Origin of the sequence: Glutamicibacter halophytocola (assembly GCF_001302565.1) — a bacterium.
GTDB classification, from domain to species: Bacteria; Actinomycetota; Actinomycetes; order Actinomycetales; family Micrococcaceae; genus Glutamicibacter; species Glutamicibacter halophytocola.
In genome coordinates this window covers 2176191-2233006 of sequence record NZ_CP012750.1, presented here as the reverse complement: position 1 = coordinate 2233006, position 56816 = coordinate 2176191, and the positions used below count along the sequence as shown (strand labels likewise).

Genomic DNA, 56816 nt, shown 5'->3' with positions numbered 1-56816 from the left:
GCAACTCTAGCCCTAAGTGTGATCCCCACCGCCTCGCAGGCAAAGACTTTATTCAGAGGCGCTGCGCAGCGACAAGCTCAAGGAGTTCATGCAAAAGCGCAGATCGGTAGGCGTGCCAAATCCCTCGCCTTCAAAAACGTGCCCCATGTGCGAATCGCAGTTTGCACAGCGCACTTCCACGCGCTTCATGCCCATCGATTCGTCGGTGATATAGCGCACCCGGTCTTCGGCCAACGGCGCATAGAAGGACGGCCAACCGCAGCCCGCATCAAATTTTGTCGTGCTGGCGAACAACTCGGCACCGCAAGCGCGGCACGAGTAAACGCCCTCGGTCGTCGTATCCCAGTACTCGCCCGTAAACGGGCGTTCCGTTCCGGCCTGGCGCAGCACATGGAATTCTTCGGGAGTCAGGATTTCCTGCCACTGCACCTCGGTACGCGCCGAAGTGTTCTCGCCGGATGGAGTTCTATCGTTCAAGGATTCATTGCTCATACACATGGAAACGTTCGGACCCGGCAGATGATTCCCGTGCGACAACATGGAAAGATGAAAACATGGCTCGGAATATCGTAGATACCTTGCAACCGCGAAAAACCATCCCCGCAACATTGCTGGGCGTGGGATTGGGCGTTGGCGCCGGCTCGTTGCTGGCGGCCAGCGTATCAGCGCTCGCCGGATACTTCGCCCGACGCGTGGTGACTCCCGAAGAGCGGCGCATCGGCAACAGCATGATTCGTGAAGTTGTCACCGATGGCGAAGGCAAGCTGTGGTTGCACTTTGTCAAGGACGCAGATACCAGCCAGCCTGGTCCGTGCATCTTCCTCACCGAGTTCGACGCCTGCGCACTGCGGCTCTCGGCTCCCGTCGACGTTCCGGGCAAGCCACGGCGGGTCGCTCGCAAAATCGAACACGTTTACCGGGGGAGCCTGGAAGGGGTCCGGCGCGGATACCTCTCCGGTGCGGTCTACGAGCACCCCGAGGATCTCGGATTCACGGCCGAAGACGTGGTCGTGCCCTTGGAAGGCGGGGACGGGCCGGCATGGCTGGTTCGAGGCACCACCAACAACAACGTGTGGGTGATTGGAGTTCATGGGCGCGGAGCCCGCCGCAACGAAACCATTCGCGCGCTCCCGGCGCTTGCATCCATGGGTGTCACGGCCCTGCTCATGAGCTACCGCAATGACGGGCTCGCGCCCAATGCGCCCGATGGCCGCTACGGTCTTGGCGATACGGAATGGCTCGATGTCCAAGCGGGGATACAGTTCGCCCTGGATCACGGTGCCGAGCAAATCATCTTGCTCGGCTGGTCGATGGGCGGCGCGATCAGCTTGCAGACCGCCGACCGCAGCGAATTGGCCGATCGCATCGATTCGCTGATGCTGGTTGGGCCGGTGATCAACTGGGTTGATGTCCTCTCCCATCAGGCCCGGGCCAATAAGATCCCGCAATCTGTCGGCCGAGTCGCCCAGTGGCTGCTATCCAACAAGGCCGGCCGATGGGTCACCGGGCAAGCCGCACCGGTGAACCTCCGGCGGCTGAATTGGGTTGACCGCGCCAGCGAACTGAAGCATCCAACGCTGATCATGCACAGCCGCGACGACGAATTTGTCCCGAACGGGCCGAGCCTCAAGCTTGCCGCCTTGCGCCCGGATCTGGTGACCCTGCGAACCTTCACCAAGGCCGGGCACACCCGCGAACCCAATGTGGATCCCCAGGGCTTCGCCCAAGCGGTCACCGGCTTCTTGAGCAAGCGCATCGCGGCCCGGGCAACTGCGGCACAAAGCTGAAAGGACCCTGCGCCGATGCGGCGCAGGGTCCTGGTTCGGCCTGCAAAAGCTAGCTGGTGATTGGCGCCCACAGCGCACTGGTCGCCGCGGCGGCATCCTCCGGGGCGATCTCCAGGCTGAAACCCCGTCGGCCGCCGGAAATGAACACCGTCTGGAATTGCTGTGCGCTGCAGTCAATCACGGTTGTGGCGTGCTGGCGCTGCCCGAAGGGCGAGATGCCGCCGAGCACATAGCCACTGCGGCGTTGCGCAGCAGCCTTGTCAGCCATCTGGGCCCGCTTCTTGCCCAGCGCAGCACCAACCGCTTTCAGATCGAGCATCGCCGCCACCGGAACGACGGCCACCGCGAGATCCTCGGCGGCATTGGCCCCCGTGGAAACCATGAGCGTCTTGAACACCCGATCGCCGCTGACCCCCAATTGCTCGGCAGCCTCGGCGCCGTAGCTTTCAGCCGAATCGCTGTGCGCGTAGCTATGTGCAACATAGCTGATGCCGGCCGCGTCCAGGGCCGCGGTGGCCGGCGTGGAAGCGGACTGCTTTTTCTTGCCCAATGCCCTTAATCCCCTTGGCTCATGCGAGTGGTAGCAGATACCGGCCAGCTAGGCGGCAAGTTGCTCGGAGACCTGGCGCTTGATCCGCCCGAGCATGGCCGTCATGCCGCGCATGCGAAGCGGCGAGAGGGCCCGAGTGAGCCCCAGCTGCTGCGGCATGTCATCAGGCACGCCCAAAACGGAGCGCGCATCGATGCCGTCCAGACCTGCCGCGAGCACCGAAGCGAAGCCGCGCGTGGTGGGCGCTTCTGGCGGTGCGGAGAAGAACAGGTTGACCGTGCGATCCGCATCCTCGGCCACTTCCACAACCAGGAACAACGGGGACTGGCACTCCACCACTTGCTCAAAAAGCTCGGGGTGGTCCGCCAGCCGCGCAGGCAGTTCTGGAAGCTCTCGCGAATATTCGAGCAGCAGCTCCAGGCGGTCCGCTTCAGGAACTTCGGTGAATTCCTCGACGATCCCCTTGAGCTCAACAGGCAACTGGCTCATGCGCGAACCCCTCGCTGTGCTGGTACTTCGCCCTTGGCGTCGCCGCGAACGATCGGCACGCCCACGGCGTTGCCCCATTCGGTCCATGAACCGTCGTAGTTGCGCACATTTTCAAAGCCCAGCAGGTGCTTGAGCACAAACCAGGTGTGGCTGGAGCGTTCGCCGATGCGGCAGTAGGCCACCACATCATCGCCGGGTTTCAGGCCAGCGCCATCCAGATAGATGGCTTCCAGCTCTTGGCGGGAGCGGAAGGTGCCATCCTCGGCCGCCGCCTTGGCCCATGGCACCGAGGCCGCGCTGGGAATGTGGCCTCCGCGCAGTGCGCCTTCTTCCGGGTAATTGGGCATATGCGTCCGTTCGCCGGTGTACTCTTCCGGCGAGCGGACGTCGATCAGCGGGTGGCCCAAATGCGCCAGGACCTGCGGAAGGAACGCGCGGATTTCAGCATCGGCACGCTCGATGACCGGGTACTCGGTGCTGGCAACCTCGGGTTTAACGGTGCTCAGTTCACGGCCTTCGGCAATCCACTTGTCGCGGCCGCCGTCCATCAGGCGCACATCCTCGTGGCCAAAGAGGGCGAAGACCCACAAGGCATAAGCTGCCCACCAGTTGGACTTGTCCCCGTAAATCACTACGGTGCTTTCGCGGGTGATGCCCTTGGCCGCCATCAACGCGGCAAAGCCAGCTCCATCCACGTAGTCGCGGGTGACCTCGTCGTTCAGCTCGGTATGCCAATCAATCTTCAGCGCGCCCGGCACATGGCCGGTGGAATACAGCAAGATGTCCTCATCCGATTCCAGCACGACCAAATTCTCCTCGCCCAGATGCTCGGCAACCCATTGGGTGGAGACGAGCCGTTCCGGGTGGGCATAGGAGGCGTACTTCTCGTTGGAGTCAACAGGCAATGGCATTGATGATCACGATCCTTGCAGTTCTTTGTACTGGGCCACGCTGAAATCAGCTGGCACCGGGCTTCACATCTAGCCTAGTCCCGAACCGCAGCGATGTCGGTGTGGGATACGACATTTTAGGCAATCAACGCCGCCATCCAAGGTAAACTGGCCGATGGGCTTGCCATGGCAGCCCGGATCATCTGAGCAATCAACTGAAGGACTCCCACAGCCAATGGCGACAATCACCCACCTGAGCGAGACCAAGCCGAATCTTTCAATCGAGGAATTGTTGGCCGGTTTCCACCCGTCCTACCGCTTTGGTGAAGTGTCCTTCAATACCTACCGGCCCGATCCGACGCAGCCCTCGCAGACCGAGGCCGTCAACAAGCTCAAGGCCTTTGCTGAAACCGTCGGCAAGAACGACTCGGGTTCTTTCCTTTCCAAGCTTTTTGGCAAGAAAAAAGAAACCAAGAACGGCATCTACCTTGATGGCGGATTCGGTGTCGGCAAGACCCACCTGCTGGCTTCGCTGTGGCACGCCGCGCCAGGCCGCAAGGCCTTTGGCACCTTCGTCGAATACACCAACCTCGTCGGTGCCCTCTCCTTCCGCCAGACCGTTGACGTGCTCAGCCAGTACTCGCTGGTCTGCATCGACGAATTCGAGCTGGATGACCCGGGGGACACCGTGCTGATGTCCCGCCTGATGCGCGAGCTCTCCGACGCCGGCGTCAAGCTTGCCGCCACCTCCAACACCCTGCCGGGTGCTTTGGGCGAAGGCCGCTTCGCTGCCGTGGACTTCCAGCGCGAGATCAAAACCCTGTCCGAGCAGTTCGACGTGCACCGTGTTGAAGGCGAAGACTTCCGCCACCGCGGCCTGCCAGATGCTCCTGAGCCCCTGGACGATCAGCAGATCGAAAGTTTCGCGCAGCAGCGCTACACGGACAAGACCCTTGCCGTGGACAATTTCGATCAGCTCGTTGCCCACCTGTCCCAGGTCCACCCCTCGCGCTACCGCCAGCTGCTGTCCGAAACCGATGTCCTGGTATTGCACAATGTGGACACCATTACGGACCAGGCCATCGCCCTGCGCTTCGTGGTCCTCGCTGACCGCCTGTATGACAAGGACGTGCCGATCGTGGCTTCGGGCAAGCCGTTCAGCGAGCTGTTCACCCCGGAGATGATGTCCGGCGGCTACCAGAAGAAGTACTACCGCGCGGTCTCGCGCTTGACAGCCTTGGCCCGTGAAGGCCAGATCGGCGAACCAGCGATCTAGGGCAGATCCGTACTAGCTATTTCTTCATCGCCGGGCACTGCGCTCGGCGATGAAGTGCGTTAACAGCCCTGCCACCAGCGCCCAGAACGCCCCGCCAATGCCGAAGAGCGTGAGATTTCCGGCGGCGACTAGCACTGTGACCAGCGCGCTCAAGCGCCACGCGGCATCGCCCATCGCGCCCACCAGCGAACTTCCCAGCGTGGCCAGCAGGGCCAAGCCCGCTGCCGCCTGAAAGAGCCCCTCGGGCGAGGTATTGGCCACCGAGACGATCAGGGCGCTGCACGCTCCGAACAGCAGGTAGAAAATTCCTGAACTGGCCGCGGCCCGCCAACGAAGTTTCGGATTCTCGCCCGCCTGTTCTCCGGCGGCAAGCGCTGCGGTAATGGCCGCAAGATTGATCGCATGCCCGCCGAATAGGGCACCGGCTGCGGAACCGATGCCGGTGAGGATCATTGAAGGGCGCCACGGCAGCTGATATCCGAATGAATTGAGCACGGCCACGCCCGGAATGTTTTGCGAGGCCATGGTCACGATAAAAAGCGGCACGCTGATGCTGGCCACCGCCTGCCATGAAAACTCTGGCGCCACGAATTCGAGTTGCGGCACCACCTGCAGCTGTGCCCACGCCTGATTCTGTCCAATATGCCAGAGCCCGAAGCCCACGGCGGCCAGCATGCTCACTGCCACCGCGAATTTTGGCAGTATCCGCAGCCCGATCAAGAAGACCAGCAGGATCCCGAGCGCTGGGACAGTAATGGTCCCCAGCGAGGTAAATGGCTTGATGCAGAGCGGGAGCAGCACCCCGGCCAGCATGCCCTGGGCAATCTGCACCGGGATCCGGGCCAGCAACTTGTGCAGCCCGGGCAGCAATCCCGTGAGCACGATCATCACGCCGCTGATCATGAAGGCGCCGATCGCTTCTGCAAACGTGAACGCACCCGGCGCCAATGAGGCGAGCATGGCCGCGCCCGGCGTGGACCACGCGATGCTGATCGGCATCCGATGGCGCCAAGACAGCGCCATGGTGCATATGCCCACGCACACCGAAAGAGCCAACAGCCCGGAGGCGGCCTGCGCCGGTGAAGCCCCGACCTGAAATAGGCCAGCGAGTACAACAGCGAAGGAAGCGACAAAGCCAACTAATGTGGTGATCAATCCCGCAATGACCGCGTGGCTTAAACTATCTTCGATCGAGGAGCGTTGAACCATAAGTCATTTCTACATGCTCGCTCCGGCTAGGGGATAATCACATCCGTTTGTGAAGTTAAACGGAAAAGGTACCGACCGCAGTCGGTACCTTTTCTGGATGCTCGGGCAAGCCGAGGGGAGTCAAGCGAAGGAATTAGCCTTCGTTGTTCTCGCCTTCGCCACCCTCAGCGCCTCCGCCGAGTCCATTGAGGTAATCGTTGGCACCACCCTGGATGCCGTCGACCTGCTCAGCGAACTTGCCACCGGTCTTGTCGTCGATGAAATCGCCGACCTGATCGATGCCCTGGGAGACCTGCTCTGGGTTCTCTTTTGCGAATTCCTCTGCCTTGCCACGCAGATCATCAAATCCTGCCATGCTGCACCTCCATTCGTCTGTGGGAACCCCTTTAGCTCCACAACTGTTCTCCACCCTAGGGCGAAAAGCCCGATCAGGGAAGAGGATCAGGAAGCTCGGGCGTGTCGAGCCGCAAAACTTAAAGCAAAAATGGGAACCACTTGGAGTGATTCCCATTTTTATTTGGAGCGGTCAACGAGGTTCGAACTCGCGACCTCAACCTTGGCAAGGTTGCGCTCTACCAGCTGAGCTATGACCGCAAAAATTATATGAAGTTATGGAGCGGTCAACGAGGTTCGAACTCGCGACCTCAACCTTGGCAAGGTTGCGCTCTACCAGCTGAGCTATGACCGCATGAATATCACGAAGATATTCAGTGCGCGATACTGGGATCGAACCAGTGACCTCTTCCGTGTCAGGGAAGCGCGCTACCGCTGCGCCAATCGCGCCGAAGATTCACGAATGAATCTCGACAGAATCCAAATAGAATCTGAATTCCCAGAGCGGTCAACGAGGTTCGAACTCGCGACCTCAACCTTGGCAAGGTTGCGCTCTACCAGCTGAGCTATGACCGCATAATATTCAATTATTGTAGATTCATGGTCTGGTGAACCATGAGTCTGTGCGCGATACTGGGATCGAACCAGTGACCTCTTCCGTGTCAGGGAAGCGCGCTACCGCTGCGCCAATCGCGCTAAAAAGATCTGCAATCTTCATTGCGAGGTGGGGACGGGATTCGAACCCGCGTATACGGCTTTGCAGGCCGCTGCCTCGCCTCTCGGCCACCCCACCATACTGGCCGAAGCCAGAGTGACTAGTTTTACCTAGTCGGTGAATCTTTTTGCGAGCGGACAACGAGGTTCGAACTCGCGACCTCAACCTTGGCAAGGTTGCGCTCTACCAGCTGAGCTATGTCCGCAAAATGTGTTGTTATTTGAACGTTTCCGTTCTTTCCAACGAGTAAAAACTCTATACGAGTTTTCGCATCCGAACAAATCGAAACGCTGAGATCTGGTTCACAACGGCCAAAAACCGCGAATCTACGCGGAAAATTCATATTTCCGTCTCCACTAGGAGCGAAGCGGGGTAGCTGCATGCCATGATCGTGTGCATGACGTCTCCAAAATTAGCGACACAGACCGATTCGGGCCGCATGTACAGCCGAAAGGTCGGAGGTGAAGCGCTTGTCCCATCCATCACCACAGTTATCGGCATGGACAATATGGATTTGTCAGGCTGGGCCGGATACATGGCCGCCAAGTCGCTCTCGGAAGACCACCGGCTGGCTCAGGCCCTGGGAGATGCGCGGCAACTGCGTTCGCTAGTGCGGGATTCGGCCAGTGCGGCTGAGGCCTACAGGGACCAGGCGGCCGCGCGCGGAGATCGCGTGCATAACTATGCCGAGGCTCGGGCATTGCAAGCGCTGGGGCAAGAACACGATCTCGCCGGGGCGCGGGCCGCGCTCGAAGCAAACAACGAGCTGGCCTACGCGCAGCACTTTGAAACCTGGTGGACCGATTACAACGTTGAACCTCTGGCCGCGGAAGTCACGGTTTGGAATGACAGCGTGGGATATGCCGGGACCATCGACCTAGTAGCAAAGATCGGGGGCCGGGCATGCATCGTGGATTACAAGACAAAAACCTCAAACCGCGATGGTGTCGTCAAGCGTCCGGATGACAAGGTCATCATGCAGCTGGCCGCGGCGTGCAAAGCCGAGGAGCAGGTTGTCGACGCCGAGTCCGGCGAATGGAAGCCATGGGAATTTGGAACGGACACCATGCTGCTGGCTGTGGCCCTGGGCGACACCGGAACAAGGACGTTCATGGCGCCGGCGCCGGCCCTGCCGGACTATTGGGCAAAGTTCTACGCCTTGCGCCGCAATTGGGAAGCCACGCATAAGATCTCCCAAGCGCGAGCCACGCTGGCCGAAATCACGCCGCCAGCTCGATAAAGCCAAGCGCTGACCGCGTAGACTGGAACGGTTAGCTTTCAGCACGGCGAAACCTAATACCAACTGTCTACGGCAAAGAAGGTACCAGCGGATTATGGCGATTTTGGGAATTCGGATCATCGGAGACCCCGTTCTACGCACCCCAGCGCAGGAGGTGACCGACTTTGGCCCGGAGCTCCAGAAGCTCGTCGAAGATATGGATCAGACCATGGAAGACGTCCATGGCGCGGGTCTGGCAGCACCGCAGGTGGGCGTTTCCCTGCGGGTGTTCACCTATCAAATCGGCGATGAACGCGGCCATATCGTCAACCCGGTTCTCGAATTGAGCGACGATTTCCAAGAGGACCAGGTCGAAGGCTGCCTATCCATTCCCGGGGTAGCCGCACCGGTGCCGCGCCGCCGCCATGTCAAAGCAACCGGTTTCGACAAGTTCGGCAATCCCGTTGCGCTGGAAGGCGCAGGCATGCTGGCCCGCTGCTTCCAGCACGAGACCGATCACCTGGACGGAATCCTCTTCCTGGATCGCCTCGCGCCTGAAGAGAAGAAAGCCGCCTGGCGCACACTGCGTTCAGCCAACTACTCGCAAACCGCCAACGCCACTGTGCAAAAACGCTCGGGCGCTCTCGGCTCCAGCTTCGGCGCAGGATTGGGGAAGTAGCTCATGAGGATCCTCTTTGCCGGCACGCCCCAAGTTGCCGTAACCTCCCTGGACTATCTGCACGAAGCAGGTTTTGAGATCGCGGCGGTGCTCACACGCCCCGATGCGCCGCTGGGACGCAAGCGCGTGCTCACGCCCTCTCCCGTCGCTGCCCGGGCAGAAGACCTGGGCCTGCCCATTATCAAGGCAGCGAAAATCACCGCTGAAACCACAGCGGAACTCCAGGCGCTGAACCTCGAAGCCGCGGCGATCGTCGCCTACGGCGGACTGGTTCCAGAAGCTGCATTGCAGGTCCCTGCCCACGGGTGGATCAACCTGCATTTCTCGTTGCTGCCGGCCTGGCGTGGTGCCGCTCCGGTCCAGCAGTCGATCATCCACGGGGACGACATCACCGGCGCGGTGACCTTCCAGCTGGAAACCGGACTGGACACCGGACCGGTTTTCGGGCAGGTCACCGAGAAGATCGGCGAGCTGGACACTGCCGGCATCATGCTGGAGCGGCTGAGCCATTCAGGTTCAACGCTGCTAGTCCAAACGCTGCAGGCACTGGATGCCGGGCAGGCCGTTGGCATCCCGCAGTCCGGTTCGCATACCTACGCCCCGAAGATTACCGATGCCGATGCGGAATTGGACTTCACCCGCCCTGCGACGGAAATCAGGCGTCGCGCCCACGGAACCACTCCGTTCCCTGGGGCCTGGGTGAAGGTCGAGGACCAGCGCTTCAAGTTCGGCCCGCTGCGCGAGTGCCGCGAGGTCGGCGATCTGGAGCCTGGCGAAGTGCGCATTGAACCGGGCAAGCAGCCCAAGGTGCTGATCGGCACCGCAACCTGGGCGCTTGAACCCACAGAAATCCAGCCTCCGGGCAAAAAAATGATGAAGGCCTCCGACTGGGCACGTGGCGTGCTCACCCAGGGAACGAAAGTGAGCTTCGCATGAGCGGGCAGGAACCACGCGGTGGATACCGCGACAATGAGCCACGACGCGATGCGCAGGGACGAACCCGCAATCGCGGCCAATCCGGTCCGCGCAAATATTCGCAATCGGCTCCCGGGCAGCGCAAGCGTCAGGCGGACCCGGCGCGACTGGTCGCCTTCAAGGTTCTGCGCGAAGTATCCGCTTCGGATGCCTACGCGAATCTGGTGCTGCCCAAGATGATCCGCGAGTTCCAGCTCGATCGGCGCGACGCCGGATTTGCGACCGAACTGGCCTACGGGGCACTGCGTGGCCAGGGTTTTTACGACGCGATCTTGAACACCTTGGTGGATCGTCCGCTGGCCGAGCTTGACCCGGCCATTTTGGATGCCCTGCGCTTGGGCGCCCACCAGCTGCTGGCCATGCGCGTACCGAAGCATGCGGCCCTGGATGAGACGGTCTCCCTGGCTCGTGCCCAAATCGGCGCGGGCCCCTCCGGCCTGATCAATGCGGTGCTGCGCCGAGTATCCGCGCAAGAAGCCGAACAGTGGATCGCGCAGCTGGCTGACGCAGCCAGCTCCGAATCCGAGAGGCTCTCGATCGAGCATTCGCACCCGGACTGGATTGTTCGCGCCTTGCGCGGCGCGTTGATCGCCCATGGCCGCGATGGCGCGGAAATTGAAGCGCTGCTTCAAGCCGACAATTTGGCGCCACTGGTAAACCTTGTCGCCCTCCCCGGTCTGGGCGATCTCTCCGGGGCGCTGGAAGCAGGGGCCGAGCCCGGCACTCTTGTGGCCGATTCAGCCACCTACAAGCATGGCGATGTCGCTCGCGTTCCCGGTGTCAAAGAAGGCACGGTCCGGGTCCAGGACGCCGGCAGCCAGGTCATGGCCCGCGCCTTGGCCAGCATCGCGCTGCCCGACGCTGGCGAGGACCGCTACTGGTTGGACCTCTGTGCCGGTCCCGGCGGCAAAGCGGCGCTGCTCGGTGCCATCGCGGTACAGCGCGATGCACGGCTCACCGCCAACGAGCCAACCGCCCACCGTGCGCGCCTGGTTGCCAATTCCCTGGACGCAGTCCCGCACGACTACTGGATGCTCACCGAGGAAGACGGCCGCAAATTCGGTGGCGAAGACTACGCGGGGGACTACGACCGCATCATGGTCGATGCTCCCTGCTCGGGCCTGGGCGCGCTGCGCCGCCGTCCGGAGTCGCGCTGGCGCAAGGCCCCGCGTGACATCCCGGAGCTTACGGCATTGCAGGGGGAATTGCTGGACGCGGCCTTCAGCGCGGTGCGCGTGGGCGGGGTGGTCGGCTTCGTGACCTGTTCACCGCACCAGGCCGAAACCCGCCTGGTCGTCGAGGACTTCCTCAAGCGGCACGAGAACGCCGCGCTGCTGGACACCGGTGCCGCCGTGTCTAATGTGGTCTACCCGCAAACGCCGGCTGCGGGCCACGGGCTGGGCGAGGGCAGCACCGCGCAGCTGTGGCCGCATGTGCACGGCACCGATGCCATGTTCATGGCGATCCTGACCAAAAAAGCCTAGCCAAGCACGTATCTTCCAAGGAGCACCTATGCGCAATGCACGGATCCATCCTTCGATCCTGTCCGCCGACTTTGCCAACCTCGCCAGCGAGCTGGAGCGGATCCATACCGCCGATGGCGTGCACGTGGACGTCATGGACAACCACTTTGTCCCGAACCTGACGCTCGGGCTGCCCGTGGTGGAGGCCTTGCAGAAAGCCAGCAAGCTCCCCATCGACGTGCACCTCATGATTGAAAATGCCGATCGCTGGGCTCCTGAGTATGCGCAGCTTGGCGTGGACTCGGTGACTTTCCACGTGGAGGCCTCGGCTGCTCCGATCCGCCTGGCCCGCGAACTGCGTTCGGCCGGCGCCAAGGCCGCCATGGCATTGCGCCCAGCGACCCCGATCGAGCCCTACCTGGATATGCTCGGCGAACTGGACATGGTGTTGCTGATGACCGTCGAGCCGGGCTTCGGCGGCCAGAAGTTCCTGGACCTGGTGCTGCCCAAGATCCAGCGCGCCCGAGCGGCCATCGAAGGCAGCGGCAAGCCGATCGCTCTGCAGGTCGACGGCGGCATCTCGCGCGACACCATTCTGCGCGCAGCTGAAGCCGGCGCCGATGTGTTTGTGGCCGGATCGGCGGTGTACTCGGCTCCGGAACCATCGGTCGAGGTTGATGTATTACGCAATCTTGCACTTGGCGGTCATTAAACCCGGCCAAAGTGTGCCAGAATAATTTGTAGTAAACACGAATACGTGCTCCGGGGTCGGTGAAAGTCCGAACCGGCGGTGATAGTCCGCGACCCGCAGCCAAGGCCACAAGCCGAGGATGCGGTTGAACTGGTGAAATTCCGGTACCGACAGTTAAAGTCTGGATGGGAGAAGCACGAATTTGATTTGCCTATTGGCACCGCCGATGGCCCTTAACCGGGCTATCTTCTAGAGCGGAGCCACAGGCCCATCAAATGCACACCCCCGGAGCCGCCGCTTCGAGAAGGGTGGAATGATGGATTTCCTGCGGTGGCTCATTGAAGCTTTCAACTCGCAAATTGCGATCGGCTCGTCGGCACTTTTGGTGCGCGAAGTAGTTGGCAATATTTTCGGCCTCGCCAGTGCCGTCGGCGGCATGCGCCGCAAGGTCTGGGCCTGGCCGCTGGGCATCATCGGCAACCTCCTGCTGCTCACGGTATTCCTCGGCAGCCTCTTTGATACCGGATACACCGCGAATCTCTGGGGCCAGGCCGGCCGCCAAATCATGTTCATCGCCGTATCGGTCTTCGGCTGGTACCGCTGGAAGCAGGCGAAAAACGGGACCGGCCATGCGGTCACCCCGCAGTGGGCCTCGAACAAAACCCGCCTGGCGCTGGCCGCTGTTCTGCTGCTGGGCACGGTAGCGCTTACCCCGCTGTTCCGCGTGCTCGGATCCTACGAGCCGGTCTGGGCCGATGCCTGGACCTTCGTCGGCTCCCTGCTGGCCACCTATGGCATGGCCAAGGGATGGGTGGAGTTCTGGCTGATCTGGGTGGCCGTTGACGCGGTCGGCGTCCCGCTGCTCTTCTCCGCCGGCTACTACGCCAGCGCGTTCATGTACCTGTTCTATGGCGCCTTCACGCTGGTCGGATTCTTCGTCTGGGCCAAGTCCAAACGCGACGCGAAACCCCAGATCGAAATCGAACTGCCCGACCCGACGATCTCGCAGCAGCGCTAGGAGGTGAGCGAACAATGGTGACAACTCAACAACTGGACGCGGCGCTGGGCACTGCGCTGGAAACCGCCGGGCGCGGGCATCGCGGTGCAAATCCGCTGGTCGGCGCCTGCATTTTGGATGGCGACGGGAACTTGATCGCAACCGGATACCACATCGGTGCCGGCCACCCGCATGCCGAGGTCGACGCCTTGCGCCGGCTGGGAAAATTGGATCCGGCCACCGCCGGCAAGCTGACCATGGTCGTCACCCTGGAACCGTGCAACCACACCGGCCGCACCGGTCCGTGCGCCAAGGCGATCGCTGATGCCGGAATCGGGCAGGTGCACTATGCGGTGAGCGACCGGACCGCCGCCAGCGGGGGCGCGGAGTACCTGCGAAGCCGCGGAATCCCTGCGACCCAGTTTGCCGATGACGCCGCAGCCCGGGCCCTGAACCATCGCTGGTTCCTGTCCAAGGAGCAGGACCGCCCCTTCATCACGGTGAAGCTGGCGCAGTCCTTGGATGCGCGAATCAACGCCCCGGATGGCACCAGCCAGTGGATCACTTCCCTGGAATCCCGCAACCATGCCCATGGGCTGCGGGCCCGCGTGGACGGGATCCTGATCGGCACCAACACCGCGGTGATCGACAACCCCCGGCTCAGCGCCCGCACCCGCGATGGCCAGCTGCACGGCAAACAGCCCTACCGGCTGGTGATGGGGCAGCGCGAACTGCCCGAGTCCCTGGCGCTGGCAGAAGGCGATGGCTGGGAGCAGATCAACACCCACGACGTGCACGAGGTGATCAGCCGCGCGAACGAACTGGGGCTGGGCCACCTGCTGATCGAAGGCGGCGCCACGGTGGCCTCGGCGTTCATCGAAGCCGACCTGGCTGACGAGCTGTACTGCTATCAAGCACCGTTGCTGATTGGCGCCGGCAGCTCTTCGGTCAATCTGCCCACCACGACCCTGGGCCAGGCCCATCGCTATCGGCTGGATTCCTCCAGCAACGAATCGCTGGCCCGGCTCGGCGATGACATCATGCTGCATCTTGAACCACTGCCCAGCGCCTAGCGCGAACCCACCAAGAATTTATCGAGGAGAAACCATGTTTACCGGAATCGTTACCGGCCAGGGAATCATCGAGGGGATCGAAACCGTTCCCGAACAGGACCTGGCCATATTGACCCTCAGCGCGCCAGGGCACACCGAGAACCTGGGCCTGGGCGGATCGCTGGCCGTGAACGGCGTCTGCCTGACAGCCACCGAGCTGCAGGGGGAGAAGCTCAGCGTCGACGTCATGGGCGAAACCCTGCGGCGGACCACCACCGGATCGCTGGCCGCCGGCGATCGCGTGAACCTGGAGCGCTGCACCCAAGCCGGCGCCCGGCTCGACGGCCACGTCGTGCAGGGCCACGTGGATACGGTGGGCGATGTGCTCGAACGGGTCGATCACGGTCAATGGACCACCTTCCGCATTTCGCTCGACGACCAGTACGCGCCGCTGGCCGCAGAAAAGGGCTCCATTGCGCTGGACGGCATCTCGCTGACCATCACCGGTGTCTCGCCGGCCAGCGCCACCGGCTCGCACTGGGTAGAAGTGGGCATCATCCCGATCACCCTGGCCGAAACCACCATGGGCACCCGCCAGGTGGGAGACAAGATCAATATCGAGGTGGACGTGCTGGCCAAGTACGTCGCCCGCCTGAATGAATTCGGTGGTGCGCGGTAATGGGCTCCTCAACGCTTGATCCGATCCCGGTTGCGCTGGCCGCGCTGGCCGCGGGCCGCGCCGTCGTTGTCGTAGATGACGAGGATCGCGAAAACGAAGGCGATATCATTTTCGCCGCCCAGCATGCCACCAGTGCGCTGATGGCCTTCACCATCCGCTACACCTCCGGGGTTATCTGCGTTCCGCTCGAGGCCAAGCGGGCCGACGCGCTGGGGCTCGGCCCGATGGTCGGCATCAACCAGGACGCCAAGGGCACGGCCTTCACCATCACCTGCGATGCCGCCGAAGGCATCACCACCGGAATTTCCGCCGCTGACCGCGCGCTGACAACCCGCCTGCTGGCCGACCCTGCCACAGTGCCCGCCCAGCTTTCGCGCCCCGGGCACATCTTCCCGCTGCGCGCCGCCGCGGGGGGAGTGCTGCAGCGACGGGGGCACACCGAGGCCGCGGTGGACCTGTGCCGCGCTGCCGGCCTGGAGCCGGCCGGCGTGATCGGCGAGATCACCAAGGATGACGGCGAGATGATGCGCCTGGATGATTTGCGGGTTTTCGCGGCCGAACATGATCTGCCGTTGATCTCCATCGACGATCTGGCCCGCTGGCGCCGGGTCAACGACGAGATCGAGCTGACGGATCCGATCAAATTGCCGACAGCTTTTGGCGACTTCACCGCCCGGGCCGCCACTGCCGAGGGCAACGAGCACATGGTGCTCAGCCACGAAGGCCCCGGCGGAAGCGCTCCAAGCAATCTGGTGCGCATCCACTCGGAGTGCCTGACCGGCGATATCTTCGGTTCCTACCGATGCGACTGCGGCGAGCAATTGCACGCGTCGATGGAGCAGATTGCGGCCGAAGGCGGGCATGTCATCTATATTCGCGGCCATGAAGGCCGCGGCATCGGACTGGCCAACAAGCTGCGCGCCTACGCGCTGCAAGAATCCGGGATGGATACCCTGGACGCCAACTTGCACCTGGGCTTCCCGGCCGACGCACGGGAGTATTTCGCGGTGGCTGCGATCCTCAAGGCCATGGGGCTGGACACCATCCGCCTGCTGAGCAACAACCCGGATAAGCAGGAGCAGCTGACCAACGCGGGGATCACGGTGGACGAACTGGTAGGACTGCGCATTGCACCGCGCGAGCAAAACTCCGCCTACCTGCACACCAAGCAGGCACGCTTCGGCCACCACCTCGATCTCCCCGACGAGCAGCTGTCCGATTCCGAAGCCGACGCCTACCACGGCGCATAGAACCACCACTACACAGGGAGCAAATGCATGAGCAAGCACGGAGCGCCAACGGATGTTGCCGATCAGCTGGAATCGCTGGCCGGCACCGGCAAGTTCAACGGACTCAAGGTTGCGATCGTTGCAGCCAGCTGGCATGAGGTCATCATGACCGGCCTGATTGATGGCGCGCAGCGCGCCGCCAAGGACGCTGGCCTGGAGGCGAACACCACCCTCATCCGGGTGCCGGGCACCTTTGAACTGCCGGTAGCCGCTGCCAGCCTGGCCGGCGACTACGACGCTATCATCGCCTTGGGCGTGGTCATTCGCGGTGGAACCCCGCACTTCGACTACGTCTGCCTGGCGGCGACCAACGGCTTAACCAGTGTGAGTGTCGACACCAAAACCCCGATCGGGTTCGGCGTGCTCACGTGCGATAACGAGGAGCAGGGCCTTGACCGCGCTGGCTTGGCAAACTCCAGCGAAGACAAGGGCTATGAGGCCTATTCTGCGGCGGTCATGACCGTCGCTGCCTTGGCCTAGCCCATCAGGCGACCCGTCACAAAGAGCCACCTGAATGCAGGTGCTGCCAAGAAAAACGCTAGGATTGATTCCGTGAAAACTTTTGACGAGCTCTTCAGCGAATTGTCGCTCAAGGCACAGCAACGCCCGGAAGGCTCTCGTACCGTCACCGAACTCGACTCTGGTGTCCATGGCATCGGTAAAAAAGTTGTCGAGGAAGCCGCCGAGGTTTGGATGGCTGCGGAGTACGAATCCGACGAGGCCGCAGCAGAGGAAATCTCCCAGCTGCTCTACCACCTTCAGGTTCTCATGATCGCCAAGGGCATGACCTTGGCCGACGTTTACAAGCATCTATAGCCGTCGCGACACTGCGCTCGGATCACCCGCGATCCGAGCGCAGGCATCGCACGGCAGTAACAACGGCCAAAGAAAATAATCCTTGGCGCTTGTTTATGGCTGAACGCCGCAGCGCCACACTGACGAAATGAGTCAACAATGCTCCGCGTAGCCCTACCCAACAAGGGTGCCCTGTCTGAAATCGCTTCCACCATGTTCAAGGAAGCAGGCTACCTCCAGCGCCGCGATTCGCGCGAACTGGTCCTGGTCGACGAAGAGAACCAGGTTGAATTCTTCTATCTGCGCCCGCGCGACATCGCCGTCTATGTAGGCCGAGGCATCCTCGACGTGGGAATCACCGGTCGCGACCTCTACCTCGACGCCGACGTGGACGATGACGTTGAAGAGCAGCTGTCCCTGGGCATCGGCAAATCCGCTTTCCGCTTCGCTGCCCCGATCGGCGCGTTCAACGACGCCAAGCAGCTCAACGGCAAGCGCATTGCCACCAGCTATGACATCCTGCTGCGCCACTATCTCCAGAAGTCCGGCATCGAAGCTTCGATCGTCCGTCTTGATGGCGCCATCGAATCCTCTGTTCGACTAGGCGTGGCGGATGCCATCGCCGATGTCGTGGAAACCGGCAACACCATCAAGGCCGCCGGCATGGAGATCTTCGGTGATCCGCTGTTGCAGTCCGAAGCCGTATTGATTGGCCGTGTTGACCACAAGCCGGCCGGCCTAGACGTGTTGATCCGTCGCCTCAACGGCGTACTGGTCGCCCGACAGTACGTCATGCTCGACTACGACGTGCGTCGCGAACAAGCCGAAGAGGCTTGCGCCTTGACTCCAGGCCTCGAGTCGCCAACTGTTTCGGATCTTGCCAACTCGGATTGGGTTGCTGTCCGCGCGATGGTGAAGAAGTCGCAAACCAACAACATCATGGACGAACTTTACGACGTGGGTGCGCGAGCCATTCTGGTCAGCCAAATCCACGCCTGCCGTATCTAGTAGACAAGGAATCTACCTTCGATGAGCGTTGCTATTCGTGTTATTCCTTGTCTCGATGTTGATGCTGGCCGTGTCGTCAAGGGCGTCAACTTTGAGGGACTTCGCGATGCCGGCGACCCGGTGGAACTGGCTCGGCGCTATAACGAAGCCGGTGCCGACGAGCTGACCTTCCTGGACGTCACCGCATCAAGCGCCGACCGCGAAACGACCTACGAGGTTGTTCGGCAAACCGCAGAAGAAGTCTTCATCCCGCTGACCGTCGGCGGGGGAGTGCGAGCCGCAGAAGACGTTGATCGTTTGCTGCGCAACGGTGCAGACAAGGCGTCGATCAATACCGCTGCGGTCACCCGGCCAGAGGTAATCAACGAAATCACCGAGCGCTTCGGTTCCCAGGTACTAGTGCTCTCGGTTGATGCTCGTCGCACGGCTGATCCGTCGATCGCATCAGGCTACGAAGTCACCACCCACGGTGGCCGGACCGGAACCGGCATGTGCGCCGTTGCCTGGGCCAAGGAAGCTGCCGAGCGTGGTGTAGGTGAAATCCTGCTCAACTCGATTGACGCCGATGGCACCAAGGACGGGTTCGATCTGGAAATGATTCGTGCGGTTCGCGCCGCCGTGTCGGTACCTTTGATCGCCTCCGGTGGTGCTGGGAAGCCAGAAGATTTCCCTCCAGCGATTGCAGCTGGTGCGGATGCCGTTCTAGCGGCTTCCATTTTCCACTTTGGACCCAAGGACATGATCGCCCAGGTGAAGCAGGCGATCCGCGACGCCGGTTATCCGGTTCGCTAGTTCTTCAACAGAAATGGCCCGACACCGAAGTGTCGGGCCATTTCTGTTGAATTCAGTCTTTGGCGATGAGTTCCTTTTTGGTTCGCCAGACGTCGATTGGCAGGGTATTGCTCGGAACTGCTGCTTGTCCGGGAATTGCTTGCCAGGGTCCTCCATCAACGCTGAATTCGCCTCGGTACAAGGTCGTCACTTTGACACCGAATTTTCCTGTCTCTGAGTACGAGTGACTGGTCGGGGTCTCGTCGTGCAAAGTATGCGAAGGCATAGCTTCGCCCGGGAAGCTCAGATTTCTTGTGGCCCCGTCTCCGTAGTTCCAATTCCATTGGATCGGTATAGCCTTGATGCGCACGTCGGACCCGGACAAATTGGATCTGAATTCCTGGGTATCCTCGCTGGCCCAGAAGTGCGTGTGCCCGTTGCGCAAAGAAAACTTGTTCGGCGCACTCTGAATTGTGGACCCCTTGATTGGGAACGAACGAAATTTTTCGATGTCGATCTTGATTTGCCGGATTAGGTTTTCTTCGGGAATCTGGAACTTGGGTGGGTCCCCAGGACAGTAGTTGTACTGGTCAACGAGGCGTCCTTCTAAATCAAGGATTTGACGAGATATTGGATACGATCCATCCTCGCATCTTGCTTGGTCCGGATTGCTGCGGCAGGAATTGACTTTTTCTCGTCCTGGAATGCATACATTGTAGTCACGTATTTTATACTTTATTACTTTTGGAGTATCTTGCTTTTTCTTGTCGTCTTTATTGTTAATCAATATCATTTCCGGGGATTCTCCCTTGAACCACGTTTCATCGTCATCGTTATGATGCTGATCGATGCTCTCCGGTCGCATGAGGATGTCATCTTCACCTGTAGCGCGTCGGGTTTCAAAACCAAGTCCGAAGACGCTTTGTCCTGGAATGAAGCAGAGCATGACAACCTGTAATAGCGCGGCAATTCGAAATGCACCGGGGAACATTAATCGACTCCGATGATTCTGTAGACTTTCCAACCATCGTCAAATTCCAATCCGAGACTGACCTTGGTGGCATCTAGGCCGGGGTTTGAAGACAACGGCTTGTTTGGCTCGACATAAGATTTGATGGCGTCGGCGGTGTATTCGACTGTTACGATAGCTAAGTTTTTACCCGAAATGTAGGAATCTAGAATTATGGGATGGTGCTTACCTCCAACTTGCCATTTACCTTGTTTCTTTGCCCTGTCGGCAGGGTCAATTATTGAATTTCCGCAAACTTCGCATTCACGTGTTGTATATTTCTTTATTTCTTTCGCATCACTAGTGTCGATAGTGTAGTTGACTAGTTCATAGTAAAAATTCGCAAATGAAGCGGCTCCCTCTTGAGAGTTTTTTCTCGCTTGCTGAGGCAATTTAGGAACTTTCACGTACTTTGCTGGTCCTTCAGCGGAAGCTGGAATGGGTGAAGGTGACTTCTGACTCGCGGATTTGCTGGGGCTCTCAGGTTTAGTGGGAGGGCTCTCCGTACGAGACGTTGTGGTGACACTAGTTGTCGGTATGTCTGAGGGCGTCGAATCGCAGGCCGTTAGAGCGACAGCGAATGCAATTACTGCGATTATGTACATCCGGTGATTCATAGGAGTGCCTCTATCTGGCCATCAGGAAAGATTTTGACAATCCTATGCTTGCGGTTGCGATTTGAGTAGTGTCTTAAGGAAACTTGTGGACAACCACCGTGGAAATTCGTTTTCATATCTTGGCGTTATCGCCTCGAAAAAACGGTGCAGTGTCTTTGCGTGCACATGCAGATTTTGCCTGATGCGCTTGAACAGCAAAGTTTGTAAAAATTCAGTCAAAGCGGAGCAAGACTTGAATGCTAGAACCCGGGCTTGAAGCCTTTGACGATTTCCAGGGCGGTCTCTCCGCCTTCAAAAAGCACGAGGCTCTGATCGATGCGCCCGAAACCGTAGAGCATCAATTCAGTGACCGGACCAGTGATCGACACGGCGTTTGGTGCCTTTTTCGCTACGTGCCGCTGGCCGTCCGGGCGGGTCAAGATGATTCCGACGGGAGCCTTGCGGAAGAGGACGCGCGACATGCGAGTCAGGGACTGCCAGAGAAGCTCCGTATATTCCTTGTCCAAAACGCGCGGTGCCCACTGTGCACGGGCACGCCGGACATCTTCGGTGTGGATGAAGTACTCGGAGAGGTTTGCTGCCTGATCGAACTTGTCGATGACAAACGGCGAGTACTTTGCCGGACCCGAGCGGAAAGTGCGGATGAGCGAGGCATAGCGTTCAGGGGACTGCGCCGCATTGGCGAGCTCATTGACCTTGGCCTCGAGCTTCTTGGACAGGGGCTTGAAAACCACGCCCGCGGCAAGGATCGATCGCTCGCGCACAACAAGGTGCGCGGCAAGATGACGGGTTTGCCACCCGTCGCAAAGAGTGTCAGCGGTAGGACCTGCGGCAAGCAAGGTCTCAGCCAACGCGAGTCTGGAAGCCTGAACTAAGTGCATCACTTCTGAAAGTAGCACGGCACGCGCACTGATTACTGCAATGCGCGGGCAGTGTCGCCCATGTCCTGGGGAGCTTTGGCGAGCAGTACGTCACAGGTCAATGAAACCGGGCTAAAACCAGTATGCTAAAGGGGATGTCTACTTCTAACGACGGCTCGAATTTGAGCCCCGAAACCCCAGGCCTGGATCCAGCCATTGCCGATCGGCTCAAGCGTGATGGCAATGGGCTAGTCGCCGCGATCGCGCAGCAATACGACACGGGCAAGGTGCTGATGCTCGGCTGGATGGACGACGAGGCGCTGCACCGCACCTTGACCACGGGACGGGTGACCTTCTACTCGCGCTCCCGGCAGGAATATTGGCGCAAAGGCGATACCTCTGGCCACTTCCAGTTCGTCAAGTCAGTCGCTTTGGACTGCGATGGCGACGCATTGCTGGTGCAGGTGGACCAGGTGGGGGCAGCATGCCACACCGGGACCGAGACCTGCTTTACCGATCGCCAGCTGCCAGCTGCGATCGGCAATCGCCCCGAATAGCACTTTCCAAATTTCTGGCCGCCTGGATGGGCAGGCCGGAATTTGATGCTTCCTGCACGGGATTGACCGCGCGGGATCAACACGTAGAAGAAGAACACTGATGAAAACTCTCGGCAAGATTTCCCCATCGCGCGAGCACTTCGCCACCTTGGCGGCCGATCGCCGCGTCATCCCGGTAACGATCACGGTCCTCGCCGACTCGCTGACGCCCATCGGGCTCTACCGGACTTTGGCCCAAGGGCGCCCCGGCACCTTCTTGATGGAATCGGCAGCCCCGGGCGGGGTGTGGAGCCGCTACTCGTTTGTCGGCGTGAATTCGCCGGCCACCTTGAGCACCCGCGGGGGAGAAGCCTACTGGCAGGGGCACGCGCCCGAAGGCCTGCCCGATGGCGGCATCGGCGTCGAGGTGCTGCGCGATACCGTGCGCGCTTTGAAGACCGAGCCGGTGCCGGGCATGCCTCCGCTGACCGGCGGCATGGTCGGGTTCGTCGGCTGGGAATGCGTGCGCCACTGGGAAAAGCTGCCAAATCCGCCGTTGGATGACCTGAACTTGCCAGAGCTGAGCATGAATCTGGTTGCCGATATGGCGGCCCATGATTCGGTCGAGGGCACGGTGACGCTGATCGCCAACGCCATTAATTTCAACGGCAGCGACGAGAACGTCGATGAAGCCTACGACGACGCGGTGGCGCGCTTGCAGGCGATGCTCGACCAATTGGCCCAGCCCGTGGAAGCCACCGCCTCGGTGCTTTCCGGAACCGACGTTCCGCGCGAAAAGCTCATGGACGAAGTCACCCATTCGTGGGCGGAAAACGAGTACCTTGAGGCGCTGGCCAAGTCCAAGACCGCGATCGTGGACGGCGAGGTGTTCCAGATCGTGGTCTCCCGGCGCTTCGAATTGGAGACCCAGGCCGACGCGCTGGATGTCTACCGGGTGCTGCGTGCCACCAACCCGAGCCCGTACATGTACCTGTTCAACTTCGTCAACGAAGTTGGCGAGGCCTTTGAGATCGTCGGCTCCTCGCCCGAAGCGCTGGTGACGGTCAACGATTCGCATGTGGTCACCCACCCGATCGCCGGTTCCCGTCCGCGTGGCGCGAACTACGAGGATGACCAGCTCTTCGAGAAGTCGCTGGTGAATGACGAGAAGGAACGGGCCGAGCACCTGATGCTGGTCGATTTGTCACGCAACGACCTGTCCCGGGTCTGCCAAGCGGGCACCGTGGAGGTCACCCAGTTCATGGAAGTCGAGCACTTCAGCCACATCATGCACCTGGTGTCCAATGTCGTGGGCAAGACCCGCGATGATGTTGACGCCTACGACGTGCTGGCCGCGACCTTCCCGGCAGGCACGCTCTCCGGTGCGCCGAAGCCGCGCGCCCTGCAGCTGCTCGACGAATATGAGCCGTACCGCCGTGGCATCTACGGCGGAGTCGTGGGCTACCTCGACTTTGCCGGCGATATGGATATGGCGATCGCGATCCGCTCCGCGCTGCTCAAGGGCGGACGCGCCTATGTGCAGGCCGGCGGCGGCATCGTGAACGATTCCAAGTTCGCCGACGAGGCATTGGAGACCGTGAACAAGGCGGCCGCGCCATTGCGCGCCGTTTGGGCCGCGCAATCCATGCACGCAGCACATACCATCAACACCGAACTAGGTGAACGCAAGTGAAGAAATTGACCAGTGCCCGGTACCTGGCCATGGTTGGCGTGCTCGGCGCCCTGCTGGGATTCTGGTCCGCAACCCGAACCTGGATCACCGTGGACGTGGCCGCCAGCTCGGTGCAGATCCCGCAGATCGTGATCGACGGCGCGAGCGCTGCCGCATCGGTCACCGCCGTGTGCGTGGTTGTGCTCGCCGCGTCGCTGGCCCTGCTGATTGCCGGAAAGATCGCCCGCTATATCATCGCGGCGCTGAGCCTGCTGGCCGGCGTGTCGGCAATTGCCGCGGGAGCCGGCGCGCTGGGCGATCCGCAGGCCGTGGCGGCCACCGCCGTGGCCGAGGCGACCGGCCTGGCCCAAAATGCGGGCGACTACTCGGTGACCGCGTGGCCGGTGATCGCCATTGCGGCGGGCATCCTGATGGCCCTCCAGGCGGTGCTGACGTTTGCCTTCGCGCGCCACTGGCCAACCAAAGCCAGCAAGTACGACCGCCAGGCAGCCAAGAGCGCCAGCGTGCCCAAGGACGCCTCCTCGCGGAGCATCGCGAACTGGGAGCAGCTTTCGGCCGGCGAGGATCCTACCTCCGAAGCCAAATAGCAAGACCGGTGGTGATTCGCGCCACCGATTTGAAACGAAAGCCCGGGCAAATAGGATGTGACCGGGCACAGATGGCAGAATGGTTTCTGAAGACCAGCGACGCCGGCCTGCATCCTGGGCCGCGGCGCATCAACAAACATAAGGAGAACGCGAGAAATGTCGCAGAACACCGAGATCGATCCGGTATACGCCGAAGAGATTGGCCACGGTAACTCCATCGCAGCCTGGAGCTGCGTGCTGATCATGACCGTAGGTTTCATCGTCGGCGGCATCGCTTTCGCGAACCTGGCCTGGTCCATCGTCTGGGTCGGCTGCGGCATTGTCGTTCTTGGCCTGGTCGTTGGCGCCATCCTGAAAGCCGCCGGCTTTGGCGTCGGTGGCGCACGCAGTGGAGCATCGCACTAAATTGACTGTTCTTGATGACATCATCGCGGGCGTCCGGGAAGACCTGGGCGCCCGTCGCGCAACCACCAGCCTAGAGGCCATCAAGGCCGCCGCCGCTGAAGCTGCCCCGGCCCGCGACGCATTCGCGGCCTTGGGCGGCGGCGACCAGCAGGACGCACGGGATCACGCCCTGCGGGTGATTTCCGAGGTCAAGCGCAAGTCCCCATCCAAGGGCGCGCTGGCGGAGATTGCCGAGCCTGCCGTTCTGGCCGCCGAGTACGAGGCCGGAGGCGCCTCGGTGATTTCGGTGCTCACCGAAGCCCGCCGCTTTGGCGGTTCGCTGGCTGACCTGGATGCTGTGCGCGCGGCGGTGCAGATTCCGGTGCTCCGCAAGGACTTCACGGTTGATGAGTACCAGATTTACGAGGCCCGGGCCCACGGCGCGGACCTCGTATTGCTCATTGTTGCGGCGCTGGATGATCAGTTGCTGAAAACTTTCCTAGAATTAACGCATCAGCTGGGAATGAACGCCCTGGTCGAGACGCACACCGAGGAAGAAATCCAGCGTGCGCTGAAGGCCGGAGCAAAGATCATCGGGGTCAACGTGCGCAATTTGAAGACGCTCGACGTCGATCCTGCGACCTTCGGCAAGCTTGCCCCGCTGATCCCAGCCGAAGCGGTGATCATCGCCGAATCCGGTGTTGAATCCACCGAGCAGGTCGCCCAGTACGGCGCGGCCGGCGCCGATGCCATCCTGGTGGGCGAGGCCCTGGTGAAGCACGCGAATCCGCGATCCACCGTCGCCGAGTTCATCACCGCCGGAACCGAAGCCAAACCGCAGCGCTAGCCGCCGCGGAGCCAAGGAACCAGGAACTAACTTTCACGTGCCCCGCAGGAGCTTCCGGCGGGGCACGAGACATACCATGAATCAAGCTTCGTTTGAGAAAAGAGGGAATCGATGAGCACCCCGGAGAATTCCGCGCACGGCCAGTCGATCGATGCACAGTCGCTAAGGCACGCCAGTGGCCCCTATTTTGGCGCCTACGGCGGACGATGGATGCCCGAGTCCCTCATGGCCGCCATGGACGAGCTGAACGAGACCTTCGAAGCGGCCAAGAAGGACCCCGAGTTCGTCGCCCAGATCAAGGACCTGAACAAGAACTATTCGGGACGCCCTTCGCTGCTCACCGAGGCCAAGCGCTTCTCGCAGCAGTACTGCGGCGGGGTGCGGATCTTCCTCAAGCGCGAAGACTTGAACCACACCGGCAGCCACAAGATCAACAACGTGCTCGGCCAGGCATTGCTGGCCAAGCGCATGGGCAAGACCCGCATCATCGCTGAAACCGGTGCTGGCCAGCACGGTGTGGCTTCGGCGACCGCCGCGGCCCTGATGGGCCTGGAATGCGTGGTCTACATGGGCGCCGAGGATACCCGCCGGCAGGCGCTGAACGTGGCCCGGATGCGGCTGCTCGGCGCCACCGTCATCCCGGTAACCGTCGGCTCCCAGACGCTGAAGGACGCCATCAACGAAGCCCTGCGCGACTGGGTGGCGAATGTGGAGAACACCCACTACCTGCTGGGCACCGCCGCCGGCGGCGCTCCTTTCCCGGCCATGGTGCGCTACTTCCACGAGGTGATCGGCGACGAGGCCCGCGAGCAGATCCTGGCCCAGGCCGGGCGCCTGCCCGACGCGGTCACCGCCTGCATCGGCGGCGGATCGAACGCGATCGGCATCTTCCACGGTTTCCTCGATGACCCAGAGGTCGAGATCTACGGCTTCGAAGCCGGCGGCGACGGCGTGGACACCGACCGCCACGCCGCCACCATCACCCTGGGCCGCCCGGGCGTGCTGCACGGCGCGAAGTCCTACCTGATGCAGGACGACGACGGCCAGACCATCGAGTCGCACTCCATTTCCGCCGGGCTGGACTACCCGGGCGTCGGCCCGGAGCACGCCTACCTGGCCGACATCGGCCGCGTCAGCTACGAACCGGTCACCGACACCGAGGCCATGGATGCGTTCAAGGCGCTGTGCCGCACCGAGGGCATCCTGCCGGCGATCGAGTCCGCGCACGCCCTGGCTGGCACCATCCGCCTGGCCCAGCGCAAGATCGCCGAGGGCGTCGTGCCGCAGGAGACCATCATCATCGCGAACCTCTCGGGCCGCGGGGACAAGGACGTGGGCACCGCCGCCGCCTGGTTCAACATGATCGACGAAAAAGATGCCGAAGCCGAAATCAACGCGGCCAACTCGCAGAACTCCGAGGAGAAGTAGATGACCCGCGTGACTAGTGCTGAAAAGATCGCAGCCGCCCGTGCCGAGGGCCGCCCCGCATTGATCGGCTACCTGCCAGCTGGTTTCCCGGATGTCCCGACGAGCATTGAAGCCGCCGTGGCGCTGGCCGAAAACGGCGTGGACATCATCGAAATCGGCATTCCCTATTCCGACCCGGTCATGGACGGACAGGTCATCCAGGAAGCCACGGTGCAGTCGCTGGCCAACGGCTTCAAGGTGCCGCAGATTTTCGATATCGTCCGCGGCATCACCGAACGCACCGATGTGGCCGTGATGGTCATGACCTACTGGAACCCGGTGCTCCGCCTGGGCGTGGACGAGTTCTCCCGCCGCTTCGCCGAAGCTGGCGGCGCCGGCCTGATCACCCCGGATCTGGTCCCGGATGAAGCCGACGAGTGGATCGAGGCGAGCACCAAGCACGATCTGGAGCGCGTCTTCTTGATTGCCCCATCCTCCACCGAAGAGCGCGTGCAACGCACCGTGGATGCCTCCAGCGGATTCATCTACTGCGTATCGCTGATGGGCGTCACCGGCGCGCGCAGCGAAGTCTCCTCGGCCGCCGAAGCCGTAGTTGCCGCCGCGCACCGGGCCGGCGCAGCCAACGCCTGCGTGGGCCTTGGCGTCTCGCGCCGCGAGCACGTGGAAGAAATCGGTGCCTACGCTGACGGCGTGATCGTCGGTACCGCCCTGGTGGCCGCCTTGCGCGACGGGGGAGTGCCAGCGGTTGGCCGCCTCGCAGCTGAACTGAGCGGACGAGCCTGATGGGCATCAGCACCCAGCTGGCCCTGGCCCTGCCAGCCTCCATTCCCTCCCCGCCATCGGAGCTGTCCAAATTCAGCATCGGGCCGCTGACCATCCATGCCTACGCGCTGTGCATCCTGGCCGGCATCCTGCTGGCGCTGTGGCTGACCAATAAGCGGATGCAGGCCCGCGGCGGCAATTCCGACATGCTCTGGGACATCGCGATCTGGGCGATCCCCTTTGGCATCATCGGCGGCCGGCTATACCACGTGATGATCACCGACCCGATGTACTACTTCGGGCTGGGCGGGCAACAGGCGCACTGGGCCGAGATACCCCAGCTGTGGCTGGGCGGGCTGGGAATCATGGGCGCGGTATCCCTCGGTGCCCTGGGTGCCTGGATCGGCTGCCGCAAGGCGGGCATCCGGCTCTCGGCCTTCGCCGACGCGGCCGTGCCGGGGCTGCTGCTGGCCCAGGCCATCGGACGCTGGGGCAACTGGTTCAACCAGGAGCTCTTCGGCGCACCGACCACGCTGCCCTGGGGCCTGGAGATCGACCCGAACAGCTACAATTTCCCAGCTGGCCTGCCCGCCGACACGCTCTTCCACCCGACCTTCCTCTACGAGTCGCTGTGGAACGTGCTCGGCGCGCTGGTGCTGATCGGGCTGGACCGCAAGTTCAAGCTGCGCCGCGGAGCGATGTTCTGCTGCTACATGATCTGGTACGGCATCGGCCGCACCTTCACCGAGTCCCTGCGCCTGGACCCGGCCGAAATCATCACCATCGGGCCGCTGGGCCTCAGGGTGCACCAGTGGCTGGCCATCGCGCTGGTGATCGCCGGAGCCATCGCCTTGTTCCTGGTCCTGAAGCGAACCCGCCGCCAGGATGCCGATCCGTTCTTCCTGCCAGGGCGCAAGCCTGAAGCGGCGGCCGAGGGCGCAAACCCGGCCGGCACCGAGGCATCGGCCGACGCCGCAGGCGAGGGGCCGCAGGAAAAAAATATCGAATAGCGAAGGTGCCAGGTTTTCGACCCTGGCTCCGGGCAAGTGCTGATCGGCCGACAAGTATGCCAACTTGTCGGCCGCAGCTGTCTTGCCGCCCGCGCCGGCGGCCCGATGCTGCTTTCATGACGCGCGATCGGCCAAGTATGGCGAAACCTGTCGAAAAAATCGGAAATAATTTCTCGCGGCCCACGATAAGTCTCCGCAACATTCCTGAAACATGAAAAAGCCTCAGAAACTGGTAGACAAAACCGTTTTTCAGGGTTTCGACCTCACGGGGCCAGGTTGAAGCGGCAGCGCGCGGGCCCCGTTTTTAACATTTCTGAAACACAAACGGTCGCACTGGAGAAACAAAAATTGCGTAACGTGTGATGTTGGCATCGCGATGGGCCCTCAACCCCTGGAGCGGACCTGCGATGCAGTACCACAACGAGGTGGGAAATGTTCGTCCCCGAAACCTCGATACGCAGGCATACCCCGCTTGGCACTGTCGATACGTTTCAAGTCGATGAGACATTCAGGCGGCCGGTCGCCCTTGCAAGAAATATACTCTTTGCCTAAGGGGTCGGCGCGCCTATCCTGCATGAACCACAGAAAGGCACGCTCATGAGCATGACCGGAGTCCAAATGAACGCCTCGCCAGGCTATGGCGAGGACGTTGCCTCGCCATACACCCGCTTCGCGGCGCTGCCCGGCGCGCAGGGGCTGTATGACCCAGCAGCTGAAAAGGACGCCTGCGGTCTGGCAATGATTGCGTCCCTGAAAAACGAATCCAGCCACGACATCGTCGTGCACGCGCTGACCGCTTTGCGCCGCCTGGAACACCGCGGCGCCATCGGCGCTGACGAAGGCACTGGTGACGGTGCAGGCATCCTGCTGCACATGCCCGACGCGTTCTTGCGCAGCGCCACGAGCTTCCCGCTGCCTCAGGCCGGATCGTACGCCGTGGGCATGGGCTTTTTGCCAGCGGAAACCAAGGAGCGCGAATTCGCGCAGTCCGAACTTGAAAGCCTCGCTGCCGAAGAGAACCTGTCGGTATTGGGCTGGCGCGAAGTGCCAGTCGACGCCTCGGTCCTGGGCGCTTCGGCCCGCAAGGTCATGCCCTACATCACCCAGTTCTTTGTCGCCTCGCCTGCCGGAGCACCGGCCTTGAGCAGCCGCGAACTCGATGCAGCGGCCTGGCGCATCCGCCGCCGCGCGCACAACAAGATGGGCGTCTACTTCGCCTCCTTCTCCGCGCAGTCCATCGTCTACAAGGGCATGGTCTCCACCGCGCAGCTCGAGCCGTTCTACCCGGACCTGTCCGAGGCGAGCTTCACCAGCCGCTGCGCGATCGTGCACTCGCGCTTCTCCACCAACACCTTCCCTTCGTGGCCGCTGGCCCAGCCGTTCCGCACCATCGCGCACAACGGCGAGATCAACACGGTTAAGGGCAACCGCAACTGGATGCGCGCCCGCCAGTCCACCCTGGACTCCACGCTGCTGGGCGAAGTGCCCGAGGAGCTGTTCCCGATCTGCACCCCGGGTGCCTCGGACTCGGCCAGCTTCGACGAAGTGGCCGAAATGCTCATGCTCTCGGGCCGCAACGTGACCGAAGCGATCATGATGATGATCCCTCAGCCATGGGAAAACGACACCCAGATGGATGAGGACCTGCGTGCCTTCTACCAGTACCACTCGATGCTGATCGAGCCATGGGATGGCCCGGCAGCAGTGTGCTTCACCGACGGCCAGATGGCCGGCGCCGTGCTGGACCGCAATGGCCTGCGCCCGGCCCGCTGGTGGGTCACCGATGACGACCTGGTCGTGCTGGCCAGCGAGGTCGGCGTGATCGACGTGGCAGAGGAGCACATTGTCTCCAAGGGCCGTGTCGCCCCGGGCAAGATGTTCGCCGTCGACCTGAATGCCGGCCGCATCGTTGAAGACTCCGAAATCAAGGCCGAGGTCGCCGCGGCCAAGCCATGGCGCGAATGGGTCTCGCACAATATGAAGACCCTGGCGGACTTCCCGGACCTGGAGCACGTGCGCCACAACTCGGCTTCCGTGCTGCTGCGCCAGCTGACCTTCGGCTACACCACCGAAGAACTGCGGGTGCTGCTCGCCCCGATGGCCACCGCCGGCGCCGAGCCGCTGGCCGCCATGGGCACCGATACGCCGATCGCGGCCCTGGCAGACCGCCAGCGCCTGCTCTTCGACTACTTCACCCAGTCCTTCGCCCAGGTCACCAACCCGCCGCTGGATGCCATCCGCGAAGAGCTGGTCACCTCGATGCGCACCACCATCGGGCCCGACGGCAACCTGCTGAGCCTGGACAAGGTTCCGCAGACCCAGATCGCCTTGGACTACCCGGTGTTGACCAACGACCAGCTGGCCAAGATCGTGAACCTGCGCGACGAGTCCGGATCCAAGCTCTCGCTGAAGGTCCGCGGGCTCTACCGCCCGGCCGGCGGCGAATCAGAGCTGCGCGCCCGCCTGCAGGAAATCTGCGAGAAGGTCTCCGCTGCGGTGAACCGCGGCGTGCGCTACATCGTGCTTTCCGACCGCGATTCTTCCGCGGCCTGGGCTCCGATCCCTTCCTTGCTGCTGACCTCGGCGGTCCACCACCACCTGCTCAAGAGCTCGAACCGCACCCGCGCCTCGCTGATCATCGAATCCGGCGACGCCCGCGAAGTGCACCACATTGCGGTGCTGATCGGCTACGGCGCTGCCGCGATCAACCCGTACCTGGCGCTGGAATCGGTGGAGCAGATGGCCGAAGAGGGCGAGCTGCCAGGGGTTGACGGCCCAACCGCCAACTCGAACCTGATCAAGGCCCTGGGCAAGGGCGTGCTGAAGATCATGTCCAAAATGGGCATTTCCACGGTCTCCAGCTACTGCGGCGCGCAGACCTTCGAAGCCGTGGGCCTGTCCCAGCGCGTGGTCGACCAGTACTTCACTGGCACCACCACCAAGCTCTCGGGCATCGAACTGGATGTGGTGGCCGCCGAGGCCGCTGCCCGCCATGCCCGCGCCTACCCGGAAATCGACGGTGCGTCCCAGGCCAACGAGCTTGAGGTCGGCGGCGAATACCAGTGGCGCCGCGAGGGCCCGCCGCACCTGTTCGACCCGCAGACTGTTTTCCGCCTGCAGCACTCCACCCGAACCCGCCGCTATGACGTGTTCAAGGAGTACACCAAGGCAGTGGACGACCAGGCCGCGCAGCTCAAGACCCTGCGCGGGCTGCTGAAGCTGAAGACCGAGGGCATCACCCCGATCGACATCGACGAGGTGGAGCCGGTCTCCGAAATCGTGAAGCGCTTCGCCACCGGTGCGATGAGCTACGGCTCGATCTCCGCCGAAGCCCACGAGACCCTGGCCATCGCCATGAACCGCTTGGGCGGCAAGTCCAACACCGGCGAAGGCGGCGAGGATCCGGAGCGCCTGCTCGACCCCGAGCGGCGCAGCGCGGTCAAGCAGATCGCCTCGGGCCGTTTCGGCGTGACCAGCTTGTACCTGACCAACGCGGATGACATCCAGATCAAGATGGCCCAGGGCGCCAAGCCGGGCGAGGGCGGCCAGCTGATGAGCCAGAAGCTCTACCCCTGGATCGCCAAGACCCGCCACTCCACCCCGGGTGTCGGGCTGATCTCCCCGCCACCGCACCACGACATCTACTCGATCGAGGACCTGGCCCAGCTGATCCACGATGCCAAGTGCTCCAACCCTTCGGCGCGCGTGCACGTGAAGCTGGTCTCCGAGTCCGGCATCGGCACCGTGGCCGCCGGCGTGGCCAAGGCCAAGGCCGACGTGGTGCTGATTTCCGGGCATGACGGCGGCACCGGCGCTTCGCCGATGAACTCGCTGAAGCACGCGGGCACCCCATGGGAGCTCGGCCTGGCCGAGGCCCAGCAGACGCTGATCCTCAACGGCTTGCGCGATCGCGTGACCGTGCAGGTCGACGGCCAGCTCAAGACCGGCCGCGACGTGCTGATCGGTGCCCTGCTGGGTGCCGAGGAGTTCGGTTTTGCCACCGCGCCGCTGGTGGTTTCGGGCTGCATCATGATGCGCGTCTGCCATCTGGACACCTGCCCGGTGGGCGTGGCGACACAGAACCCTGTGCTGCGCGAGCGCTTCAGCGGCAAGGCCGAATTCGTGGTGAACTTCTTCGAGTTCATCGCCCAGGAAGTCCGCGAACTGCTCGCTTCCCTGGGTGCGCGCACCCTGGACGAAGTGATCGGCCGCGTGGAATTGCTGGAAACCGACGCCGAGCAGCTGGGCGCGCACCGCAAGGTCACCGGCCTGGCGCTGGAGGCAATCACCCACCAGCCCGCTGTTGAGCTTGCTGCCCGCCGGCGCCGCATTGGCCAGGACCACGGATTGGACAACCACCTGGACCAGCGCCTGCTGGCTGCCGCGACCCCGGCCTTGTCCGATCGCATTCCGGTGACCATCGAGGCGCCGATCGTGAACACCGACCGTTCGGTGGGCACGCTGCTGGGCCACCACGTCACCAAGACCTTCGGGCTGGAGACCCTGGACGAGGACACCATCACGGTGAACCTTGCCGGGCGTGCCGGCCAGTCGCTCGGCGCCTTCCTGCCCGCCGGTGTCACCCTGTCCCTGGACGGCGACGCCAATGACTACGTGGGCAAGGGCCTGTCCGGCGGCAAGATCGTCATCCACCCGCCAACGAGCACCACTTCCGCACCGGAAGAACAGGTGATCGCCGGCAACGTGGTGGGCTACGGCGCCACCAGCGGCTCGATGTTCATCAACGGCATGGTCGGCGAACGCTTCGCTGTCCGAAACTCCGGGGCGAGCATCATCACCGAGGGCATCGGCGAACACGGTTGCGAGTACATGACCGGTGGCGAGGTGCTGATCCTGGGGGAGACCGGCCGCAACTTCGGCGCGGGCTTCTCCGGCGGTGTCGCCTGGGTCGTCGACTTCGACGAAGCCAAGCTCAACCCGCTGGCAGCCAGCCAGGGCGACCTGCTGATCACCCCGATCACCGACCAGGAAGCCGAGCGCATCCACGAGCTGCTCACCGAGCACATCGCCCAGACCGCATCGCCATTGGCACAGCGCCTGGTGCTGAATTGGGAAGAAACCCGCAACCGCATCACCAGCATCACCCCGCGCGACTTCGCAGCCGTGCAGCAGGTGCGCAGCGATGCCGAAGCCAACGGGCAGAACCCTGATTCGCCACAGGTATGGAACAAGATTTTGGAGGTGACCCGTGGCTGATCCACGCGGATTCCTGAAGGTGACCGAGCGCGTCACCCAACCTAAGCGCCCCGTACCGGTGCGCCTGATGGACTACAAGGAAGTTGTCGAACGGCAGAAGGACGGCACCCTGCAGCAGCAGGCGTCGCGCTGCATGGACTGCGGCATTCCGTTCTGCCACCAGGGCTGCCCGCTGGGCAACCTGATACCGGAGTTCAACGACCTGACCTACAAGGGCCGCTTGGATGATGCGGCAGCCCGGCTGCTGTCCACCAACAACTTCCCGGAGCTGACCGGCAAGCTCTGCCCTGCACCGTGCGAGTCCTCCTGCGTGCTCGGGATCAACCAGCCTGCGGTGACCATCAAGCAGGTTGAGGCCGAACTGGCCGAGCACCTGATGGATGCCGGGGACTTTGTCCCGCAGCCGCCAGCGCGCCACACCGAGCACCGTGTCGCCATCGTGGGTTCGGGCCCTGCCGGACTGGCTGCCGCCCAGCAGCTGACCCGTGCCGGACACACTGTGGCCGTATACGAACGCGATGAGGCCATCGGCGGGCTGCTGCGCTTCGGCATTCCGGACTTCAAGCTGGAAAAGCAGATCATCGATCGCCGCCTGGACCAGATGCGCGAGGAAGGCACGATCTTCCGCACCGGCATCGAAATCGGCAAGGACATCACCTGGAAGCAGCTGCAGCGCGACTACGACGCGGTGATTGTTGCCACTGGTGCCACCGTGCCACGCGAGCTTCCGGTACCCGGCAACAAGCTTGAAGGCGTGCACCACGCCATGGAGTTCCTCACCGACAACAACCGCGTTGTTGCCGGTACCAGCAGCGAGCGCAAAATCGATGCCAAGGGCAAGCACGTGATCATCCTCGGCGGCGGCGACACCGGCTCGGACTGCATCGGCACCGCTTTGCGCCAGGGCGCGGCCAGTGTTACGACGCTGGCCATCGGCAAGCAGCCGGGCACCGAACGCAGCGAAAACCAGCCGTGGCCAATGATGCCAGTGCTCTTCGAGGTGCAGTCCTCGCACGAAGAAGGCGGCGAACGCAGCTACCTCGCGTCGACTGTGAACTTCGTCGCCGGCGAGGGAACTGAGCAGAACAAGGTGATCGGTGTTACAGTTGCAGAGACAGAATTTGTTGCTGGCAAGCGCCTCCCGAAGCCTGGAACCGAACGCGTCATCACTGCGGATTTGGTTTTGCTTGCCCTCGGGTTCACCGGGCCTGAAGTTTCAGGGCTGGACGAACAGGTCAGTATCGAATTCGACAACCGGGGCAACGTCGCCCGAGATGGCTACTACAAGACGAACACCGAATCGGTCTTCGTCGCCGGAGACGCCGGTCGGGGACAGTCGCTGATCGTGTGGGCTATCGCCGAAGGCCGCGCTTGCGCAGCTTCGGTCGATCAGTTCCTCATGGGCTCGACCACCCTTCCTGCACCGGTAGCTCCAACCGATAGGGCCATCAGCATCATTTGAGTGTCATAGGCTTGAATGCGGCGCACCCGATATCCGGGTGGGCCGCATTTTGCCTATGTGAACATGAAAGGCATTTGGCTGACGGAATGAGACGCGCAAAGATTGTGGCAACCTGGGGTCCAGCCCTGGCGAGCTATGAAAACACTGTAGCGGTACTAAAAGCAGGCGTGGATGTAGCACGCTTGAACATGAGCCATGGAGACCACTCCATGCACGCGCAATCGCTGGCGAACGTGCGCAACGCGGCAGCGGAGATCGGCCGTGCGGTCGGCATCTTCGCCGACCTGCAGGGCCCGAAGATCCGTTTGGGCCGCTTCAAGGACAACGCGAAGTACATCCTCGAAGCTGGCGAGGAATTCACCATCACCATTGATGATGTGGAAGGCACCCGAAACCTGTGCTCGACCACTTTCAAGGGCCTCCCAGAAGATGTGAAGCCAGGGGATTTCCTGCTGGTCAACGACGGCAAGGTCAAGCTCAAGGCTGTTGAGGTTGACGCGACCTCGGTGCGCTCGGAGGTCATCGTCGGCGGCGAAGTGTCCAATAACAAGGGCATCAACCTGCCGGGCGTCGCAGTGAACGTACCCGCATTGAGCGAAAAGGACGAGGACGACCTGCGTTGGGCACTGCGTGCCGGCGTCGACATGGTCGCTCTGTCCTTCGTGCGCAACGCAGAAGACATTTCGCGCGTGCACGAAATCATGGACGAAGAAGGCCGCCGCGTACCGGTGATCGCCAAGATCGAGAAGCCGCAGGCCGTGGCAGCGCTGGAAGAGATCATCAACGCGTTCGACGCCATCATGGTGGCCCGTGGCGACCTCGGCGTGGAATTGCCGCTGGAAGAGGTTCCCGTGGTGCAGAAGCGCGCTGTTGAGCTCGCACGCCGCTGGGCCAAGCCGGTCATCGTTGCCACCCAGGTGCTCGAATCGATGATCGAGTCGCCAACTCCGACCCGCGCCGAAGCTTCGGACTGCGCCAACGCAGTTCTCGATGGCGCGGACGCAGTCATGCTGTCGGGGGAGACCTCGGTTGGCGCCTACCCGGTGGAAACCGTGGAAACCATGTCCCGCATCATCTCTTCCACCGAAGAGCACGGCCTGGATCGCATCCCGCGCCTGGGCTCCAAGCCCAAGACCCGCGGCGGTGCCATCACCCGTGCCGCTGTGGAGATCTCGGATCAGCTCGATGCGAAGTACATTGTGGCCTTCACCCAGTCCGGCGACTCGGCACGCCGCCTCTCGCGCTTGCGCCCGAAGAAGCCTGTGCTGGCGTTCACCCCGCTGCAGCAGACCTACAACATCATGACCCTGATGTGGGGCATCCAGGCTCGCCTGGTGGCTTACGCGGACCATACCGACAAGATGACCGCCCAGGTGGACGAGGCGCTGCTCTCCGAGGGCTTGGCTGAGATCAACGACCTGGTCTGCATTGCCGCCGGTTCCCCTCCAGGGCAGGCAGGCTCCACCAACTCGCTTCGCGTGCACAAGATCGGCGATCTGGCCGATGCAGGCCAGCTGGTTGACGGCAAGCCAATGCCAGCCCGCGAGAAGGTTGGCCCATGGGCAGCGGAGAATGTTTCAACTCCTGAGTCCCTGTAGCAGCAGCTTTTTACGCTGAGACCTTAAAAGTTCCGCTGCCCGACGCCATATGGCATCGGGCAGCGGAACTTTTTGCTTGGCTGGGACTGAAATCCACTGGTGTGGACTCGGTCACAGCCGCATCGATTTTGGGCGCAAAAAAACCGCTGGACCGGAGAAAATCTCCGGTCCAGCGGCTGCTTCGCTGTGCCCAAGGTGGGACTCGAACCCACACATCTTTCGATACCGCATTTTGAGTGCGGCGCGTCTACCGATTCCGCCACTTGGGCTGGCACTTTGACTACTTTACTAGAGGTTTTCCAGAATTCCTAATCAGGATCCTCGCGTCTTCGCCTGAACCAGAGTACATGCAAGTAGGCTTGTATGTGAAACCGAGGCAACGTGGCTTCGCTATCGGAAACCATCTATTTGCTGTCCCTCGCACGGACAGGATTTTTGACCATGGAGGAAGACGCCAATGAGCGAACTACCCGAAATCACCCGAATTCCATCCGAGGTGCAGTCCACCCCGCGTCGTGTTCTCGTTGCCGAAGATGAAACCCTGATCCGACTGGATATTGTCGAAATCCTGCGATCCGAAGGCTATGAAGTTGTCGCCGAGGCCGATAACGGGCAAGCCGCTTTGGACAAGGCCCGCGAGCTCAAGCCGGATTTGGTGCTCATGGACGTGAAGATGCCGGTGATGGATGGCATTACCGCTGCCGAGGCGATCGTCAAGGAGCGCATTGCCCCGGTGGTGCTGCTGACCGCGTTCAGCCAGAAGGAACTGGTGGAACGTGCCCGCGAAGCCGGCGCCATGGCCTACGTGGTGAAGCCTTTCACCCCGGGCGATCTGACTCCGGCCATCGAGATCGCCATCTCGCGCAATGACGAGCTGCGTGCCCTGGAAGAAGAAGTCAGCAACCTGGCTGAGCAGTTCGAAACCCGCAAGCTGGTTGATCGTGCCAAGAGCCTGTTGATCACGAAGATGGGGCTGACCGAGCCAGAAGCGTTCCGCTGGATCCAGAAGACCTCCATGGACCGCCGCCTGAGCATGCGACAGGTAGCCGAAACCGTGGTCGATCAGGTCAAGTAGGCAACAACGGCTCGTGCCGCTGCTGAAGATGTGCGTTATGACACCCTATGTTTTGACGCACATTTTCCATGTCACCCCAATGTGGCGCAGCGGTCACAGGGCTGCAGGCCCTGCTGTGATGTTCAAAGTTAATCCAAATTTTGCCAGATGCTGGTTGACTGCCTGGATTGACGAACAGCCCAGTACGCCTAAGATTGAAACTGCGCTTGGAACCAAGTCCTGCACCACACTGATTTTCGCAGGGGATCTTAATTCGAAGCCCGCACACTTTCCCTTGCCGTTCGACCCTTCAGGCTGGTACTAAATGGATTTGACGCTAATCGTCGTCCTGGTCATCGCCTTGGCGTTGTTTTTCGACTTCACCAACGGTTTTCATGACACGGCCAATGCGATGGCCACCCCGATCGCAACCGGTGCAATTTCCCCCAAGAAGGCAGTTGCCCTCGCCGCAATTTTGAATCTGGTCGGCGCTTTCCTCTCCACCGAGGTAGCAAAGACCATCTCTGGCGGCATCATCAACGAAGACCCCACCACCGGCGTGGCCATCGGCCCGGCCATGATCTTCGCGGGCCTGATGGGCGCGGTGATCTGGAATCTTCTGACCTGGCTGCTGGGCCTGCCATCGAGCTCCTCCCACGCACTGTTCGGAGGCCTGGTCGGTGCAGCTATTGTCGGTGCCGGCCTGGCTTCAGTGAACTACGGCGTGCTGCTCTCCAAGGTCTTGCTCCCGGCCATTTGCGCGCCGATTATCGCTGGCGTCTCCGCCTACCTATGCACCAAGCTGGCCTACGCCATCACCAAGCGGCAAAGCGGCGCCTCGCCTAAGCGCGGCGGCTTCCGCTACGGACAGATTTTCTCCTCCTCGCTGGTGGCACTCTCGCACGGTACCAACGATGCGCAGAAGACCATGGGCATCATCACCCTGACCTTGGTTGCCTCGGGGCTGCAAGAATCCGACTCCGGCGTGCACCTGTGGGTTGTGGCCGCTTGTGCTTTTGCGATCGCCCTGGGTACTTACACCGGTGGCTGGCGCATCATCCAGACCATGGGTTCGGGCTTGACCGATGTGAAGCCTGCACAGGGTTTCGCCGCGGAGGTTTCCACCGCTTCAGCCATCTTGGCTTCCTCGCACCTGGGCTTCGCATTATCGACCACCCAGGTGGCTTCCGGTTCTGTCATCGGTTCCGGATTGGGCCGCAAGGGCGGCGAGGTTCGCTGGGGGACTGCCGGGCGCATTGCCCTTGGCTGGCTCTTCACCTTGCCGGCTGCAGCGATCGTCGGCGGCCTGGCCGCATGGATCACCCATCTGGGCACCCCGGGCGTGGTGATCGTCGCGATCCTGGGCCTGGCGGCAATGCTGACCATCTGGTTCGTGTCCCGCAAGCAGCCTCACGGTGCCGAGACGACCATGTCCGACATTGACAACTCCGGCGCAGCGGTGAACATCTTGACCAAGAAGCAGCGTCGTGCCAAGGCCAAAGCCGAAGCGCAGCAGGCAAAGCTTGCTGCAGTGCAGAAGGAAGCTGATAACTCATGATCGACTGGGCCTCCTTTGGGATCGTTGCCGTTGTCACGTGGATTTCGGCAATGCTGATTGTCGCCGCATATTCGTTCGGGGTGCGCCTTTTGGCCGTGGCCAAGGACGAAGGTCGGAGCACGAGCCTGAGCAAGAGCGCAGCGTACGCCTGCTTCGTTGTTGCCGGCCTGATCGTCGCCTTCGGCGTCGTGCTGATCGTGCCGCAGCTGAGCGAAGCCATTCTGGGTTTCTCCTCAAGCCACTAGCGCAAAAACCGGTCGCCCGCTTTCGGGCGTTCGGCTGGTAAGAACAACTTGATATTGCCTTCAACGGAGGCACCCCTAGACTGGAGCCATGACAAGCTTCAAGTACTACGTGGGTGCCTCCGTTGATGGTTTTATCGCAGATGGCAGCAAAGATGCGCACTGGTTCACCACGTTCGCCCAGCAACCGGGTGTGAAAAAGCATTTTGACCAGTTCTTCGAAAGCGTCGGCGCGGTCGTGATCGGCGGGAAAACCTACGCCGATATCGCCCGCGAAGTCGCCGAGGGCCGGATGGAGTGGAAGTTCGGGGATAAGCCTGTTTGGGTCTTCACCCACCACGAACTGCCGACCCTTCCCGATACCGATCTGACCTTCATTCGTGGCGAATTCGGCTTCTGGAGCCGGGATATTGCGCGCAGCGCTGGCGCCGGTGACGTGTGGATCGTCGGCGGGGCGGATGTGGCCGGCGGTTTCGTCGAAGCGAAAATTCTCGATGAACTGATCGTGGTGACCGTGCCGGTGGTGCTCGGGGAAGGGACCAGCATTTTCGGGCGCGGCATCAGCACCCAGCTCTCGTCGCTGAGCGTCACCGATCTGGGTGGCGACATCTTCCTGTCCCGCTACTCGGTCGACTAGCGGCCCGGCTGGCTCGGCAATTAGCGGTCGAGCGGCAAGAGCATGTTGGTGATGCGCGCCGTGGCGATCCGCTGGCCCGCATCGTTGCTGATGATGATCTCATGGCATGTGCTGCGCGCGCCTAAATGCACCGGCGTGCACTGGGCCGTGACCACCCCGGAGCGCCCCGCCTTGTGATGAGTGATGTTCAGATCAACGCCCACCGGCTGGGAGGTTCCGGCCCCATGCAGCGCCGCGGCCATCGAGCCGAGCGTTTCCGCCAGTGCTGCCGAGGCCCCGCCGTGCAGGATCCCGTAGACCTGCGTGTTTCCGGCCACCGGCATGGTGGCGCTCAGCCTTTGAGGGCTGAACTCGGTGAAGACGATCTGCAATTTCTCAACGAGTTCGCCGACGCCATTGTGGGTGAGATAGGGCCAGATGGATTCCGGAACTCCGTGCCGGGCCAGCTGGTCGGCGAAGGGATGTGCCGAAGATTGCGTGGGTTGCGGAGTGAAATTCTCGTTCATGGCCACTAGGCTTTCAGGTGTGAGCGAAACTACCAAACTGACACCCTCGTCGGACAAAAGACTGCTGATTATTGACGGACATTCCATGGCGTTCCGCGCGTTCTACGCGCTGCCCGCGGAGAACTTCGCAACAAGCACCGGACAGCACACCAACGCGGTGCACGGATTCGTGTCGATGCTGCTGACGATGATCCGGCAGCAGAAGCCTACGCACGTTGCCGTGGCCTTCGACTTGGATACCCCGACCTTCCGCTCGTTGGAGTACACCGAATACAAGGGTGGCCGGAATAAGACCCCCGAAGAGTTCTACGGGCAGATCGACCTCATCCAGGAAGTGATGAAGGCGATGAATATTCCGTCGATCACCCTGGAAAGCTTCGAAGCTGACGACATCCTTGCCACGCTGGCTACCAAGGGCGAAGACGCCGGATTCGATGTGCTGGTGGTGTCAGGAGACCGAGACGCCTTCCAGCTGATCACCGAAAAGACCCTGGTGCTGTACCCGAAGAAGGGCATCAGCGACATTCCGCCGATGGACGCCGCCGCCGTGGAAGCGAAATATTTCGTTCGCCCCGAACGCTACTCGGACCTTGCCGCGCTGGTAGGCGAAACCGCCGACAACCTGCCCGGCGTGCCGGGGGTTGGCCCGAAGACGGCAGCCAAATGGATCAACCAGTATGGCGATCTGGCCGGCATCCTGGAGAACATTGATGCGATCAAGGGCAAGGTGGGCGAGTCGCTGCGCGAGCATGTGGACAACGTGACGCGCAACCGCCGCCTGAACCAGCTCAAGCACGATCTGGATCTTCCCGTGACCCTGGAAGAGATGGAACTGTCGGCGCCGAACCGCGAAGAGATCGAGAACCTGTTCGACGCGCTGGAATTCAATACCCTGCGCAAGCGGCTTTTTGACCTCTTCGCTGCCCAGGAAGAAGAGGTCGCGCCGGAGGTTGCGGCCTTCACCCGGGTGGTCACCGACAATGCCGAAGGCCTGCGTGGCTTCATCGACGCCGGCAAGGGTGCACCAATCGCCCTGCAGCCGGCGGTGGTTGATGGGGAAGCAGTGGGGCTTGCGCTCTACCGCGGTGACCAGGCCGCTTGGCTGGACTTGGCTCAGCTGGATGAAGCCGCAGAAGGCGTGCTGGCGCAGTTCCTGGCCGATGAGAACGCTCCGAAGATCTTCCACGACGCCAAAGCGGCCATGCACCTGCTGATCGAACGCGGTCTGGAAGTTGCCGGCATCCGGGACGACACGCTGATTAGCGCCTACCTGATCCAGCCGGATCGCCGAAGCCACGATCTGGTGGATGTGGTGCAGTACCACCTGAAGTACGCGGTGCCGGTGCATGAAGCGAAAAAGGGCGAACTGGACCTGGGGCTCACCTCGGACCTTGCCGAACCGGCCTTGGCCCAGGCGCAGGCGATTCATGACCTCTCCGCCTATCTGGCCACCAAGCTGGCCGAAAAGCACGCGGATGTGCTGGCGGCGGAAATGGAGCTGCCGCTGATTCCGGTGCTCTTCGAGATGGAACGCGCCGGCGTGGCAGTGGACGTGGACCGGCTGAATGAGTTGCGCGCGCATTTCACCACCCAGGTGGATCAGGCGACCAACGATGCGTTCGCCGCGATCGGCCACGAGGTGAATCTTTCAAGCCCCAAGCAGCTGCAGGTCGTATTGTTCGAGGAACTGGATCTGCCGCGCACCAAGAAGATCAAGACCGGCTTCACCACCGATGCCGAATCACTTCAAGATCTCCTGGTCAAAACCGGGCACCCCTTCCTGGTGGCGCTGATGGCCTACCGGGATGCGATCAAGCTGCGCCAAACCGTCGACGGCTTGCTCAAGGCAACCCACGGCGACGGCCGCATCCACACGACCTATGCGCAGACCGTGGCGGCCACCGGCCGGCTTTCGAGCCTGAACCCGAACCTGCAGAACATCCCGGTGCGTTCGGAAGAAGGCCGGCGGATCCGCGACGTGTTCATGGTGGGCGAGGGCTACGAGAGCCTGCTGACCGTTGACTACTCGCAGATCGAAATGCGCATCATGGCGCACCTGTCCGAAGACGAGGGCCTGATCGAGGCCTACCAGAACGGCGAGGACCTGCACCGCTACGTCGGCTCGCGCGTGTTCAACGTGGCGCCGGAAGAAGTCACCTCGGAAATGCGTTCCAAGGTGAAGGCGATGAGCTATGGCTTGGCCTATGGCCTGAGCAGCTTTGGCCTGTCGAAGCAGCTGAAGATCGGTGTTGACGAAGCCCGCAAGCTGATGAAGGACTACTTCGACCGCTTCGGCGCCGTGCGCACCTACCTGCGCTCGGTGGTGGACCAGGCGCGCAAGGACGGCTACACCGAGACGATCTTCGGACGCCGCCGCTACCTGCCGGAGCTGAACAGCTCGGATCGCCGGCTTCGCGATATTGCCGAGCGTGCCGCATTGAACGCCCCGATCCAGGGCTCTGCGGCGGATCTGGTCAAGGTGGCCATGCTCAAGATTGCCGAGGGGCTGGCTGCGGGACAGTTCAAGTCGCGGATGCTGTTGCAGGTCCATGACGAATTGATTCTGGAAGTTGCCGCCGGTGAACTGGAGCAGGTGCAGGAATTGGTGACCCGCGAAATGGGCCAGGCCGCGGACCTGCTGGTTCCACTGGATGTCCAGCCGGGCATCGGCCGGACCTGGCACGACGCCGCGCACTAGGCACAGCAATCGGCAAGGGCAGGAACATCGAGAGGCGATCCTGCCCTTGCCGCATGATCACGCGGGTTGGATGAAAGAAAAGAACATGGAGCACTACACGCGCCGTCGGGTGCTGAAAGCCGGCAGCCTGGGCCTGGGGGCGCTGGCGGCCGGGCTGATCGCCGGTTGCAGCGCGGGCGACCCGGCGGGCGGAGCCGGCTCAGCGGCAGGGCCGGCACCGGCCAGCCCCGTGCCCGCCACGGCTGCACCGCCTCTGGCTTCGGCCAGCCCCCAAGCGGTGTACCTGAGCCGGAGCCAGGCCGTGGCGAAGTTCGAAGGCGTTCCGGCGGGCCAGTTCGGGCTGGACATCCCAGGCATCGAGCTTCGATTGCCTCGGGCCGATGGCGCCGCGGCGTTGACCTTCGATGCCTGTGGGGGACCGAAGGGCTCCGGGGTGGATGAAGCGCTGCTGGACGCATTGCGTGCCAGGAAAGTGCCCGCGACATTGTTCGTCAACCAACGCTGGGCTCGCGCCAATGCGCGTCTGCTGGCTGAGCTGGTCGACGAGAAGCTGTTCGAGATCGCCAACCACGGAACCAGCCATGCCCCGCTGGCCACCTTGGGGCAGTCAGCCTACGGCATCGGCGGTACGGGTTCGATTGGCCAGGCCTACGACGAGGTGATGGGAAACCAGCGGTACCTGGCCGACAAGTTCGGCATCGTCGCGAAATTCTTCCGTTCCGGTACCGCGCACATGGACGAAGCCGGTGCGGCGATGTGCCGGGAGCTGGGCGTGGTTCCGATGAATTTCACCGTCAATCTGGATGCCGGAGCGACCTTCGGCGCGCAGACCGTGGCCGCCCAGGTCCGCCAGCTGGGTGCCGGGGACGTAGGCATCGGGCACTTCAACCAGCCGGCTTCCGGCACGGCCAAAGGCATGGCGCTCGGGCTGGGGCCGGCCCTGGAGTCCGGGCTCCGGTTCATCACCCTCTCCGAAGCCTGGTGACTGCGCCCCTTGCGCAGCGCGAAGCTGCACATAGACTGTGAGCAGCCGATTCCCCTGCCAAGGAGCATGATGAGACCAGAGCGCGAGCCGAAACTGGAAACCCGGACGTACCAGGCCACCGAACGCAGCCCCGAAATCGACGAAGCGATCAAGATCTTCCACCAGGCCACCGGGATCGGCTTCTATGAGCCGCTGCCGGAAGAGAAACAGTGGTCGAACTACTTGGACTTGACCTATGCCCAAAAGATGCGCTTTTCACTGGTGTTCGACACCGCCGCGGAACCGCACTCGCGCCATGGCGCCGACCCGGTGCACACCTATGGGGCGTTCCCGGGGCTGATCAACGCCGGGGGCAAGGCGCCCGTTCCAACGCACAAGATTTCTGCCGTCACGGTCGCTCCGAGCTATCGGCGGCGCGGCATCCTGTCCAAGCAGATTACCGCCGACCTCGCCTACGCCCAGCAGGCAGGATTCCCGATGGCGGCGTTGACCGCGTCGGAGGCGACCATTTACGGGCGGTTCGGCTTCGAGCCGGCCACCTACCAAACCCGGTTCACGCTCAAGTGCGCCCAGGGGGTCAAGCTGCGCGTGCAGGTGCCCGGCCAGGTGATCGATATCGATCCGAAGCAGTTCGCGGCCCAGTACGCGGCCCTGTCAGTGAATGCGCTGCAGCAGACCTTCGGCTCCGTGGACAGCACCGAGTACGATGACGGCTTCGCCTTGGGACGCTGGGATACCTGGGAGAGCCTGGGCAAGCCGAAGAACCTGCGCTTTGCCGCCTACTACGACGGCGACGGCCAGCTCGGCGGCTTCGCCACGTACAAGTTCGGCGGATGGGATGAGCCCAAGGCAAAACTGGTCGTGCAAAAGCTGGTGGCTACCAGCGAGGCCGCCCGCATCAAGCTCTTCGAGTACCTGGGCAACCATGACCTGGTGGAGGAAGTGCACGGCCAAGGCCCGGTGGGGGACCCGCTGCGCCATGTGCTGGAAAACGTTCGCGACTACCACGTGCGTTCCATAGACGATGTCCTGTGGCTGCGCGTTCTCGACGTTGTTGCCGCCTTCGAAGCGCGCGGCTACCAGCAAGAGGCGCAACTGGTGTTGAGCGTGAGCGATCGGCTGGAGATGATTTCCGGAAGCTACCTCTTCGACGTGTCCGATTCCCATGCCGCGGTCAGCCGAATCGAAGAAGGGCATGCTCCAGCCGGCCTGCCCCGGGTGTCCCTGTCGGAGCGCGAACTTGCGGGGCTGTACCTGGGGTCCGTGCAATTGGGGCAATTGCTGGATTCGGGCCGCGCCGTTCTGGAAAGCGGGGGACAGCCGGGAAACTGGATGGACTTGTTCAACGCGCCCCGCGAGGGATTCACGCCGCACGGCTTCTAGCGGCAGGGGCCGCATCAACCGCCTGTTATGACGAAGTTCACAAAATGCTGACGTGGATGTTAGTGGGTTACGCTTTGACCCGCACTCTGGTATACGCGTAGACTTGTACAGCGTGCCATGGCGCTAGTTGTGGCCGCAAGCAAGTTTTACCCGCTCGAAATTCCGGGACTTCCGGGGTTTCGACTGATCAAATCTATCCACATCGGAGTCCCTACTACATGACCATCACCTCGAACGAGAACAACAGCGCACCAGTCGTCGCAATCAACGACATTGGATCTGCTGAGGACTTCTTGGCCGCAGTCGACGCCACCATCAAGTACTTCAACGATGGTGACCTCGTCGAAGGCACCGTCGTCAAGGTTGACCACGACGAAGTTCTGCTCGACATCGGTTACAAGACCGAAGGTGTCATCCCTTCCCGCGAGCTTTCCATCAAGCACGACGTTGACCCAGGTGAAGTTGTCACCGTTGGCGACAGCGTTGAAGCCTTGGTTCTGACCAAGGAAGACAAGGAAGGCCGCCTGATCCTGTCCAAGAAGCGTGCTCAGTACGAGCGTGCTTGGGGCGACATCGAAAAGATCAAGGAAGAGGACGGCGTCGTTACCGGTACCGTCATCGAGGTTGTCAAGGGTGGCCTCATCCTGGACATCGGCCTGCGTGGCTTCCTGCCAGCATCGCTGGTCGAGATGCGCCGTGTGCGCGATCTGGCTCCATACATCGGCCAGGAAATCGAAGCCAAGATCATCGAGCTGGACAAGAACCGCAACAACGTTGTGCTTTCCCGCCGTGCATGGCTCGAGCAGACCCAGTCCGAGGTTCGCTCGACCTTCCTCAACAAGCTGGAAAAGGGCCAGGTTCGTCCGGGCGTTGTTTCCTCCATCGTCAACTTCGGTGCATTCGTGGACCTGGGCGGCGTAGACGGCCTGGTACACGTTTCCGAGCTGTCCTGGAAGCACATCGACCACCCATCCGAGGTTGTCGAAGTTGGCCAGGAAGTCACCGTCGAGGTACTCGAAGTCGATCTGGACCGCGAGCGCGTTTCCCTGTCGCTGAAGGCTACCCAGGAAGATCCTTGGCAGACCTTCGCCCGCACCCACGCACTGGGTCAGGTTGTACCGGGCAAGGTTACCAAGCTGGTTCCATTCGGTGCGTTCGTACGCGTCGAAGACGGCATCGAAGGCCTGGTTCACATCTCCGAGCTGGCAGTGCGCCACGTTGAGCTGGCCGAGCAGGTTGTCTCCGTTGGCGACGAGCTGTTCGTCAAGGTCATCGACATCGACCTCGAGCGCCGCCGCATCTCGCTGTCGCTCAAGCAGGCTAACGAAGGTGTTGACCCAGAGGGTACCGAGTTCGACCCAGCACTCTACGGCATGGCTGCAGAGTACGACGAGGCCGGCAACTACAAGTACCCAGAGGGCTTCGACCCAGAGTCGAACGAATGGCTCGAGGGCTTCGACACCCAGCGCGCTGCATGGGAAGCACAGTACGCTGCTGCCCAGGAGCGTTGGGAAGCACACAAGAAGCAGGTTGCAGCCGCAATCGTAGCTGACGCAGAAGCAGAACCTGCTGCTGCAGGCAGCTCCGAGCCAGCTCCAGCTTCGTACTCCTCGGAGGCTCCAGCCACCGATGCAGGTACCCTGGCTTCCGACGAAGCTCTTGCTGCACTGCGCGAGAAGCTGACCGGCAACTAATTTCGGCTTCTGCCTTGTGCAGGAAACGTCATTAGCTTGAGCTGATGCGCGAAGGTCCAACCCGAAAGGGTTGGGCCTTCGTGCTTTAACCCCGAGGCCTTGGGTTTTGCCGCGATTGGGTTGTCACCAATTCTGCTGATGCCGCCGGTTCCGGAATAGCCCACAAGGAGGACTCGGGCTAAAACCTGCCAACGATAGACTAAAACGGCACCAATGAGGTCCATTAGCAGGCGGTGGTGAGGTACACATGGAGACCGAAAAGAGCGGGCCAGGCAGTACTGCGCTGAGTCCGAAAGCAGGCAAGCAGATTGTCCTGAAGCAGGTAACGCGCGAAGAGTGGGCGGCCGTGCCCCGGACCATTCCCAATTTCTGGGTTGCCGCCGGCACATGGATTCCCATGGGGATTAACTTGTTTCTCATCCACGATCAGCTCATTGCGCTCGCCCTGGTGGCCGACGGGCTGTGGGGCCTGGTGTCCCTGTCCACGATCGCCTTTGCAATTGCGCTGATTTTCGGCAGCGGCAGGCAGGCACCATGGTTGGGGCTCGGGATCACGGGCATCATCTATTGCTTCCAGCCGCACCACAGCACAATTCAAACCTTCATGATGGTTGCGCTGGGATACTACGGGTTGCTGTCGATCCTTGTGGCTGCCAGCGACGCGCGATTCAAGAGCCTGTTGAGAAGCTGGCGAAGAGAGGCGACCGGCAGCCTCACCTTGGCTTCGGCCGAGCGCCGCTGCTTTGGCGTCACCAAATACATGTCGCCTGTTGCCTGGAATCTGGCCTTGGGGGCACTAGCGTATCCGGCGGTGCGACTAGCATGGGAATACTTCAGCACCGAGACCAGCTCGCTATCCGATCTCGACGCCGGGTTCCGTTTTGACCTGCTGGCCGCCATGGCTCTGCTAGCCGTTTGCTTCCTGCTCAGCATTCTGCGCTGGATTGGCAGCCGATCCGTTGGGATCTTCGCGCTGGAAATACCTGTCGATGCGCAAATCGGTCCCACCCCGTTGCGCGTGTTGGGTCAGGCGATCCTGATCGAACAAGAAACGTGGAAATGCGGCTGCCGCGACTCCGAGAAAAACGAGAGCAAAAAACCATTTGTGGACCCCCGGTTCATTTTTGCCTCCGACTTCTGCCAGGTGCACGGCATTGAGGCTGTCAACAAGCTCAGCCATTCCGAATTCTTGCAAATAGCCCAGCAGCCGTGGGTCTATGGCAGGAACCTCACCGGCAAGATTCTCTACGGGACCCGGCAACGCATGAACATTGTGGGACTCACCGGTTGGGGTTCGCGCCCGGTGGCGGTGCGATCGCCATGGCTATACGGCGGTGGAGAACAGGCCAGCGACTACTATGCGCCTCTTGCTGCGCGTGAACCGCTGAATCGCTCCAAGCGCGTTCTGAAAGTCATCGATCCGGCCGACAACACGCTTGCCGCAGAGTCCCTCCAGGAGAATACCCGAGAAGAAATCGACCGGATAAGTCTGCGATCCGTGGGGATTGACGCGGAAGCAGTGCGCGTCCAGGGGGCGCGCCCCTTCCTTGCCTGAGCGAAAAAGCCATCGTGGTACCTTGACCGCATTGCGGGTTCAAGGCAGCCCCGGCCCGGCTAGGCAGCCTGTATCAAGTGGTAGCGATTGCGCACAGGAGCCTGCGTCGGATCGATAAAACTTGGGAGAATGACCTTGGGGACTCCACCATCGGGGATGACTTTGATCAATCCGGCATGCACGTCGTGGTGGTGCCCATCGCAGAGCATGGCACTCCAGTAGACTGAGGTGACACCGCCCTCGGACCAGAACCAGATGTGGTGGATATTGCACCGCTCAGGATCCATGGTGCATCCCGGGACGATACAGCCGCGATCGCGCACCGCTACGCCAAGCCGCATATAGCCTGGATGCTTGCGCTGGCTGCGGCCGATATCCAATATTTCGCCCTTGCCGCCCAAAACCATGGGAATGATTCTTGCTTTGGCCAGAGTTTGCCGCAGGTCCGTGGCGCTGAGCTTAAAGCCATGGGCCGTCATTCCATGGGTTTCTGCTCGGCCTTCCAGCTCTGCCAGCGTCAGCATGACCACCACCCGGGGGTTGATTACGGGCAAATCCAGATCCGCGGCATCCGGTGGGGAAGAGCCCGGATCCGCGGCCCGGTTCAGGGTTGCATCGAGCAGGCGCTTTAGGCGCTTGGCGTTGAGTTCGAGCAACAGCATCATGGCATTGAGCCGGCGAGCGGCCGGAGCGATCGGCGGTGCTTGTGGTGCTTCGGCGGTTGCGGCTTCCTCGTCGGTGACAAAATCCGGATGATCGCCCGAGGCCTTTTCGGCATCGCACTGCTCGTCGGTGAACGCTTCACGGGCGGCCTGGCCAGCACCGGAGCGCGGGTTATCGGCTTGGGCGAGCCCGGATTCGAAGAGGTCGGCCCGGATTGGGCGCAGCCCCAGCTCATACCAGATCAAGCCACGGCGCAAGCCCTTGCGGAAGATTCCTTCCTGGGCTTCGGGTTGTTCTTCCGACTGTTGATCGCGTGCCGTTTTGAGGACCAGGTTGATCGCCTTGCGGCGGGTTCCAGCATCCGGTTCATCCATTTCCGCATCCAGCACGGATTCCAGCAGCCGGCCATGGTCATCGCGCACGGTGGAGGTTGTCGGAGGGGCGAACTCGTCTCGTTCCGGTTCCAGGGCGCCCAGCCGCCGGGCCACAGATAGTGCCTCCGCTGGAGGACGGGAGCTATCGCGAAAACGCTGGGCCAGCAGGGGGAACTGTGCAGGATAGCGCTGATGCTGGTAATCGAACTGGGCAAGAACATGATGCGCGCTGTCCATGCGCCGCCTGGCCTCGAAATGCCCCAGGCCCACCCACGAGGCGAGCAAGTCGGTGCAGTTGGGGAAGGGCGGGCGCTGGCCGGTACGCTGCGCGGGGCGGGTGAAATCGACAGTTCCTGCCCGCACGGCGTCCAGTTCGCCTTCGGCGAGGGTGTTGGCCGCCGTGGATTCGATGAGATGAGCCGCGTAAATCTGGGTGCGCAGCGCCTGGTGGGCAGCAAATTCGGCCGAGGCGGCCAGCGCCAGCGCAAAGCGCGGATCCTGCTGGTAGGCGGATTGTGGTTCCGGCCCTGCCTCAGAATCCGGGGCGAGGCGCTGGTGCAGGGCCGGGATGAGCGTGGCGAGGCCCAGGGCATCTTCGGCGGTGAGGCACGAGGCGTCCTTGATCGCTTGGGTGAGGCTGGCAATTGCCTGGCCAACGGTTTCGCTCATAGGCCAAGAATGCGCTGCAGGTGCCGCGGCGCAACGCAAAAAGGGCGAGCTGTGGAAAAGCTTCAGGACTCCTTGATGGAGGAGGTAACCGTGAAGGTCTTGTCGCGTGCCAATTGCGCCGTGGGACCGATGCGGCGGGCTAATTCGCTGCGGTAGCGCAAATGCGAATTGAATACGCAAAGCAGGACGCCGCCGGGTGCCAGGACGCGGGCCGCATCGTCGATGAGCTTGAAGGCGATGTCGGCGGTCACCGTGTTGCCGATATGGAAGGGCGGATTGAGCGTGATGAGCGTGGCCGAGTTCGCCGGCAGGCGGCTGAGCGCGTCATCCTGGGTCGCGGTCATGCGGTCTGATAGCCCGTTGCGGGCAGCGGCGGCCAAGGTTGAGGCAACCGCGGAGGCCGAATGGTCGGAAGCGATAACCTGCAAGCGAGGGTGGGTGAGCGCCGCATAGACGCCGATGGAGCCATTTCCGCAGGCGAGATCCACGAGGGCGGCATGCGCGGAAAGATCGGGCAGGTGCTCCAAAAGCAGCCGGGTGCCTGGATCCAAGCGGGCCGCGCCGAAGGTGCCCGCCCCGGCATGCAAGGTGAAATCGGTTCCGTTCACATGGTGGGTGGCGGTGGCGGGGAAACTGCTGGCTGGTTGCTTGGGCAGGGGATCGCTGGCGATCAGGACACGGGACTTTTGCCGTGCCAGGGAGACATCGACCCGGGCGAATCGGGCGGCGAGCACCTGGTTCATTGACCGGCTCATGTGCTTGATGCGGCCACCGGCAAATAACCGGGCCTCGGGCGCGGCGACGGCGGCGAGGGCAGCGGCCTGTTCGTCCAGGACATCCAGGCCGCGGGGCAGGGCGAGGAGAATGGTGCTGGCCTGTTCGGCGACCTGGGCCAGCGGGTAAAAGCGGAGCAGATCGGCGGCGTCCGGGAGCAGCTGGCGGACATTGGCCTCGATGGCGCGGCGGGCGGTCAGCGAGTCGGTGTGCACGCGCACCGATGTGCTGCCCAGGGCCAGCGCCCCGGCAGCAAGCGCGCCGTAGTGGTCGCCGACGATGGCCATGGTGGAGGGCCAGCCGGTGTTCGCCAATTCGCGGGCCGCCGTGTCCAAGATGAGCCGGTCGGCGGCGTCGGCGGCGAAAAGGTTCGGCGCCTGGACATCTGGCCAGCGGCCCAGCTGGCTGAGCAGGGCTTCAATATCGGCGGCAGGGCCGGGAGAGGTAGTCAAATCAGATCAACCCATCGGGTAGTTGCGGTGGCCAGTTCTCCGGCCCCGGCGGTCAGTGCGGCGACGTGGACACGCAATTCTTCGGCGGCTTCGGGGGTGTCGGGAATGCCGATGTGCACCAGTGCGGCGTCTGCCTCCCAGTGCGTGGGCTCGATCTGGTAGCCGGCGGCGCGCAGCTCGTTCTCATAGCGTGCTGCCAAGGCGTGGGATGCCGGCAGGGTGAAAATCCGCAGGCGCTGGCGGCGCAGCAGGCTCGCGTGGTCAAGGCCCGAGGAGACCGCTTCCGAATAGGCGCGCACCAGCCCGCCGGCCCCCAGCTTGATTCCCCCGAAGTAGCGGACGACGACCGCCAGCGTGTCCGAGAGATGGCTCTGATCGGGCAGGTCGCGCTTGGCCAGGGCATCAAGCATCGGGATGCCGGCGGTGCCCGAGGGTTCCCCGTCGTCGTTGGAGCGCTGGGTCATCCGATCGGGGCCGAGGATGAAGGCGGTGCAATGGTGCCGCGCATCAAAGTGGGTTTTGCGCAGGCCGGCGATGCGGTTGCGGGCCTCGGCTTCGGTTTCTACCCGGTAGAGATAGGTGATGAAGCGCGAGCGCTTGATTTCCAGCTCGTGCACGCTGTCGCCGCGCAGCGTGGTGTAGCTGGTCGCGGCGGATTCGTTGGTGTTCATCGCTAATAGTTTATAGGGTGGAAGCATGAAGCATGTGGGACTGACCGGGGGAGTAGCCTCCGGAAAATCTGCGGTTGCGGCTAAATTGGCTGAGCTCGGCGCGGTGGTGATCGACGCCGACGCACTGGCGCGCGAGGTGGTTGCCCCCGGCACCGACGGACTGGCTGCGATCAAGGACTGTTTCGGGCCGGAAATTTTGCAGCCCGACGGCTCCCTGGATCGCAAGGCCTTGGGCGCGATCGTCTTCGCCGATGAGCAGGCCCGCCAGAAGCTGAACGCGATCGTCCACCCCTTGGTGCGCCAGGCGGCCGCCGTGGCGCGCGAGCAAGCCCCGCACGGAGCCCTGGTGGTGGAGGACATCCCGCTGCTAGTCGAATCCGGGCAGGCAGGAAAATTCGATGCGGTGATCGTCGTGCAGTCCCCGCCGGCAGAACGCATCCGCCGCATGGTCCAGGATCGCGGGTGGTCCAGGCAGGACGCCGAATCCCGGATGGCCGCGCAGTCCAGCGATGAGCAGCGGGCGGCCGTGGCCGATTACCTGCTGGAGAATTCGGGGACCCTGGAAGAACTCGAGGCGCAGGTTGCTGCCCTTTACCGCCAACTGGCGCCAGCACAGGAGTAGGAATGTACCGGATCTGCAAGTGGACCACCCTGATTGCTTTCGCCCTCGCGCTGGTGCTGTGGCTGGGATTTGGCGGGCGCGCTGAATTTGTTGCCCGGGAATCCGGGCCGTATTCGCCGGTGGTCTACATTTCCGGGTGGCTGGCCCTGCTCGGGCTGATCGCCGCGACCATCATGACCGTGGCCTTTTTCGGCAACGCCATCGGGCGCACGGTCAAGCGCAATGCGATCCGCTATGGCATGCGCAAGTAGCAGCGCGCCGCTTTAAGCTGAAAGCTGGCCACGGCAAGGCCCAAACGGTCGGGCCAAGTGGATATGCTGGATGCATGAGTCTTGCCCAGCCGATTAAGCGTGTTGTTGCCCCCTTCGAAGTCATCAGCGAATATGAGCCCGCCGGCGACCAGCCGCAGGCCATCAAGGAGCTGACCGAGCGCATCAACAACGGCGAAAAGGACATCGTGCTGCTCGGTGCCACCGGTACCGGCAAGTCCGCGACCACCGCCTGGCTGGTGGAGCAGGTGCAGCGCCCGACCTTGGTGCTGGTGCAGAACAAGACCCTGGCCGCCCAGCTGGCCAATGAATTCCGCGAGCTGTTGCCCAATAACGCGGTGGAGTACTTCGTCTCCTACTACGACTACTACCAGCCCGAGGCCTACGTCCCGCAGACCGATACCTTCATCGAGAAGGACTCCTCGATCAACGAGGAGGTCGAGCGGCTGCGCCACTCTGCGACCAACTCGCTGCTGACCCGGCGCGATACCATCGTGGTCGCCACGGTGTCCTGCATCTACGGCTTGGGCACCCCGGAGGAGTACGTGGCCGGCATGGTCACCGTGCGAACCGGCGAGGAGCTGAATCGCGACGCCATGCTGCGCCAGTTCGTCGCCATGCAGTACACCCGCAATGACATGGACTTCCACCGCGGCACCTTTCGGGTTCGCGGGGATACCGTGGAAATCATCCCGATGTACGAAGAGCAGGCGGTGCGCATCGAGTTCTTCGGCGACGAAGTCGAAGCGATCTACACCCTGCACCCGGTCACCGGAGAGGTGATCCGCGAGGAAACCGAGATGTACATCTTCCCGGCCAGCCACTACGTCGCCGGCGCCGAGCGCATGGGCAAGGCGATCAAGCGGATCGAGGACGAGCTGGCGGTGCGGCTGAAGGAGCTCGAGTCGCAGAATAAGCTGGTCGAGGCCCAGCGGTTGCGCATGCGCACCACCTATGACCTGGAAATGATGGAGCAGATGGGCTTCTGCAACGGCATCGAGAACTACTCGCGGCATATCGACGGCCGCGAGGCAGGCAGCGCCCCGCACTGCCTGATCGACTACTTCCCCGATGACTTCCTGCTGGTCATCGACGAGTCGCACGTGACCGTGCCGCAGATCGGCGCCATGTACGAGGGCGACATGTCGCGCAAGCGCACCCTGGTGGAGCACGGTTTCCGCCTGCCCTCCGCGATGGACAACCGCCCGCTGAAGTGGGACGAGTTCCTGGAGCGCATCGGGCAGACCGTCTACCTTTCGGCCACCCCGGGCAAGTACGAGCTGGGCAAGTCCGACGGGTTCGTCGAGCAGATCATCCGCCCGACCGGCCTGATCGACCCGGAGATCATCGTCAAGCCCACCAAGGGGCAGATCGACGACCTGCTCGATGAGATCCGCACCCGCGTGGACCGCGATGAGCGCGTGCTGGTCACCACGCTGACCAAGCGCATGGCCGAGGACCTGACCGACTACCTGACCGAGCACCAGGTGCGGGTGCAATACCTGCACTCGGATGTGGACACCATCCGGCGCGTGGAGCTGCTGCGCGAACTGCGCATGGGCTCCTTCGATGTGCTGGTGGGCATCAACCTGCTGCGCGAGGGGCTGGACCTGCCGGAGGTGTCGCTGGTGGCGATCCTCGACGCCGACAAGCAGGGCTTCCTGCGTTCGGCGACCTCGCTGATCCAGACCATCGGCCGTGCCGCCCGCAACGTGTCCGGCCAGGTGATCATGTACGCGGACAAGATCACCGATGCCATGGACCAGGCCATCGAGGAGACCAATCGCCGACGGGCGATCCAGGAGGCGCACAACAAGGAGCACGGGATCGACCCGATGCCGTTGCGCAAGAAGATCGCCGATATCACCGACCAGCTGGCGCGCGAGGATGCCGACACGCAGGAATTGCTGAACAACAACCGGCTGGCCAAGGACGCGAAGCGGACCAAGGCCTCGTCGAGCGTGCGCAAGGACGGCTTGGCTGCTGCTCCCGCCGAGGACCTGCTCTCGCAGATCGAGGAGATGACCGGGCAGATGCACGCTGCGGCCGCCGAATTGCAGTTTGAATTGGCCGCCCGCATCCGCGACGAGGTGTCCGAATTGAAGAAGGAGTTACGCCAGATGAAGGCCGCCGGGCACGCTTAGCGGCGGGGCGGAGGGCCGGAGGCCTGCTTCGGGGGGAAGCCTGTGCAGATGCTGTGCGCTACACTTAATGCTTGGACGTAGGGGAGTATCCCAATGCTGTGAACGTCAACACGCGAATCAATGGCGATTCGCCGGGCGCAGCAGCCGATCGCCAAGCAGGCTTTTGAAGTGATTCGAAGGCCGCGGCGACGGCGGAGAGACTTGCGGCGATTTTCCATACCCTCCAACGAAAGGTCGCTCGTCCGTGGGCACTCATGGGTTAACCATTCAATTCGAGATCATCGCGCTGATCGTTCTGTGCGCGGTTCTCATTGCAGACTTGTTGTACGTCACCAAGCGTCCGCACATCCCTTCCATGAAGGAAGCTGGCATCTTTGTCGGCATTTATATCGCACTGGCACTGATTTTCGGCGCGGTCATCTGGACCCAGTCCGGCCCGCAGCTCGGCCAGGAGTTCTATGCCGGCTGGATCACCGAATACGCGTTGTCAGTTGACAACCTGTTCGTCTTCATCATCATCATGGCGCGCTTCTCGGTACCACGGAAGTACCAGCAGGAAGTGCTGATGTTCGGCATTATCATCGCGCTGATCCTGCGCGCGATCTTCATTGTGCTCGGCGCCGCCATCATCGAGCAGTGGTCGTGGGTCTTCTACATCTTCGGTGCCTTCCTGCTGTGGACGGCTTGGAACCAGCTCAAGGACGAAGACGAGGACGAAGAGAGCGGCCTCGTCAAGAAGCTGACCAGCAAGCTGCCGATCTCCAAGGACTTCGATGGCGCCAAGCTGCGCACCGTGATCGACGGCAAGAAGCTGTTCACCCCGATGGTTCTGGTCTTCGTGACCATCGGCATGACCGACCTGCTGTTCGCCTTCGACTCGATTCCTGCAATCTTTGGCCTGACCAAGTCGGCCTTCATCGTCTTCACCGCGAACATCTTCGCCCTGATGGGCCTGCGCCAGCTGTACTTCTTGCTCGGCGGCCTGATGA

52 protein-coding genes, 8 tRNA genes and 1 riboswitch (1 of these 61 only partly in view) are annotated in these 56816 nt (G+C 62.2%); of the genes, 39 read left to right on the top strand and 21 right to left on the bottom strand.

The window, feature by feature from the left end; translation table 11 throughout:
* Positions 1–48: 48 nt before the first annotated feature.
* Positions 49–492, bottom strand: a complete 444-nt coding sequence (gene msrB, locus AOZ07_RS10295; RefSeq protein ID WP_060701910.1) for a peptide-methionine (R)-S-oxide reductase MsrB — start codon at positions 490–492, stop codon at positions 49–51.
* 62 nt (positions 493–554) lie between these two features.
* Between msrB and AOZ07_RS10290 the strand changes: the two genes are divergently transcribed.
* The gene (locus AOZ07_RS10290; protein ID WP_060701909.1) at positions 555–1787 is read left to right on the top strand and encodes an alpha/beta hydrolase family protein; all 1233 of its coding nucleotides are present in this window, start codon (positions 555–557) and stop codon (positions 1785–1787) included.
* Between the two features lie 49 nt (positions 1788–1836).
* On the opposite strand, the gene ybaK is transcribed toward AOZ07_RS10290, so the two are convergent.
* Genes ybaK through AOZ07_RS10275 form a run of 3 tightly spaced genes read right to left on the bottom strand, consistent with a single transcriptional unit; the run spans position 1837 to position 3737 of the window.
* Positions 1837–2337 carry a Cys-tRNA(Pro) deacylase gene (gene ybaK, locus AOZ07_RS10285; protein WP_060701908.1) on the bottom strand — a complete coding sequence of 167 codons (501 nt, stop codon included), beginning with the start codon at positions 2335–2337 and terminating at the stop codon, positions 1837–1839.
* Positions 2338–2385: 48 nt separating this feature from the next.
* Positions 2386–2826, bottom strand: a complete 441-nt coding sequence (locus AOZ07_RS10280; protein WP_060701907.1) for a SufE family protein — start codon at positions 2824–2826, stop codon at positions 2386–2388.
* A complete protein-coding gene (locus AOZ07_RS10275; RefSeq protein WP_060701906.1) occupies positions 2823–3737 on the bottom strand; it encodes a sulfurtransferase in 915 nt (304 codons plus the stop codon). Before AOZ07_RS10275 ends, AOZ07_RS10280 begins: the two co-directional genes overlap by 4 nt.
* A gap of 214 nt (positions 3738–3951) precedes the next feature.
* Between AOZ07_RS10275 and zapE the strand changes: the two genes are divergently transcribed.
* On the top strand, positions 3952–4992 hold the full coding sequence (gene zapE, locus AOZ07_RS10270; RefSeq protein WP_060701905.1) for a cell division protein ZapE: 1041 nt from the start codon (positions 3952–3954) through the stop codon (positions 4990–4992).
* Positions 4993–5016: 24 nt separating this feature from the next.
* On the opposite strand, the gene AOZ07_RS10265 is transcribed toward zapE, so the two are convergent.
* The 9 genes from AOZ07_RS10265 to AOZ07_RS10225 form a co-directional block, all read right to left on the bottom strand.
* Positions 5017–6201 (bottom strand): benzoate/H(+) symporter BenE family transporter, encoded by a 1185-nt coding sequence (locus AOZ07_RS10265; protein WP_060701904.1) that lies wholly within the window; start codon positions 6199–6201, stop codon positions 5017–5019.
* A 133-nt stretch (positions 6202–6334) separates the two neighbouring features.
* Positions 6335–6556, bottom strand: coding sequence for an antitoxin (locus AOZ07_RS10260; RefSeq protein WP_060701903.1), 222 nt, complete (start codon positions 6554–6556; stop codon positions 6335–6337).
* 163 nt (positions 6557–6719) lie between these two features.
* Positions 6720–6795: transfer RNA gene (locus AOZ07_RS10255), tRNA-Gly, on the bottom strand.
* Positions 6796–6813: 18 nt separating this feature from the next.
* Positions 6814–6889 (bottom strand) — tRNA-Gly (locus AOZ07_RS10250).
* A 23-nt stretch (positions 6890–6912) separates the two neighbouring features.
* Positions 6913–6984 (bottom strand) — tRNA-Val (locus AOZ07_RS10245).
* Positions 6985–7037: 53 nt separating this feature from the next.
* Positions 7038–7110 (bottom strand) — tRNA-Gly (locus AOZ07_RS10240).
* Positions 7111–7158: 48 nt separating this feature from the next.
* A tRNA-Val gene (locus AOZ07_RS10235) sits at positions 7159–7230 on the bottom strand.
* Positions 7231–7256: 26 nt separating this feature from the next.
* A tRNA-Cys gene (locus AOZ07_RS10230) sits at positions 7257–7327 on the bottom strand.
* A 54-nt stretch (positions 7328–7381) separates the two neighbouring features.
* A tRNA-Gly gene (locus AOZ07_RS10225) sits at positions 7382–7454 on the bottom strand.
* Between the two features lie 192 nt (positions 7455–7646).
* On the opposite strand from AOZ07_RS10225, the gene AOZ07_RS10220 reads away from it, so the two are divergent.
* The 13 genes from AOZ07_RS10220 to hisF all read left to right on the top strand — a co-directional run bounded on the left by AOZ07_RS10220 (position 7647) and on the right by hisF (position 18888).
* Complete coding sequence (locus tag AOZ07_RS10220; protein ID WP_060703410.1) at positions 7647–8489, top strand: PD-(D/E)XK nuclease family protein; 843 nt, start codon at positions 7647–7649, stop codon at positions 8487–8489.
* Between the two features lie 94 nt (positions 8490–8583).
* Complete coding sequence (gene def / locus AOZ07_RS10215) at positions 8584–9147, top strand: peptide deformylase (RefSeq protein WP_060701902.1); 564 nt, start codon at positions 8584–8586, stop codon at positions 9145–9147.
* A gap of 3 nt (positions 9148–9150) precedes the next feature.
* The gene (gene fmt, locus AOZ07_RS10210) at positions 9151–10083 is read left to right on the top strand and encodes a methionyl-tRNA formyltransferase (protein ID WP_060701901.1); all 933 of its coding nucleotides are present in this window, start codon (positions 9151–9153) and stop codon (positions 10081–10083) included.
* Positions 10080–11606, top strand: a complete 1527-nt coding sequence (locus tag AOZ07_RS10205; protein WP_060701900.1) for an RsmB/NOP family class I SAM-dependent RNA methyltransferase — start codon at positions 10080–10082, stop codon at positions 11604–11606. Before fmt ends, AOZ07_RS10205 begins: the two co-directional genes overlap by 4 nt.
* A 28-nt stretch (positions 11607–11634) precedes the next feature.
* A complete protein-coding gene (gene rpe / locus AOZ07_RS10200; RefSeq protein WP_060701899.1) occupies positions 11635–12297 on the top strand; it encodes a ribulose-phosphate 3-epimerase in 663 nt (220 codons plus the stop codon).
* A 42-nt stretch (positions 12298–12339) separates the two neighbouring features.
* Positions 12340–12477, top strand: a riboswitch (FMN riboswitch).
* A gap of 115 nt (positions 12478–12592) precedes the next feature.
* Positions 12593–13294, top strand: coding sequence for a nicotinamide riboside transporter PnuC (gene pnuC / locus AOZ07_RS10195; RefSeq protein WP_060701898.1), 702 nt, complete (start codon positions 12593–12595; stop codon positions 13292–13294).
* A gap of 14 nt (positions 13295–13308) precedes the next feature.
* Positions 13309–14346: a bifunctional diaminohydroxyphosphoribosylaminopyrimidine deaminase/5-amino-6-(5-phosphoribosylamino)uracil reductase RibD gene (ribD, locus tag AOZ07_RS10190; protein ID WP_060701897.1), complete on the top strand. Its 1038-nt coding sequence runs from the start codon at positions 13309–13311 to the stop codon at positions 14344–14346.
* A gap of 34 nt (positions 14347–14380) precedes the next feature.
* Complete coding sequence (locus tag AOZ07_RS10185; protein ID WP_060701896.1) at positions 14381–15004, top strand: riboflavin synthase; 624 nt, start codon at positions 14381–14383, stop codon at positions 15002–15004.
* The gene (ribB, locus tag AOZ07_RS10180; protein WP_060701895.1) at positions 15004–16254 is read left to right on the top strand and encodes a 3,4-dihydroxy-2-butanone-4-phosphate synthase; all 1251 of its coding nucleotides are present in this window, start codon (positions 15004–15006) and stop codon (positions 16252–16254) included. The genes AOZ07_RS10185 and ribB overlap by 1 nt, the downstream gene beginning before the upstream one ends.
* A gap of 27 nt (positions 16255–16281) precedes the next feature.
* The gene (gene ribH / locus AOZ07_RS10175) at positions 16282–16773 is read left to right on the top strand and encodes a 6,7-dimethyl-8-ribityllumazine synthase (protein WP_084793213.1); all 492 of its coding nucleotides are present in this window, start codon (positions 16282–16284) and stop codon (positions 16771–16773) included.
* A gap of 72 nt (positions 16774–16845) precedes the next feature.
* Complete coding sequence (locus tag AOZ07_RS10170; protein ID WP_058254586.1) at positions 16846–17109, top strand: phosphoribosyl-ATP diphosphatase; 264 nt, start codon at positions 16846–16848, stop codon at positions 17107–17109.
* Between the two features lie 138 nt (positions 17110–17247).
* The gene (gene hisG, locus AOZ07_RS10165) at positions 17248–18096 is read left to right on the top strand and encodes an ATP phosphoribosyltransferase (RefSeq protein WP_060701894.1); all 849 of its coding nucleotides are present in this window, start codon (positions 17248–17250) and stop codon (positions 18094–18096) included.
* 21 nt (positions 18097–18117) lie between these two features.
* The gene (hisF, locus tag AOZ07_RS10160) at positions 18118–18888 is read left to right on the top strand and encodes an imidazole glycerol phosphate synthase subunit HisF (protein ID WP_060701893.1); all 771 of its coding nucleotides are present in this window, start codon (positions 18118–18120) and stop codon (positions 18886–18888) included.
* A gap of 52 nt (positions 18889–18940) precedes the next feature.
* Here hisF and AOZ07_RS10155 read toward each other — a convergent pair whose 3' ends face one another.
* From AOZ07_RS10155 to AOZ07_RS10145, 3 genes are all read right to left on the bottom strand, one after another.
* Positions 18941–19858 (bottom strand): hypothetical protein, encoded by a 918-nt coding sequence (locus AOZ07_RS10155; protein ID WP_060701892.1) that lies wholly within the window; start codon positions 19856–19858, stop codon positions 18941–18943.
* A complete protein-coding gene (locus tag AOZ07_RS10150) occupies positions 19858–20481 on the bottom strand; it encodes a DUF6318 family protein (protein WP_257720406.1) in 624 nt (207 codons plus the stop codon). The genes AOZ07_RS10155 and AOZ07_RS10150 overlap by 1 nt, the downstream gene beginning before the upstream one ends.
* Before the next feature lie 251 nt (positions 20482–20732).
* On the bottom strand, positions 20733–21374 hold the full coding sequence (locus AOZ07_RS10145; RefSeq protein ID WP_075972476.1) for a TIGR03085 family metal-binding protein: 642 nt from the start codon (positions 21372–21374) through the stop codon (positions 20733–20735).
* 134 nt (positions 21375–21508) lie between these two features.
* Here AOZ07_RS10145 and hisI point away from each other — a divergent pair, with 134 nt between their 5' ends.
* The 11 genes from hisI (at position 21509) to pyk (ending at position 36877) form a co-directional block, all read left to right on the top strand.
* A complete protein-coding gene (gene hisI, locus AOZ07_RS10140) occupies positions 21509–21910 on the top strand; it encodes a phosphoribosyl-AMP cyclohydrolase (RefSeq protein WP_060701889.1) in 402 nt (133 codons plus the stop codon).
* A gap of 100 nt (positions 21911–22010) precedes the next feature.
* Positions 22011–23582, top strand: a complete 1572-nt coding sequence (locus tag AOZ07_RS10135; RefSeq protein WP_060701888.1) for an anthranilate synthase component I — start codon at positions 22011–22013, stop codon at positions 23580–23582.
* On the top strand, positions 23579–24169 hold the full coding sequence (locus AOZ07_RS10130) for a Trp biosynthesis-associated membrane protein (protein WP_060701887.1): 591 nt from the start codon (positions 23579–23581) through the stop codon (positions 24167–24169). The genes AOZ07_RS10135 and AOZ07_RS10130 overlap by 4 nt, the downstream gene beginning before the upstream one ends.
* Before the next feature lie 156 nt (positions 24170–24325).
* The gene (locus tag AOZ07_RS10125) at positions 24326–24574 is read left to right on the top strand and encodes an HGxxPAAW family protein (protein WP_060701886.1); all 249 of its coding nucleotides are present in this window, start codon (positions 24326–24328) and stop codon (positions 24572–24574) included.
* A gap of 1 nt (position 24575) precedes the next feature.
* Positions 24576–25400 (top strand): indole-3-glycerol phosphate synthase TrpC, encoded by an 825-nt coding sequence (gene trpC, locus AOZ07_RS10120; RefSeq protein WP_060701885.1) that lies wholly within the window; start codon positions 24576–24578, stop codon positions 25398–25400.
* Between the two features lie 111 nt (positions 25401–25511).
* Positions 25512–26828 (top strand): tryptophan synthase subunit beta, encoded by a 1317-nt coding sequence (trpB, locus tag AOZ07_RS10115; RefSeq protein WP_060701884.1) that lies wholly within the window; start codon positions 25512–25514, stop codon positions 26826–26828.
* On the top strand, positions 26829–27611 hold the full coding sequence (trpA, locus tag AOZ07_RS10110) for a tryptophan synthase subunit alpha (protein ID WP_060701883.1): 783 nt from the start codon (positions 26829–26831) through the stop codon (positions 27609–27611).
* Positions 27611–28600: a prolipoprotein diacylglyceryl transferase gene (lgt, locus tag AOZ07_RS10105; protein WP_084793212.1), complete on the top strand. Its 990-nt coding sequence runs from the start codon at positions 27611–27613 to the stop codon at positions 28598–28600. The genes trpA and lgt overlap by 1 nt, the downstream gene beginning before the upstream one ends.
* Positions 28601–29197: 597 nt before the next feature.
* Positions 29198–33817, top strand: coding sequence for a glutamate synthase large subunit (gene gltB / locus AOZ07_RS10100; RefSeq protein WP_372627791.1), 4620 nt, complete (start codon positions 29198–29200; stop codon positions 33815–33817).
* On the top strand, positions 33810–35279 hold the full coding sequence (locus AOZ07_RS10095) for a glutamate synthase subunit beta (RefSeq protein ID WP_060701882.1): 1470 nt from the start codon (positions 33810–33812) through the stop codon (positions 35277–35279). The genes gltB and AOZ07_RS10095 overlap by 8 nt, the downstream gene beginning before the upstream one ends.
* Positions 35280–35365: 86 nt before the next feature.
* Entirely contained in the window at positions 35366–36877 is a 1512-nt protein-coding gene (gene pyk / locus AOZ07_RS10090) for a pyruvate kinase (RefSeq protein ID WP_060701881.1), read from the top strand.
* A gap of 187 nt (positions 36878–37064) precedes the next feature.
* On the opposite strand, the gene AOZ07_RS10085 is transcribed toward pyk, so the two are convergent.
* Positions 37065–37146 (bottom strand) — tRNA-Leu (locus AOZ07_RS10085).
* A gap of 188 nt (positions 37147–37334) precedes the next feature.
* Between AOZ07_RS10085 and AOZ07_RS10080 the strand changes: the two genes are divergently transcribed.
* The 4 genes from AOZ07_RS10080 (at position 37335) to AOZ07_RS10065 (ending at position 40368) form a co-directional block, all read left to right on the top strand.
* Positions 37335–37952: an ANTAR domain-containing response regulator gene (locus AOZ07_RS10080; protein ID WP_060701880.1), complete on the top strand. Its 618-nt coding sequence runs from the start codon at positions 37335–37337 to the stop codon at positions 37950–37952.
* A gap of 304 nt (positions 37953–38256) precedes the next feature.
* Entirely contained in the window at positions 38257–39489 is a 1233-nt protein-coding gene (locus tag AOZ07_RS10075; RefSeq protein ID WP_060701879.1) for an inorganic phosphate transporter, read from the top strand.
* A complete protein-coding gene (locus AOZ07_RS10070; protein ID WP_060701878.1) occupies positions 39486–39734 on the top strand; it encodes a hypothetical protein in 249 nt (82 codons plus the stop codon). The genes AOZ07_RS10075 and AOZ07_RS10070 overlap by 4 nt, the downstream gene beginning before the upstream one ends.
* 88 nt (positions 39735–39822) lie before the next feature.
* Positions 39823–40368 (top strand): dihydrofolate reductase family protein, encoded by a 546-nt coding sequence (locus tag AOZ07_RS10065; protein ID WP_060701877.1) that lies wholly within the window; start codon positions 39823–39825, stop codon positions 40366–40368.
* Between the two features lie 20 nt (positions 40369–40388).
* Here AOZ07_RS10065 and AOZ07_RS10060 read toward each other — a convergent pair whose 3' ends face one another.
* On the bottom strand, positions 40389–40874 hold the full coding sequence (locus AOZ07_RS10060; RefSeq protein ID WP_060703407.1) for a hotdog fold thioesterase: 486 nt from the start codon (positions 40872–40874) through the stop codon (positions 40389–40391).
* An 85-nt stretch (positions 40875–40959) separates the two neighbouring features.
* Here AOZ07_RS10060 and polA point away from each other — a divergent pair, with 85 nt between their 5' ends.
* The 5 genes from polA to AOZ07_RS10035 all read left to right on the top strand — a co-directional run bounded on the left by polA (position 40960) and on the right by AOZ07_RS10035 (position 49189).
* Positions 40960–43572 (top strand): DNA polymerase I, encoded by a 2613-nt coding sequence (gene polA / locus AOZ07_RS10055; RefSeq protein WP_060701876.1) that lies wholly within the window; start codon positions 40960–40962, stop codon positions 43570–43572.
* An 85-nt stretch (positions 43573–43657) separates the two neighbouring features.
* Positions 43658–44557, top strand: coding sequence for a polysaccharide deacetylase family protein (locus tag AOZ07_RS10050; protein WP_060703406.1), 900 nt, complete (start codon positions 43658–43660; stop codon positions 44555–44557).
* Between the two features lie 66 nt (positions 44558–44623).
* Positions 44624–45940: a GNAT family N-acetyltransferase gene (locus tag AOZ07_RS10045; RefSeq protein ID WP_084793211.1), complete on the top strand. Its 1317-nt coding sequence runs from the start codon at positions 44624–44626 to the stop codon at positions 45938–45940.
* A 218-nt stretch (positions 45941–46158) separates the two neighbouring features.
* Positions 46159–47634, top strand: coding sequence for a 30S ribosomal protein S1 (rpsA, locus tag AOZ07_RS10040; RefSeq protein ID WP_058254564.1), 1476 nt, complete (start codon positions 46159–46161; stop codon positions 47632–47634).
* Positions 47635–47881: 247 nt separating this feature from the next.
* The gene (locus tag AOZ07_RS10035; protein WP_060701874.1) at positions 47882–49189 is read left to right on the top strand and encodes a hypothetical protein; all 1308 of its coding nucleotides are present in this window, start codon (positions 47882–47884) and stop codon (positions 49187–49189) included.
* Positions 49190–49248: 59 nt separating this feature from the next.
* Here AOZ07_RS10035 and AOZ07_RS10030 read toward each other — a convergent pair whose 3' ends face one another.
* The 3 genes from AOZ07_RS10030 to AOZ07_RS10020 form a co-directional block, all read right to left on the bottom strand.
* On the bottom strand, positions 49249–50895 hold the full coding sequence (locus AOZ07_RS10030; protein ID WP_060701873.1) for an HNH endonuclease signature motif containing protein: 1647 nt from the start codon (positions 50893–50895) through the stop codon (positions 49249–49251).
* 62 nt (positions 50896–50957) lie between these two features.
* Positions 50958–52121 (bottom strand): class I SAM-dependent methyltransferase, encoded by a 1164-nt coding sequence (locus AOZ07_RS10025; protein ID WP_236995163.1) that lies wholly within the window; start codon positions 52119–52121, stop codon positions 50958–50960.
* Entirely contained in the window at positions 52118–52792 is a 675-nt protein-coding gene (locus AOZ07_RS10020; protein WP_060701872.1) for a YigZ family protein, read from the bottom strand. The genes AOZ07_RS10025 and AOZ07_RS10020 overlap by 4 nt, the downstream gene beginning before the upstream one ends.
* Positions 52793–52817: 25 nt before the next feature.
* Between AOZ07_RS10020 and coaE the strand changes: the two genes are divergently transcribed.
* The 4 genes from coaE to AOZ07_RS10000 all read left to right on the top strand — a co-directional run.
* On the top strand, positions 52818–53414 hold the full coding sequence (gene coaE, locus AOZ07_RS10015; RefSeq protein WP_060701871.1) for a dephospho-CoA kinase: 597 nt from the start codon (positions 52818–52820) through the stop codon (positions 53412–53414).
* Between the two features lie 2 nt (positions 53415–53416).
* On the top strand, positions 53417–53665 hold the full coding sequence (locus tag AOZ07_RS10010) for a hypothetical protein (RefSeq protein ID WP_060701870.1): 249 nt from the start codon (positions 53417–53419) through the stop codon (positions 53663–53665).
* 74 nt (positions 53666–53739) lie between these two features.
* Complete coding sequence (gene uvrB, locus AOZ07_RS10005) at positions 53740–55827, top strand: excinuclease ABC subunit UvrB (protein ID WP_060701869.1); 2088 nt, start codon at positions 53740–53742, stop codon at positions 55825–55827.
* Between the two features lie 244 nt (positions 55828–56071).
* Positions 56072–56816: the 5' portion of a TerC/Alx family metal homeostasis membrane protein gene (locus AOZ07_RS10000; protein ID WP_060701868.1), read on the top strand. Its footprint extends 296 nt past the window's final position; only the first 745 of its 1041 coding nucleotides appear in the window; it begins with the start codon at positions 56072–56074; the stop codon falls past the right edge of the window.

Bases quoted from the DNA above. Each gene is read 5' to 3' on its own strand.
- hisF (WP_060701893.1), top strand. From the start codon at position 18,118: ATGAGCGTTGCTATTCGTGTTATTCCTTGTCTCGATGTTGATGCTGGC.
- AOZ07_RS10010 (WP_060701870.1), top strand. From the start codon at position 53,417: ATGTACCGGATCTGCAAGTGGACCACCCTGATTGCTTTCGCCCTCGCG.
- AOZ07_RS10150 (WP_257720406.1), bottom strand. From the start codon at position 20,481: ATGTACATAATCGCAGTAATTGCATTCGCTGTCGCTCTAACGGCCTGC.
- AOZ07_RS10070 (WP_060701878.1), top strand. From the start codon at position 39,486: ATGATCGACTGGGCCTCCTTTGGGATCGTTGCCGTTGTCACGTGGATT.
- coaE (WP_060701871.1), top strand. From the start codon at position 52,818: ATGAAGCATGTGGGACTGACCGGGGGAGTAGCCTCCGGAAAATCTGCG.
- AOZ07_RS10145 (WP_075972476.1), bottom strand. From the start codon at position 21,374: ATGCACTTAGTTCAGGCTTCCAGACTCGCGTTGGCTGAGACCTTGCTT.
- pnuC (WP_060701898.1), top strand. From the start codon at position 12,593: ATGGATTTCCTGCGGTGGCTCATTGAAGCTTTCAACTCGCAAATTGCG.
- rpe (WP_060701899.1), top strand. From the start codon at position 11,635: ATGCGCAATGCACGGATCCATCCTTCGATCCTGTCCGCCGACTTTGCC.
- AOZ07_RS10280 (WP_060701907.1), bottom strand. From the start codon at position 2,826: ATGAGCCAGTTGCCTGTTGAGCTCAAGGGGATCGTCGAGGAATTCACC.
- AOZ07_RS10030 (WP_060701873.1), bottom strand. From the start codon at position 50,895: ATGAGCGAAACCGTTGGCCAGGCAATTGCCAGCCTCACCCAAGCGATC.
- lgt (WP_084793212.1), top strand. From the start codon at position 27,611: ATGGGCATCAGCACCCAGCTGGCCCTGGCCCTGCCAGCCTCCATTCCC.
- AOZ07_RS10020 (WP_060701872.1), bottom strand. From the start codon at position 52,792: ATGAACACCAACGAATCCGCCGCGACCAGCTACACCACGCTGCGCGGC.
- AOZ07_RS10050 (WP_060703406.1), top strand. From the start codon at position 43,658: ATGGAGCACTACACGCGCCGTCGGGTGCTGAAAGCCGGCAGCCTGGGC.
- AOZ07_RS10065 (WP_060701877.1), top strand. From the start codon at position 39,823: ATGACAAGCTTCAAGTACTACGTGGGTGCCTCCGTTGATGGTTTTATC.
- fmt (WP_060701901.1), top strand. From the start codon at position 9,151: ATGAGGATCCTCTTTGCCGGCACGCCCCAAGTTGCCGTAACCTCCCTG.
- gltB (WP_372627791.1), top strand. From the start codon at position 29,198: ATGAGCATGACCGGAGTCCAAATGAACGCCTCGCCAGGCTATGGCGAG.
- AOZ07_RS10125 (WP_060701886.1), top strand. From the start codon at position 24,326: ATGTCGCAGAACACCGAGATCGATCCGGTATACGCCGAAGAGATTGGC.
- AOZ07_RS10045 (WP_084793211.1), top strand. From the start codon at position 44,624: ATGATGAGACCAGAGCGCGAGCCGAAACTGGAAACCCGGACGTACCAG.
- ribH (WP_084793213.1), top strand. From the start codon at position 16,282: ATGAGCAAGCACGGAGCGCCAACGGATGTTGCCGATCAGCTGGAATCG.
- msrB (WP_060701910.1), bottom strand. From the start codon at position 492: ATGAGCAATGAATCCTTGAACGATAGAACTCCATCCGGCGAGAACACT.
- AOZ07_RS10260 (WP_060701903.1), bottom strand. From the start codon at position 6,556: ATGGCAGGATTTGATGATCTGCGTGGCAAGGCAGAGGAATTCGCAAAA.
- zapE (WP_060701905.1), top strand. From the start codon at position 3,952: ATGGCGACAATCACCCACCTGAGCGAGACCAAGCCGAATCTTTCAATC.
- AOZ07_RS10275 (WP_060701906.1), bottom strand. From the start codon at position 3,737: ATGCCATTGCCTGTTGACTCCAACGAGAAGTACGCCTCCTATGCCCAC.
- AOZ07_RS10060 (WP_060703407.1), bottom strand. From the start codon at position 40,874: ATGAACGAGAATTTCACTCCGCAACCCACGCAATCTTCGGCACATCCC.
- polA (WP_060701876.1), top strand. From the start codon at position 40,960: ATGGCGTTCCGCGCGTTCTACGCGCTGCCCGCGGAGAACTTCGCAACA.
- rpsA (WP_058254564.1), top strand. From the start codon at position 46,159: ATGACCATCACCTCGAACGAGAACAACAGCGCACCAGTCGTCGCAATC.
- AOZ07_RS10265 (WP_060701904.1), bottom strand. From the start codon at position 6,201: ATGGTTCAACGCTCCTCGATCGAAGATAGTTTAAGCCACGCGGTCATT.
- AOZ07_RS10080 (WP_060701880.1), top strand. From the start codon at position 37,335: ATGAGCGAACTACCCGAAATCACCCGAATTCCATCCGAGGTGCAGTCC.
- hisG (WP_060701894.1), top strand. From the start codon at position 17,248: ATGCTCCGCGTAGCCCTACCCAACAAGGGTGCCCTGTCTGAAATCGCT.
- AOZ07_RS10185 (WP_060701896.1), top strand. From the start codon at position 14,381: ATGTTTACCGGAATCGTTACCGGCCAGGGAATCATCGAGGGGATCGAA.
- AOZ07_RS10035 (WP_060701874.1), top strand. From the start codon at position 47,882: ATGGAGACCGAAAAGAGCGGGCCAGGCAGTACTGCGCTGAGTCCGAAA.
- AOZ07_RS10205 (WP_060701900.1), top strand. From the start codon at position 10,080: ATGAGCGGGCAGGAACCACGCGGTGGATACCGCGACAATGAGCCACGA.
- def (WP_060701902.1), top strand. From the start codon at position 8,584: ATGGCGATTTTGGGAATTCGGATCATCGGAGACCCCGTTCTACGCACC.
- AOZ07_RS10155 (WP_060701892.1), bottom strand. From the start codon at position 19,858: ATGTTCCCCGGTGCATTTCGAATTGCCGCGCTATTACAGGTTGTCATG.
- AOZ07_RS10075 (WP_060701879.1), top strand. From the start codon at position 38,257: ATGGATTTGACGCTAATCGTCGTCCTGGTCATCGCCTTGGCGTTGTTT.
- AOZ07_RS10290 (WP_060701909.1), top strand. From the start codon at position 555: ATGGCTCGGAATATCGTAGATACCTTGCAACCGCGAAAAACCATCCCC.
- AOZ07_RS10135 (WP_060701888.1), top strand. From the start codon at position 22,011: ATGAAAACTCTCGGCAAGATTTCCCCATCGCGCGAGCACTTCGCCACC.
- trpA (WP_060701883.1), top strand. From the start codon at position 26,829: ATGACCCGCGTGACTAGTGCTGAAAAGATCGCAGCCGCCCGTGCCGAG.
- ribB (WP_060701895.1), top strand. From the start codon at position 15,004: ATGGGCTCCTCAACGCTTGATCCGATCCCGGTTGCGCTGGCCGCGCTG.
- ribD (WP_060701897.1), top strand. From the start codon at position 13,309: ATGGTGACAACTCAACAACTGGACGCGGCGCTGGGCACTGCGCTGGAA.
- uvrB (WP_060701869.1), top strand. From the start codon at position 53,740: ATGAGTCTTGCCCAGCCGATTAAGCGTGTTGTTGCCCCCTTCGAAGTC.
- trpB (WP_060701884.1), top strand. From the start codon at position 25,512: ATGAGCACCCCGGAGAATTCCGCGCACGGCCAGTCGATCGATGCACAG.
- hisI (WP_060701889.1), top strand. From the start codon at position 21,509: ATGTCTACTTCTAACGACGGCTCGAATTTGAGCCCCGAAACCCCAGGC.
- AOZ07_RS10220 (WP_060703410.1), top strand. From the start codon at position 7,647: ATGACGTCTCCAAAATTAGCGACACAGACCGATTCGGGCCGCATGTAC.
- pyk (WP_060701881.1), top strand. From the start codon at position 35,366: ATGAGACGCGCAAAGATTGTGGCAACCTGGGGTCCAGCCCTGGCGAGC.